Source organism: Staphylococcus carnosus (genome assembly GCF_900458435.1).
Taxonomy (GTDB): domain Bacteria; phylum Bacillota; class Bacilli; order Staphylococcales; family Staphylococcaceae; genus Staphylococcus; species Staphylococcus carnosus.
Window position 1 is genome coordinate 863,663 of record NZ_UHCT01000001.1, and the last position, 57,671, is coordinate 921,333.

At 35.1% G+C, this 57,671-nt stretch carries 49 protein-coding genes, 6 tRNA genes, 3 rRNA genes and 2 pseudogenes (2 of these 60 running past the window's edge); 46 read left to right on the forward strand and 14 right to left on the reverse strand.

Annotated elements, in window-relative coordinates; translation table 11 throughout:
- The 3 genes from DYE31_RS03925 to DYE31_RS03935 form a co-directional block, all read left to right on the forward strand.
- Positions 1–132, forward strand: partial view of a FecCD family ABC transporter permease gene (locus DYE31_RS03925; protein WP_015900925.1) — the 3' end only. It extends 900 nt beyond the left edge of the window; the window shows 132 of its 1,032 coding nt (coding positions 901–1,032); its start codon lies off the left edge, out of view; its stop codon occupies positions 130–132.
- Positions 129–1,091 (forward strand): FecCD family ABC transporter permease, encoded by a 963-nt coding sequence (locus DYE31_RS03930; RefSeq protein WP_015900924.1) that lies wholly within the window; start codon positions 129–131, stop codon positions 1,089–1,091. Before DYE31_RS03925 ends, DYE31_RS03930 begins: the two co-directional genes overlap by 4 nt.
- A gap of 259 nt (positions 1,092–1,350) precedes the next feature.
- Entirely contained in the window at positions 1,351–2,721 is a 1,371-nt protein-coding gene (locus DYE31_RS03935; protein ID WP_015900923.1) for a YjiH family protein, read from the forward strand.
- 47 nt (positions 2,722–2,768) lie between these two features.
- Here the strand turns inward: DYE31_RS03935 and DYE31_RS03940 are convergent, their stop codons facing one another.
- Complete coding sequence (locus tag DYE31_RS03940) at positions 2,769–3,110, reverse strand: heme oxygenase (RefSeq protein WP_041613006.1); 342 nt, start codon at positions 3,108–3,110, stop codon at positions 2,769–2,771.
- Positions 3,111–3,281: 171 nt separating this feature from the next.
- Between DYE31_RS03940 and DYE31_RS03945 the strand changes: the two genes are divergently transcribed.
- Complete coding sequence (locus tag DYE31_RS03945) at positions 3,282–4,115, forward strand: low temperature requirement protein A (protein ID WP_015900921.1); 834 nt, start codon at positions 3,282–3,284, stop codon at positions 4,113–4,115.
- Between the two features lie 193 nt (positions 4,116–4,308).
- Here DYE31_RS03945 and DYE31_RS03950 read toward each other — a convergent pair whose 3' ends face one another.
- The gene (locus tag DYE31_RS03950; protein ID WP_015900919.1) at positions 4,309–4,566 is read right to left on the reverse strand and encodes a SunI/YnzG family protein; all 258 of its coding nucleotides are present in this window, start codon (positions 4,564–4,566) and stop codon (positions 4,309–4,311) included.
- Between the two features lie 189 nt (positions 4,567–4,755).
- On the opposite strand from DYE31_RS03950, the gene DYE31_RS03955 reads away from it, so the two are divergent.
- From DYE31_RS03955 to glmM, 19 genes are all read left to right on the forward strand, one after another.
- Positions 4,756–5,271 carry a metal-dependent hydrolase gene (locus DYE31_RS03955; RefSeq protein ID WP_015900918.1) on the forward strand — a complete coding sequence of 172 codons (516 nt, stop codon included), beginning with the start codon at positions 4,756–4,758 and terminating at the stop codon, positions 5,269–5,271.
- 204 nt (positions 5,272–5,475) lie between these two features.
- Positions 5,476–6,669 (forward strand): UTP--glucose-1-phosphate uridylyltransferase, encoded by a 1,194-nt coding sequence (locus DYE31_RS03960; RefSeq protein WP_015900917.1) that lies wholly within the window; start codon positions 5,476–5,478, stop codon positions 6,667–6,669.
- A 20-nt stretch (positions 6,670–6,689) separates the two neighbouring features.
- Positions 6,690–7,373 carry a PAQR family membrane homeostasis protein TrhA gene (gene trhA / locus DYE31_RS03965; protein WP_015900916.1) on the forward strand — a complete coding sequence of 228 codons (684 nt, stop codon included), beginning with the start codon at positions 6,690–6,692 and terminating at the stop codon, positions 7,371–7,373.
- Between the two features lie 117 nt (positions 7,374–7,490).
- The gene (gene sdrM, locus DYE31_RS03970; protein ID WP_015900915.1) at positions 7,491–8,828 is read left to right on the forward strand and encodes a multidrug efflux MFS transporter SdrM; all 1,338 of its coding nucleotides are present in this window, start codon (positions 7,491–7,493) and stop codon (positions 8,826–8,828) included.
- Positions 8,829–8,929: 101 nt separating this feature from the next.
- Positions 8,930–9,397, forward strand: coding sequence for a SepA family multidrug efflux transporter (locus DYE31_RS03975; RefSeq protein WP_015900914.1), 468 nt, complete (start codon positions 8,930–8,932; stop codon positions 9,395–9,397).
- A 79-nt stretch (positions 9,398–9,476) separates the two neighbouring features.
- The gene (locus tag DYE31_RS03980; RefSeq protein WP_015900913.1) at positions 9,477–10,925 is read left to right on the forward strand and encodes an MDR family MFS transporter; all 1,449 of its coding nucleotides are present in this window, start codon (positions 9,477–9,479) and stop codon (positions 10,923–10,925) included.
- A gap of 167 nt (positions 10,926–11,092) precedes the next feature.
- Positions 11,093–12,160 (forward strand): Mrp/NBP35 family ATP-binding protein, encoded by a 1,068-nt coding sequence (locus tag DYE31_RS03985; RefSeq protein ID WP_015900912.1) that lies wholly within the window; start codon positions 11,093–11,095, stop codon positions 12,158–12,160.
- A 437-nt stretch (positions 12,161–12,597) separates the two neighbouring features.
- A 16S ribosomal RNA gene (locus DYE31_RS03990) occupies positions 12,598–14,149 on the forward strand.
- A gap of 244 nt (positions 14,150–14,393) precedes the next feature.
- A 23S ribosomal RNA gene (locus tag DYE31_RS03995) occupies positions 14,394–17,319 on the forward strand.
- Between the two features lie 70 nt (positions 17,320–17,389).
- Positions 17,390–17,504, forward strand: a 5S ribosomal RNA gene (gene rrf, locus DYE31_RS04000).
- Together the 16S, 23S and 5S rRNA genes with 6 tRNA genes alongside form the textbook arrangement of a ribosomal RNA operon.
- 11 nt (positions 17,505–17,515) lie before the next feature.
- A tRNA-Asn gene (locus DYE31_RS04005) sits at positions 17,516–17,590 on the forward strand.
- 3 nt (positions 17,591–17,593) lie between these two features.
- Positions 17,594–17,665: transfer RNA gene (locus DYE31_RS04010), tRNA-Glu, on the forward strand.
- A 10-nt stretch (positions 17,666–17,675) separates the two neighbouring features.
- Positions 17,676–17,751 (forward strand) — tRNA-Val (locus DYE31_RS04015).
- Between the two features lie 23 nt (positions 17,752–17,774).
- Positions 17,775–17,858 (forward strand) — tRNA-Tyr (locus DYE31_RS04020).
- Positions 17,859–17,865: 7 nt separating this feature from the next.
- Positions 17,866–17,940: transfer RNA gene (locus tag DYE31_RS04025), tRNA-Gln, on the forward strand.
- A gap of 3 nt (positions 17,941–17,943) precedes the next feature.
- A tRNA-Lys gene (locus tag DYE31_RS04030) sits at positions 17,944–18,016 on the forward strand.
- 188 nt (positions 18,017–18,204) lie between these two features.
- Entirely contained in the window at positions 18,205–19,011 is an 807-nt protein-coding gene (gene cdaA / locus DYE31_RS04035; protein ID WP_015900911.1) for a diadenylate cyclase CdaA, read from the forward strand.
- A gap of 1 nt (position 19,012) precedes the next feature.
- Positions 19,013–19,945, forward strand: coding sequence for a CdaR family protein (locus DYE31_RS04040; protein ID WP_015900910.1), 933 nt, complete (start codon positions 19,013–19,015; stop codon positions 19,943–19,945).
- 29 nt (positions 19,946–19,974) lie between these two features.
- Positions 19,975–21,330, forward strand: coding sequence for a phosphoglucosamine mutase (glmM, locus tag DYE31_RS04045; protein WP_015900909.1), 1,356 nt, complete (start codon positions 19,975–19,977; stop codon positions 21,328–21,330).
- 49 nt (positions 21,331–21,379) lie between these two features.
- Here the strand turns inward: glmM and DYE31_RS04050 are convergent, their stop codons facing one another.
- The 5 genes from DYE31_RS04050 to DYE31_RS04070 form a co-directional block, all read right to left on the reverse strand.
- The gene (locus DYE31_RS04050) at positions 21,380–22,051 is read right to left on the reverse strand and encodes an MgtC/SapB family protein (protein ID WP_015900908.1); all 672 of its coding nucleotides are present in this window, start codon (positions 22,049–22,051) and stop codon (positions 21,380–21,382) included.
- A 109-nt stretch (positions 22,052–22,160) separates the two neighbouring features.
- Positions 22,161–23,264, reverse strand: a complete 1,104-nt coding sequence (locus tag DYE31_RS04055; RefSeq protein WP_015900907.1) for a mannitol-1-phosphate 5-dehydrogenase — start codon at positions 23,262–23,264, stop codon at positions 22,161–22,163.
- Entirely contained in the window at positions 23,264–23,698 is a 435-nt protein-coding gene (locus DYE31_RS04060; protein ID WP_015900906.1) for a PTS sugar transporter subunit IIA, read from the reverse strand. Before DYE31_RS04060 ends, DYE31_RS04055 begins: the two co-directional genes overlap by 1 nt.
- A gap of 6 nt (positions 23,699–23,704) precedes the next feature.
- The gene (locus DYE31_RS04065; protein WP_015900905.1) at positions 23,705–25,738 is read right to left on the reverse strand and encodes a BglG family transcription antiterminator; all 2,034 of its coding nucleotides are present in this window, start codon (positions 25,736–25,738) and stop codon (positions 23,705–23,707) included.
- Between the two features lie 36 nt (positions 25,739–25,774).
- A complete protein-coding gene (locus tag DYE31_RS04070; protein WP_015900904.1) occupies positions 25,775–27,322 on the reverse strand; it encodes a PTS mannitol transporter subunit IICB in 1,548 nt (515 codons plus the stop codon).
- Between the two features lie 701 nt (positions 27,323–28,023).
- Between DYE31_RS04070 and glmS the strand changes: the two genes are divergently transcribed.
- The 3 genes from glmS (at position 28,024) to DYE31_RS04085 (ending at position 32,395) form a co-directional block, all read left to right on the forward strand.
- On the forward strand, positions 28,024–29,829 hold the full coding sequence (gene glmS, locus DYE31_RS04075) for a glutamine--fructose-6-phosphate transaminase (isomerizing) (RefSeq protein ID WP_015900903.1): 1,806 nt from the start codon (positions 28,024–28,026) through the stop codon (positions 29,827–29,829).
- A gap of 403 nt (positions 29,830–30,232) precedes the next feature.
- Positions 30,233–31,342 (forward strand): RNA-guided endonuclease InsQ/TnpB family protein, encoded by a 1,110-nt coding sequence (locus tag DYE31_RS04080; protein ID WP_015900902.1) that lies wholly within the window; start codon positions 30,233–30,235, stop codon positions 31,340–31,342.
- Between the two features lie 198 nt (positions 31,343–31,540).
- Entirely contained in the window at positions 31,541–32,395 is an 855-nt protein-coding gene (locus DYE31_RS04085) for a Cof-type HAD-IIB family hydrolase (protein WP_015900901.1), read from the forward strand.
- Between the two features lie 88 nt (positions 32,396–32,483).
- Here DYE31_RS04085 and DYE31_RS04090 read toward each other — a convergent pair whose 3' ends face one another.
- Positions 32,484–33,668 (reverse strand): hypothetical protein, encoded by a 1,185-nt coding sequence (locus DYE31_RS04090; RefSeq protein ID WP_015900900.1) that lies wholly within the window; start codon positions 33,666–33,668, stop codon positions 32,484–32,486.
- Between the two features lie 130 nt (positions 33,669–33,798).
- Between DYE31_RS04090 and DYE31_RS04095 the strand changes: the two genes are divergently transcribed.
- Positions 33,799–34,533: a metallophosphoesterase family protein gene (locus DYE31_RS04095; RefSeq protein WP_015900899.1), complete on the forward strand. Its 735-nt coding sequence runs from the start codon at positions 33,799–33,801 to the stop codon at positions 34,531–34,533.
- A gap of 49 nt (positions 34,534–34,582) precedes the next feature.
- Here DYE31_RS04095 and DYE31_RS04100 read toward each other — a convergent pair whose 3' ends face one another.
- Both DYE31_RS04100 and DYE31_RS04105 read right to left on the reverse strand, forming a co-directional pair.
- Positions 34,583–35,524: a cation diffusion facilitator family transporter gene (locus DYE31_RS04100; protein WP_015900898.1), complete on the reverse strand. Its 942-nt coding sequence runs from the start codon at positions 35,522–35,524 to the stop codon at positions 34,583–34,585.
- A 23-nt stretch (positions 35,525–35,547) separates the two neighbouring features.
- Positions 35,548–35,853, reverse strand: a complete 306-nt coding sequence (locus DYE31_RS04105; protein WP_015900897.1) for an ArsR/SmtB family transcription factor — start codon at positions 35,851–35,853, stop codon at positions 35,548–35,550.
- Between the two features lie 162 nt (positions 35,854–36,015).
- Here DYE31_RS04105 and DYE31_RS04110 point away from each other — a divergent pair, with 162 nt between their 5' ends.
- The 8 genes from DYE31_RS04110 to DYE31_RS04145 all read left to right on the forward strand — a co-directional run bounded on the left by DYE31_RS04110 (position 36,016) and on the right by DYE31_RS04145 (position 43,181).
- Positions 36,016–36,678, forward strand: a complete 663-nt coding sequence (locus tag DYE31_RS04110; RefSeq protein ID WP_015900896.1) for an SDR family oxidoreductase — start codon at positions 36,016–36,018, stop codon at positions 36,676–36,678.
- Positions 36,679–36,953: 275 nt separating this feature from the next.
- Positions 36,954–37,652 carry a FadR/GntR family transcriptional regulator gene (locus DYE31_RS04115; RefSeq protein WP_015900895.1) on the forward strand — a complete coding sequence of 233 codons (699 nt, stop codon included), beginning with the start codon at positions 36,954–36,956 and terminating at the stop codon, positions 37,650–37,652.
- 556 nt (positions 37,653–38,208) lie between these two features.
- Positions 38,209–39,147 (forward strand): type I phosphomannose isomerase catalytic subunit, encoded by a 939-nt coding sequence (locus DYE31_RS04120; RefSeq protein ID WP_015900894.1) that lies wholly within the window; start codon positions 38,209–38,211, stop codon positions 39,145–39,147.
- A 27-nt stretch (positions 39,148–39,174) separates the two neighbouring features.
- A complete protein-coding gene (locus DYE31_RS04125) occupies positions 39,175–39,405 on the forward strand; it encodes a hypothetical protein (RefSeq protein ID WP_015900893.1) in 231 nt (76 codons plus the stop codon).
- Positions 39,406–39,535: 130 nt separating this feature from the next.
- Positions 39,536–40,912, forward strand: coding sequence for an EVE domain-containing protein (locus DYE31_RS04130; protein WP_015900892.1), 1,377 nt, complete (start codon positions 39,536–39,538; stop codon positions 40,910–40,912).
- Positions 40,913–41,048: 136 nt separating this feature from the next.
- The gene (locus DYE31_RS04135; RefSeq protein ID WP_015900891.1) at positions 41,049–41,432 is read left to right on the forward strand and encodes a thiol-disulfide oxidoreductase DCC family protein; all 384 of its coding nucleotides are present in this window, start codon (positions 41,049–41,051) and stop codon (positions 41,430–41,432) included.
- Positions 41,433–41,789: 357 nt separating this feature from the next.
- Positions 41,790–42,236, forward strand: coding sequence for a Dps family protein (locus DYE31_RS04140; RefSeq protein WP_015900890.1), 447 nt, complete (start codon positions 41,790–41,792; stop codon positions 42,234–42,236).
- 261 nt (positions 42,237–42,497) lie between these two features.
- Positions 42,498–43,181, forward strand: a complete 684-nt coding sequence (locus DYE31_RS04145; protein WP_041613004.1) for a M15 family metallopeptidase — start codon at positions 42,498–42,500, stop codon at positions 43,179–43,181.
- A gap of 61 nt (positions 43,182–43,242) precedes the next feature.
- On the opposite strand, the gene deoD is transcribed toward DYE31_RS04145, so the two are convergent.
- Positions 43,243–43,950, reverse strand: coding sequence for a purine-nucleoside phosphorylase (gene deoD, locus DYE31_RS04150; RefSeq protein WP_015900887.1), 708 nt, complete (start codon positions 43,948–43,950; stop codon positions 43,243–43,245).
- Positions 43,951–44,174: 224 nt separating this feature from the next.
- Here deoD and deoC point away from each other — a divergent pair, with 224 nt between their 5' ends.
- Both deoC and DYE31_RS04160 read left to right on the forward strand, forming a co-directional pair.
- The gene (gene deoC / locus DYE31_RS04155; protein ID WP_015900886.1) at positions 44,175–44,837 is read left to right on the forward strand and encodes a deoxyribose-phosphate aldolase; all 663 of its coding nucleotides are present in this window, start codon (positions 44,175–44,177) and stop codon (positions 44,835–44,837) included.
- Positions 44,838–44,991: 154 nt separating this feature from the next.
- Positions 44,992–46,244: pseudogene (locus DYE31_RS04160) on the forward strand (aminoacyltransferase).
- Between the two features lie 156 nt (positions 46,245–46,400).
- Here DYE31_RS04160 and DYE31_RS04165 read toward each other — a convergent pair.
- Entirely contained in the window at positions 46,401–46,865 is a 465-nt protein-coding gene (locus DYE31_RS04165) for an S-ribosylhomocysteine lyase (protein WP_015900883.1), read from the reverse strand.
- A 285-nt stretch (positions 46,866–47,150) separates the two neighbouring features.
- Between DYE31_RS04165 and DYE31_RS12875 the strand changes: the two are divergent.
- From DYE31_RS12875 to DYE31_RS04175, 3 genes and pseudogenes are all read left to right on the forward strand, one after another.
- Positions 47,151–48,308, forward strand: a pseudogene (locus DYE31_RS12875) (M20 family metallopeptidase); the annotation flags it as partial.
- 24 nt (positions 48,309–48,332) lie between these two features.
- A complete protein-coding gene (gene ldmS / locus DYE31_RS12880; RefSeq protein ID WP_231839073.1) occupies positions 48,333–49,535 on the forward strand; it encodes an L-aspartate--L-methionine ligase LdmS in 1,203 nt (400 codons plus the stop codon).
- Between the two features lie 132 nt (positions 49,536–49,667).
- On the forward strand, positions 49,668–50,333 hold the full coding sequence (locus DYE31_RS04175; RefSeq protein ID WP_015900881.1) for a DUF2750 domain-containing protein: 666 nt from the start codon (positions 49,668–49,670) through the stop codon (positions 50,331–50,333).
- Between the two features lie 39 nt (positions 50,334–50,372).
- On the opposite strand, the gene coaW is transcribed toward DYE31_RS04175, so the two are convergent.
- Positions 50,373–51,179, reverse strand: a complete 807-nt coding sequence (gene coaW / locus DYE31_RS04180; protein WP_015900880.1) for a type II pantothenate kinase — start codon at positions 51,177–51,179, stop codon at positions 50,373–50,375.
- 88 nt (positions 51,180–51,267) lie between these two features.
- Here coaW and DYE31_RS04185 point away from each other — a divergent pair, with 88 nt between their 5' ends.
- From DYE31_RS04185 to DYE31_RS04200, 4 genes are all read left to right on the forward strand, one after another.
- On the forward strand, positions 51,268–51,633 hold the full coding sequence (locus DYE31_RS04185) for a VOC family protein (RefSeq protein WP_015900879.1): 366 nt from the start codon (positions 51,268–51,270) through the stop codon (positions 51,631–51,633).
- 71 nt (positions 51,634–51,704) lie between these two features.
- On the forward strand, positions 51,705–52,565 hold the full coding sequence (locus tag DYE31_RS04190; protein WP_015900878.1) for a GNAT family N-acetyltransferase: 861 nt from the start codon (positions 51,705–51,707) through the stop codon (positions 52,563–52,565).
- 128 nt (positions 52,566–52,693) lie between these two features.
- Complete coding sequence (gene rpoE / locus DYE31_RS04195) at positions 52,694–53,248, forward strand: DNA-directed RNA polymerase subunit delta (protein ID WP_015900877.1); 555 nt, start codon at positions 52,694–52,696, stop codon at positions 53,246–53,248.
- 241 nt (positions 53,249–53,489) lie between these two features.
- A complete protein-coding gene (locus DYE31_RS04200; protein WP_015900876.1) occupies positions 53,490–55,109 on the forward strand; it encodes a CTP synthase in 1,620 nt (539 codons plus the stop codon).
- A gap of 48 nt (positions 55,110–55,157) precedes the next feature.
- Here the strand turns inward: DYE31_RS04200 and DYE31_RS04205 are convergent, their stop codons facing one another.
- Complete coding sequence (locus DYE31_RS04205; RefSeq protein WP_015900875.1) at positions 55,158–55,691, reverse strand: DUF2529 family protein; 534 nt, start codon at positions 55,689–55,691, stop codon at positions 55,158–55,160.
- A gap of 303 nt (positions 55,692–55,994) precedes the next feature.
- Between DYE31_RS04205 and fdaB the strand changes: the two genes are divergently transcribed.
- Both fdaB and DYE31_RS04215 read left to right on the forward strand, forming a co-directional pair.
- Positions 55,995–56,852, forward strand: coding sequence for a class IIb fructose-bisphosphate aldolase FdaB (gene fdaB / locus DYE31_RS04210; protein ID WP_015900874.1), 858 nt, complete (start codon positions 55,995–55,997; stop codon positions 56,850–56,852).
- Positions 56,853–57,379: 527 nt separating this feature from the next.
- Positions 57,380–57,671, forward strand: the start of a protein-coding gene (locus DYE31_RS04215; protein WP_015900873.1) for a UDP-N-acetylglucosamine 1-carboxyvinyltransferase. Its footprint extends 968 nt past the window's final position; only the first 292 of its 1,260 coding nucleotides appear in the window; its start codon is at positions 57,380–57,382; its stop codon lies beyond the right edge, outside the window.

A 57,671-nucleotide genomic window follows, 5' to 3' on the forward strand; every position in this document is an offset into this window, starting at 1 on the left:
ATATTGCTTTTATCAGATGTGATCAGCAGATTAATTGCATATCCATTTGAAACACCAGTAGGTATTGTAACTTCCTTCGTAGGTGCAATTTACTTCTTATCATTAACATTGAGAGGAGTGAAGCGCATATGACGAAACATTTAGGCAGAAAGTATCTTATTGTCATTGCAATATTAATTATTGTGTCTTTATTTTCACTCTCAGTCGGTGCTGTTTTTGTCAATCCGCTTGAAGCTATTAAAGGATTGATTATGCAAGATGATTTCATTATTAATGAATATAGAGAACCGCGTATGCTTGTCGGCTTGCTTGTGGGAAGCAGTATTGCCATTTCTGGTGCTGTAATTCAAGGTGTTGTCAGAAACCCATTAGCATCTCCAGATGTAATCGGTATTACAAAAGGTGCAAGTTTAGCGGCAGTAACTGTATTAATTTTATTCCCTAAAGCACCTATTTATGCATTGCCTGTTGCATCTTTCATTGGTGCATTAGTAGTGAGTTTAATCTTATCTTATTTAATTGCACGTAAAGATGTACAAGGATCTAATCTAGCGTTAATCGGTTTAGCCATCGGTGCAATTTGTATGGCAGCGGTGCAATATTTATTAATCCGCTTCCCGCTTGAAGCGAATTTAGCACTCGTTTGGCTGACGGGTAGTTTATTTGGCCGTAATATGGACCATGTCCTTTCAATTTTACCGTGGTTCATTGTGACGGTACCGTTGATTTTATTCTTAGCACAACGTTTAGATATTATTCATCTTGGTGACCAAGTCGCAACTGCGCTTGGTACAAGAGTCAGAACTGTTAAAATGGTAATGTTGATTTTAGCAGTGATGCTTGCAGGTTCATCTATTGCAGTAGTCGGTGGTTTAAGCTTCTTAGGTTTAATTGCACCGCACATAGCAAGAACTATTGTCGGACATAAACATATTCATATTATTACGATGTCTGGTTTAATCGGTGCTATTTTAATTATTGTCAGTGATACATTAGCACGCGGTATTCATCCACCGTTAGATATACCGGTCGGTGTCATTATTGCCATTGTAGGTGCACCTTATTTTATCTATGTATTAAGAAAAATGTAGTAAATACGAAGAATCGTTTCTCTTTATTGAGAAGCGTTTCTTTTTTATGCATGCAATGAGTTCTATGCAAAATGCATGCTTGTATTTAAAAGAAGGAAGCTGTCTAAAAAGAGTGATAGCAACAATTAGAGTAATCATAGTTAGAATAAAAGTGTATTATAATTGTTGGTTTTATACATTTTTTTGTATTAATATTTAATTTTCTATTGCTAACTCTCTTAATTATGCTTATACTTATTTTAACGAGAGGGAGAAGATTATGGAAAAATATACAAAATTACAAATTATAAAAGGACGTTTAAAATTCATTATTATGTCATTGATCGGAATTCTGCTTTTCTTGATTCCGATACCTGTGACAGAAGATGGTAAGAAACAAACAACATTAACCGTCGCATTTTTAGCAAACTGGCTGAAAGAATTGTTAGGCGGCTCAATGCCGTATATCTTGCTGATTGTCATTACACTTTCTGGCCTACTTACCTTATTATGTTCTACTATTTTAAAAAATCGAATTAATCCAGAAGGTTTAATGAATACTGTATTTAATGTTACACCGATTTGGTTGATTGTCAGATTATTAGCTGTTGTTTTTGTTTGGATGACATTCTTACATATTGGGACAAAAGTAGTTTATTCAGACGATACAGGCAACTTGATTTTTTCTGATTTATTACCAACCTTATTATCGGTATTTTTCTTTGCAGCATTATTTTTACCGCTACTATTAGAATTCGGTTTATTAGAAATGCTAGGGCCGATTTTCAGACCAGTCATGAGACCTTTGTTTACATTACCTGGACGTTCTACAGTTGATAACTTGGCATCATTTATCGGAGATGGAACAGTAGGGGTAATTATTACCAGCCGTCAATATGAACAAGGCTTTTATTCTAGAAGAGAAGCAACAGTCATAGCGACGATTTTCAGTGTTGTCTCATTAACTTTTGCGATTGTAGTAGCTGAAACAGTCGGAATGCAAAATCACTTCTTCTATTTCTATTTAACTGTAATCGTTTCATGTTTAGTCGCTGCTGTAATTATGCCGAGAATTTGGCCATTACGTAATATTCCTGATGAATATGCGGTAGAAAATAGTGAATATAGTAAAGATGAATCTAAACCAGAAGGTGTATCTGCTGTACGTCATGGCTTTAATTTAGCAACTGAACAAGGGATTAAAGCACCTGGTTTTGTAGATTTCTTTAAATCAGGATTAGGTACAGTAGTGGATATGTGGTTCGCGATTTTACCAGTGGTAATGACGATTGGGACATTAGCTACCATTATTGCGACATATACACCATTCTTTGAAATTATCGGTAAACCATTCGTACCATTATTAGAGTTATTGCAAATTCCTGAAGCAGGACGTGCATCTGAAACAATGCTGGTCGGCTTTGCAGATATGTTTTTACCATCTATTTTAATTGATGGCGTGAAAAGTCAAATCACACTTTTTGTTGTAGGTGCGTTAAGTATCTCTCAATTAATTTATTTATCAGAAGTGGGCGGTGTTATCTTAGGATCTAAGATTCCTGTCAGTATTGGTAAGTTGTTTGTCATCTTCTTGCTCAGAACAATTATTGTCTTACCAATCATTGCTTTGATGGCGCATTTATATTTCTAACAAAAAGGAGTGCACTCATTGAATTGCATGAGTGCACTCCTTTTTTGCTATTCTAATTTACCAAGTGCTGTAAGTACATGAGATTTTACGAGATTGCTGCCAATGATCGGTGATTCTTTCTTTTCTTGATTATCAGATTCTTTTTTATCGGAACGTTGGTGTGCTTGTTTGAAGGCATCACTATTCTTCCAATTTTCAAAGTCTTTTTCTGAATCCCACCAAGTAGTCACATACATCTCCTCAGTATCTGCATTGTCATTTTCGATTAAAGAAACTTCAACACGATTAAATCCAGGCATTTCTTCTAACTTTGGATTAGAAGTGAAACGCGGTGCCATTTTTTCTGCGAACCCTTTTTTAACTTCAATTCTATTTGTAACGATATACATCATACATCGCTCCTTCATTTAAAATTTTCTTACTTTATTTTTACCCTAATTGTAAATAGATTAGAAGTAAAATATAACCACAGTTCACAAATGGGTTTGTTTCAAAATTTTTAGTGGTAAAAATTATAAAGTAAAAATATGTGAAATAATCATAATGGAAGGAGGGAAATAATGGAGAAAAAAGAAGTCAGCATGGCTGAACTGTTTTTCGATTTAGTATTCGTGTATGTTTTGTCTACTATCAATCAAACCGTTCAGCATATTTCGCAATCGTTAGTAAGTTTTGAAAGTTTAGGAAAAAACTTGGTACTATTTTTAGTGTTTTATTCAATTTGGGTTTATCATACATTGCTGATCAACCGCTTCTTTGAGCAAAAATGGTATCAATATGTATTCCTTTTTACAGATATGTTCTTAATTTTATGTCTTTCAAAAGCCATTAATAGTAATTTCCAAGAAACATTTATTCCTTTTGCATCGATAACAGGCTGTATCTACGTGAGTTTAATGGTGCAATATTTCTTGAATCATATGTTGATCAGACATCGTCTCAGCAATCGTCTGATTCGTGTTTACTTAGTTGGTCTGGGCTTAACTATTATATTTTTTATTTTAGGGCTGGTATTGCCTAAAAACATTAATTTCTGGTTCTTTCTCATTGGGATTATAATTGCTGTATCAAGTCCAGGCGTTTGCTGGAAGGCATCAAAACAAAACCCAGTATTTTTCTCGCATTTAACAGAACGATTGAGTTTATTCATGATTATATTGTTTGGTGAAGGAATTGTTCAAATTGTACCGACTATTAAACTTTCTAATTTCAATGTACTAGACGTTGTATATTTCGTCCTCATTGTGAGTATGTTTATCATTTATTCATTTCATTATAAAGGTAGTCTGGACCAAGAAAAAACAGATGATTCAGGTTTAATTACAATCTATATACATTTATTCATAATCTATGCTACTAATATGGTTTTCTTGATTATGCATAAATGTATATAGGAATCATTTTAGCAGCGACAATATTAGGTTTAGTGATAACAAATATTCACTTTATTACGATTGTAGAGATATTAGCGATACTTTTATTATGCGGAATGTATTATGGAGAGAATAAAAATATTTTAAATAAATACTTATAATATGAAAAAAAGAAGCGGCCACATGTTGCGTTTGTGGTCGCTTCGTCTTTCATTTATTTCGTTAACTCGTTATAGACTTTTTTGTCGTTGAAAGTATAAATGATGTATTCGTGGTCATCAGTATCAATAATAACGCGGTTAGTTTTACCGAATGTTGAACCGATTCTTGAAACTTCTTTGCCTGTTTCTGGAACTGCGTGAAGATCTTGGTCTTCTCTGATGCTTGTAATGCTTTCTGTTGGGATCTTGATATTTGCAACTCTCCATTGAATTTTCACTTCATTATTATCTTTTTTAACTGTCATTGCCATAGTAAGAACACATCCTTTTAAATTATTGTAAACTCATCATACACCATTTAGAAAACGTTTTCAACAAATGTGAGATACTTTTTTTAAATATGTCATACTAATAGAAAAAGGCGAACAGAAGGACCGAAAATATGTTCGTTTTTATGTGCGTTTTGTGGTAAAATATTAAAATCAGAAGGGAGAATTAAGATGACAGGAAAAACGCACATCTCATGCGGGTTTTTAATTGGTACGCTCGCAGTTAATTATTATCATCCAGACATATTTACTTCTATTACAACTGTTGTCTTAGCAGTGGCTGGAAGTATGTTGCCTGACATTTGCCATACACAAAGTAAAATCGGTCGCAGATTTAAACTTTTAAGTATAATTGTTCGTATTTTGTTCGGGCATAGAACTTTTACACATTCACTTTTATTTACATTATTGATGGCATTATTACTCAAAACAATACATACACCAGAAGTTTATTTCACAGCTTTCATAGGTGGTATGGCTTCACACATTATTTTGGATATGCTGACACCTAGAGGGGTTAAGTTATTATATCCATTACCGTTATCTGTCAAACTCCCGATTCAATTTAAAACTGGCGGAATGGTAGATTTATCTCTCGCTACTGCATTTACTTTTGGTGGTACCTATGTTATATTTCGCGAGGTTATTAATCAATGGTTGAATCAATTTATTACATTACCTTTTTAACGCTATATATTGATGGTAAATAGGGTATAACATATCCGGTGAATGGTTCTTAAGCTTCATATAAAGTTAACAATTCATTCATGAACGTGATTAAGCCGAATTGATTAATGTATGATATAATTTTAGAATATTAAGAGTAACGGAAGTCATTAATATTCCGAGAGCTCGTTAATCGCGGAGAATTTAAGGAGAGGTAACATTAAAATGTTGGATAAGAACAAATTAGAGAAAAATAATCAACAGCACTTACTAGAATATGAAAAATTAATGAGTTCAAATGAAAAAGAAAATATTGCTGCTAAGTTAGAATCTTTAGACTTATCTGCGATCCAAGATATGTATCAATCGCTTTATGTTGAAAAGTCGCAAAATAAAAATAAAGAAGCCGAAGAAGCAACTGAAGTTAAATATAAAGTACGCAAAGATTATACAGAAGAAGAACTCAATGCTTTTCATCAAACAGGCATCAATGCGATTAAAGAAGGTCAATTTGCTGTAGTGTTAATGGCAGGGGGACAAGGAACACGTTTAGGATATGATGGTCCTAAAGGTTCATTTGAAATCGAAGGTGTGAGTCTTTTTGAATTGCAAGCTAGACAGTTGATTCAGCTTTCTGAAGAAGCAGGTCACAATATAGATTGGTATATCATGACGAGTGATATCAATGATGAAGCGACACGTCAATTCTTTGCAGAAAAAGATTACTTCGGCTATGATTCTGATTTCGTTCATTTTTTCAAACAACAGAATATTGTTGCTTTAAATGAAGAAGGCGGTATTGTTTTAGCTGAAAATGGTGAAGTGATGGAAACACCAAATGGAAATGGCGGCGTATTCAAAGCTTTAGACGAGCAAGGTTACTTAGAAAAAATGGAACAAGATGGTGTTAAATTTATCTTTATGAATAATATTGATAATGTGTTGGCGCGTGTTTTAGATCCTGTATTTGCTGGTTTCACAGTAGATTTCAATCGAGACATCAGTTCTAAAACGATTGAACCTAAACAAGGTGAGAGTGTGGGCCGTTTAGTAAATATCAATTGTAAAGATGGTGTGCTTGAGTATTCTGAGTTGGATGAATCAGAAGCGGATGCTTTCCATAATGCGAATATTGGAATTCATGCATTTAAGTTGGCATTCATTCAATCTGCAGTAGATAGAGAATTACCATATCATTTAGCAGTGAAACAGTTAGCGCAACTTGATGAGGATTTTGATGTTGTGACAAAACCAACATTAAAATTTGAGTTGTTCTATTTTGATATTTTTAAATACGCAACAAGCTTTATTACCTTGCAAGTTCCAAGAGAAGAAGAGTTTTCACCACTTAAAAACCGTGAAGGTAAAGATAGTGTTGAAACAGCAACAGAGGATTTAAAACGTAGAAATCTTATTTAACAGCAAAGGTGGAGTCATTATTGAAACAGGCTTCAAATACGGAAAAGGAAAGTACATTGAGTCGATTTAAAGATATTATTCCGTTATCTTTTGGTGAAGAAATTGGAAATGCAGTATCCCATGGAGCAGCTGCATTTGTGACATTGATTGCTTTACCATACGCAGCGGTCCACAGTTATAATCAAGGCGGTGTGTTATCGTCAGTAAGTGTCTCTATATATGTAATCAGTATCTTTTTGATGTTGCTGTCATCGACTGTTTACCATGTCATGCAAAATCATTCTTCTCATAAATATATTATGAGAATTATAGATCACAGTATGATTTACATTGCGATAGCTGGCACTTATACTCCGGTTTCTTTGGTATTAGTCGGAGGATGGTTCGGATGGATTATAATGGTTCTATTGTGGGGTATCACAATTTGGGGCATTTTATATAAAGCAATCGCTGAAAAGGTCAATCCTAAATTAAGCTTATTTATGTATTTAATTATGGGATGGGTCGGAATTATCTATATCCCTATTATATGGAAAGAAGCTTCATGGCAATTTATGATGTTTATCTTGCTTGGCGGTATCGCATATACAATTGGTGCATGGTTCTATGCGCAAAAAAATAGACCATATTTCCATATGATTTGGCATATTTTTATTGTGATTGCTTCGTTGTGTCACTTTGTAGGTATTTTATATTATATGTAAGGATAAGCATGAGAGGTGAAATTTTAAATAACAAGCCAATTTGTTATTTAACCATTTCAACCTCTTTCTTATTGTAAGAGTGTTTGAAAAGAGTTTGAGAAAAGAGGAAAAAGTATTATGAAGTTGAAGTCTATTGGTGTAGTGACAGCGCTCGTATTAATCATGTTTATGTCTGCAATTGAAACATCGATTATATCGTTAGCATTACCGACCATAAAAAGTGATTTGAATGTAACAGCATCCATTTCTCTAGTGTTTTCTGTTTATTTTATAGCGCTGGTGATTGTAAATCCGTTAGTAGGGGAATTTTTATCGCGTTTTAAATTGATTTATGTAACACTTACAGGTTTATTGCTGTTTATAATAGGTAGTTTATTTTCAGGACTAAGTTCAACATTTACGTTATTAATTATCTCACGCTTTGTGCAAGGGCTCGGCGCTGGGATTATGATGGTATTGAGTCAAATAGTACCTAAACTTGCATTTGAAATTCCACTAAGATATAAAATTATGGGTATTGTCGGAAGTGTTTGGGGAATTTCAAGTATTATTGGTCCTTTATTAGGCGGAGGGATTTTAGAATTTGCAACGTGGCACTGGTTGTTCTTTATTAATATTCCAATTGCAATTGTTGCAGGAATATTAGCATTTATTACATTTCATTTTGATGAGGATAGAGTCGAAAGTGAAGAGCCATTTGACAGTAAAGGACTTTCTTACTTTTATTTAACATTAATCTTTATTGTTGGTGCCGTCACAACACCGCTTCCATTTTGGTTGAAAGCAATTGCTTTAATTGTCGGTGCTGCTTTAGCATTTAAATTATTTAAAGTTGAAAAGAAAATGCGTATTCCATTTTTACCAGTTGCAGAATTTAACCGTACAATTACGTTAGTGTTTGTTACTGACTTTATTTATGCAATGATGCTGATGGGTTATAACTTATATATGCCGATTTATTTACAAGAAGAGCTAGGTTTATCTCCATTGCAAAGCGGTTTTGTTGTATTCCCGATTTCAGTTGCATGGTTGCTGATTAATTTTAATTTGCATCGTATTGAAGCTAATATTACAAGGAAAACATTGTACATCGGTGCATTTACTTCCTTGTTGGTATGTAGTATTTTAATTTTTGCTACGCATGCAGCACCTGTCTTATTAGCATTCACATTATTACTTGCAGGAGCGAGCTTTGGTGTGGTTTATACAAAAGACAGTGTGATTGTGCAAGAGGAAACGTCACCTCATGAAATGAAACGTATGATGTCCTTTTACTCTTTATCGAAAAATCTTGGTAATTCCATTGGATCTACAATTATGGGAGGCATCTACGCTTTACCATTTGTAATCGGCGGCGCGCGTATTTTAAATAATGTAGCCTTAATTATTATATTTATCATTATATTATTTGTGCTTTGGGTCGTACTTTATAAAAACCATACATCTGAAGCTTAGTGAATATCCCGCTGCGAAGCGGGATATTTTAATTTATTGCTTTATAGAGAATATGTTATGATACATTTGTAAAATTACGATAAGAAATGAGGTGAGGATGCTTGAAATTTTTTAAATTCAATTTTTTCAATCTAATATCGACTTTAATTGTGCTTTTTGTATTTGTGATTTCAGGAGCAGTATTCCTCACACTTTTAGGATTTATATTATATGGTCTCAGTAGATTGCTTATTTTCTGGCATCTAGGGTATTTTGGTTATAATAAAGGTTTCTATCAAAATCTATTGTATTATGGTAGTTATATTGTATTAGGCTATTTTACGATGTTTACCGTTGAGTACTTAATGGATTACTTTAAGAAAAAGTTGCCGCAAAGTCCTTATTTCCATGGCGAAATCTTTCATTTGATTTCCTATTCTGTGACAACAGTGATGTTTTTCTTCATTGTGCATATTCATTACACTTATATAAATATAGATTATTGGGTGATTATGCTTATTATGGCTTTCTTATATGTATGTAAGGAAGTATTCTACCCGGATAGTGAAAATCTGAACAGGAATAAGTGACCTCCGCAAGCAATTAGTTTGCTTCGCTAACCTTTATTGTTGCATCATAACAAAGGTAAGTATGAAAAGGAGTGTTTAAATGTCCGAACAGGTCATATCTAAGCATCGACGTAATATAATTGTTTCAGTGATGATATTAAGTGGTTTTATTTCTATTTTAAACCAAACTTTACTTAATACTGCTTTACCTTCAATTATGCGCGGACTCCATGTCGGAGAAAATACGGCACAATGGCTGGTAACAGGATTTATGCTTGTTAATGGTGTAATGATTCCATTAACAGCCTATTTAATGGATAAGGTTAAAACGCGTCCCTTATACCTTGCTTCGATGGGAATATTTTTATTTGGTACGATTGTAGCAGCAATAGCACCTAACTTCGGAGTTCTGATGACGGCACGTGTAATTCAAGCTATGGGTGCTGGAATTATAATGCCGTTAATGCAATTTACGCTATTCTCATTATTCCCAAGAGATAAACGCGGCTTTGCGATGGGATTAGCTGGTTTGGTTATCTCATTTGCTCCAGCAATTGGTCCTACGTTATCTGGTTTGATTATCGATATCAGTAGTTGGCGTGTACCGTTTATTGCAGTAGCAGTTATTGCTGGAGGCGGTTTTATATTCGGTGCAACAAGTATTTCTAACTATAATGATCCTAAAGATATTACATTAGATAAATTATCCGTAGTTTATTCTACACTTGGTTTTGGTGTGATGTTGTATGCATTCAGTAATGCTGGATCATTAGGATTTACAAGTTGGATGTTTTACGTACCGTTAATTTTAAGTTTAATCGTAATAGCAATTTTTATTAAACGTCAGTTGACAATTTCAAATCCGATATTGAATTTAAGGGTATTTAAGAATAAAACATTCACTCTCACAACAATTTGTTCAATGATTGTAATGATGTCAATGATAGGTCCTGCTTTATTGATTCCAATGTATGTTCAAAATGCGATGGGGCTATCTGCGTTATTATCTGGTGTAGTTATATTACCTGGCGCAATTATAAATGGAGCAATGTCTATTTATACTGGTAAAGCCTATGACAAATATGGTGTTAGACCGCTAATCATGATTGGCTTTACATTATTGATTATTTTGACAGGTGTATTAGCATTCTTAAAAGTTGATACGCCATATTGGCTGCTTGTTGTCGTATATGCTTTAAGAATGTTTTCAGTATCTATATTGACAATGCCGTTAAACACAGCAGGTGTAAATGCACTTCCAAACAAAGATATATCTCATGGTACTGCAATTATGAACTTTGCCAGAATGATGGCTTCATCAATTGGTACTGCATTAATGGTTGCACTTATGACAACTGGAGCAAAAGCGTTTGCTCCAAAACCTCATGCAGGTGCTTCTAAAGAATTACTGCAAAGAGAAGCGGTTGCACGTGGGGTAGACTTGTCGTTTGGTGTAATTACCATACTTGTGATTATTGGATTGATTGTAGGATTGTTTGTCAGAGATAAAGAAAAAGGAAGTAAGGCGCCGAATGTACGTGAAATTTAAATAAGAACATAAAATTACCAGTAAAAACAGCTTTTTGGGTGTTTTTACTGGTTTTTTGTAAATAAAGTGCAGAATTGAGCGAATTGATTGTCTCATTCGTTACCACTTATACATTAAGTTTGTTAAAATAAAGAAAGTAAATACTAATATATTTGGGGTGACAAGCTTTGTTAACAGTTGAACAAGTCAACAAATTAGTGGGAAATCTAAAAGATCCTATTTTAGATGTACCGCTTAAAGATACAGGTGGTATTGTAAATATCACAATAAAAGAAGAAATCGAACATGCCAGTGTCAAAATTGCAATAGCTAAATTAGGTGGAAAACCGCAATTAGACTTGCAAATGGCTGTCGTTCAAACATTAAAAGAGAATGGTGCAAATACAGTAGGGATTCGTTTTGAAGAATTGAACCCAGAAACTGTAGCTAAATTTACAGGAGAAGATCCTAATGCTGAACCTCAAACAATTGAAGGTCTGCTTTCTAAAGACAACCCAGTTGAATTTATTGCAGTTGCGTCAGGTAAAGGTGGCGTTGGTAAATCAACAGTTGCTGTCAATTTAGCAGTAGCACTTGCGAGAGAAGGTAAAAAAGTTGGACTGATTGATGCTGATATTTATGGTTTTAGTGTTCCTGACATGATGGGAATTGATAACAAACCAGGTATTGAAGGTAAATCAGTTAAACCTGTTGAACGTCATGGAGTAAAAGTAATGTCTATGGCTTTCTTTGTTGAAGAAAATGCTCCAGTAATATGGCGTGGACCAATGTTGGGTAAAATGCTTACTAACTTCTTTACTGATGTTAAATGGGGAGAATTAGATTACTTATTGCTAGATTTACCTCCAGGTACAGGTGATGTTGCATTAGATGTACATACAATGCTACCTTCAAGTAAAGAAATCATCGTTACAACTCCACATCCAACAGCAGCCTTTGTAGCAGCTCGTGCAGGAGCAATGGCTAAACATACAGAACACTCTATTTTAGGTGTTATTGAAAATATGTCTTGGTTCGAAAGTAAAGAAACAGGAAACAAAGAATATGTATTTGGTAAAGATGGAGGCAAAAAGTTAGCGGATGAACTTAATTCTGAATTATTAGGTCAGTTGCCATTAGCACAGCCAACTTGGGATCCAAAAGATTTTGCACCTTCTATTTATCAACCAACAGACAAATTAGGTGAAATATATCAAGAAATGGCTCAAAAAATCATTACTAAAACAATGAAATAGAATGCTAAACAAGAAAAACGCATGTTTTAAAAAAAATATGCGTTTTTCTCTTGCATTTTTTTATAATCCTGTTAGAATATATCTTTGTGAGTGGGAAAAAGAAAGATATTTCAAAGCTTACAAAAAATATTTGAAAATAGTTGTTGACTTAACAATCTATTGATGATATACTTATAAAGTCGCTGAAAAAACGAAGCGAAAACAAAGAGTGTAAAATTGACTCTTGATTAAATGAAGAAAACATTTTAAAATTGTAAAAGTAATGTTAATTAATTGTTGACTTCTTCAATAAGAAGTGTTATAATAAATGTCGTTACTGAAAAAATGAACATTGAAAACTGAATGACAATATGTCAACGTTAATTCCAAATTAACAAACGTCTTAGGACGTTTTAAAACAAATTAGTTTTTATGAGCTAGTCAAACAAATCATAACTTTTATGGAGAGTTTGATCCTGGCTCAGGATGAACGCTGGCGGCGTGCCTAATACATGCAAGTCGAGCGAACAGACGAGGAGCTTGCTCCTCTGACGTTAGCGGCGGACGGGTGAGTAACACGTGGGTAACCTACCTATAAGACTGGAATAACTCCGGGAAACCGGGGCTAATGCCGGATAATATGCAGAACCGCATGGTTCTGCAATGAAAGACGGTTTTGCTGTCACTTATAGATGGACCCGCGCCGTATTAGCTAGTTGGTAAGGTAACGGCTTACCAAGGCAACGATACGTAGCCGACCTGAGAGGGTGATCGGCCACACTGGAACTGAGACACGGTCCAGACTCCTACGGGAGGCAGCAGTAGGGAATCTTCCGCAATGGGCGAAAGCCTGACGGAGCAACGCCGCGTGAGTGATGAAGGTCTTCGGATCGTAAAACTCTGTTATTAGGGAAGAACAAGTGCGTAGGTAACTATGCGCACCTTGACGGTACCTAATCAGAAAGCCACGGCTAACTACGTGCCAGCAGCCGCGGTAATACGTAGGTGGCAAGCGTTATCCGGAATTATTGGGCGTAAAGCGCGCGTAGGCGGTTTTTTAAGTCTGATGTGAAAGCCCACGGCTCAACCGTGGAGGGTCATTGGAAACTGGAAAACTTGAGTGCAGAAGAGGAAAGTGGAATTCCATGTGTAGCGGTGAAATGCGCAGAGATATGGAGGAACACCAGTGGCGAAGGCGACTTTCTGGTCTGCAACTGACGCTGATGTGCGAAAGCGTGGGGATCAAACAGGATTAGATACCCTGGTAGTCCACGCCGTAAACGATGAGTGCTAAGTGTTAGGGGGTTTCCGCCCCTTAGTGCTGCAGCTAACGCATTAAGCACTCCGCCTGGGGAGTACGGCCGCAAGGCTGAAACTCAAAGGAATTGACGGGGACCCGCACAAGCGGTGGAGCATGTGGTTTAATTCGAAGCAACGCGAAGAACCTTACCAAATCTTGACATCCTTTGACCGCTCTAGAGATAGAGTCTTCCCCTTCGGGGGACAAAGTGACAGGTGGTGCATGGTTGTCGTCAGCTCGTGTCGTGAGATGTTGGGTTAAGTCCCGCAACGAGCGCAACCCTTAAGCTTAGTTGCCAGCATTAAGTTGGGCACTCTAAGTTGACTGCCGGTGACAAACCGGAGGAAGGTGGGGATGACGTCAAATCATCATGCCCCTTATGATTTGGGCTACACACGTGCTACAATGGACAGTACAAAGGGCAGCGAAACCGCGAGGTCAAGCAAATCCCATAAAGTTGTTCTCAGTTCGGATTGTAGTCTGCAACTCGACTACATGAAGCTGGAATCGCTAGTAATCGTAGATCAGCATGCTACGGTGAATACGTTCCCGGGTCTTGTACACACCGCCCGTCACACCACGAGAGTTCGTAACACCCGAAGCCGGTGGAGTAACCTTTTAGGAGCTAGCCGTCGAAGGTGGGACGAATGATTGGGGTGAAGTCGTAACAAGGTAGCCGTATCGGAAGGTGCGGCTGGATCACCTCCTTTCTAAGGATATATACGGAACAGTTTCAACAGAAACTGACGGATTAACGTGACATATTGTATTCAGTTTTGAATGCTCATTCGAGTATTCATGATTGTACCTTGAAAACTAGATAAGTAAGTAATAAATAGATTTTACCAAGCAAAACCGAGTGAATTAGAGTTTTAAAAGCTTTATTCATTTAAATGAATCGCTAGTAATCGATTTGCCGATGGCAAAGAAGATTACTCACATAATTAATAACGTGATTAAGTTATTAAGGGCGCACGGTGGATGCCTTGGCACTAGAAGCTGATGAAGGACGTTACTAACGACGATATGCTTTGGGTAGCTGTAAGTAAGCGTTGATCCAGAGATTTCCGAATGGGGGAACCCAGCACAAGTTATGTTGTGTTATCGACATGTGAATACATAGCATGTCTGAAGGCAGACGCGGAGAACTGAAACATCTTAGTACCCGCAGGAAGAGAAAGAAAACTCGATTCCCTGAGTAGCGGCGAGCGAAACGGGAAGAGCCCAAACCAATGAGCTTGCTCATTGGGGTTGTAGGACACTCTATATGGAGTTACAAAAGAATCGATTAGACGAACCGTACTGGAAAGTTGGACCAGAGAAGGTAAAAGTCCTGTAGTCGAAAGTCGGTTCTCTCCTGAGTGGATCCTGAGTACGACGGAGCACGTGGAATTCCGTCGGAATCCGGGAGGACCATCTCCCAAGGCTAAATACTCTCTAGTGACCGATAGTGAACCAGTACCGTGAGGGAAAGGTGAAAAGTACCCCGGAAGGGGAGTGAAAGAGAACTTGAAACCGTGTGCTTACAAGTAGTCAGAGCCCGTTAATGGGTGATGGCGTGCCTTTTGTAGAATGAACCGGCGAGTTACGATCTGATGCAAGGTTAAGCAGCGAATGCGGAGCCGCAGCGAAAGCGAGTCTGAATAGGGCGTTGAGTATTTGGTCGTAGACCCGAAACCAGGTGATCTACCCTTGGTCAGGTTGAAGTTCAGGTAACACTGAATGGAGGACCGAACCGACTTACGTTGAAAAGTGAGCGGATGAACTGAGGGTAGCGGAGAAATTCCAATCGAACCTGGAGATAGCTGGTTCTCTCCGAAATAGCTTTAGGGCTAGCCTCAAGTGATGATTGTTGGAGGTAGAGCACTGTTTGGACGAGGGGCCCTTCTCGGGTTACCGAATTCAGACAAACTCCGAATGCCAATCAATTTAACTTGGGAGTCAGAACGTGGGTGATAAGGTCCATGTTCGAAAGGGAAACAGCCCAGACCACCAGCTAAGGTCCCAAAATATATGTTAAGTGGCAAAGGATGTGGTATTGCCCAGACAACTAGGATGTTGGCTTAGAAGCAGCCATCATTTAAAGAGTGCGTAATAGCTCACTAGTCGAGTGACACTGCGCCGAAAATGTACCGGGGCTAAACATATTACCGAAGCTGTGGACTGTCCTTCGGACAGTGGTAGGAGAGCGTTCTAAGGGCGTCGAAGCATGATCGCAAGGACATGTGGAGCGCTTAGAAGTGAGAATGCCGGTGTGAGTAGCGAAAGATGGGTGAGAATCCCATCCACCGATTGACTAAGGTTTCCAGAGGAAGGCTCGTCCGCTCTGGGTTAGTCGGGTCCTAAGCCGAGGCCGACAGGCGTAGGCGATGGATAACAGGTTGATATTCCTGTACCGCCAAGGATCGTTTTAAGCGATGGGGGGGACACAGTAGGATAGGCGAAGCGTGCTGTTGGAGTGCACGTCCAAGCAGTGAGACTGAATAGTAGGCAAATCCGCTATTCTCAAGGTCAAGCTGTGATGGGGAGAGGAAACATGTTTTCCTCGAGTCGTTGATTTCACACTGTCGAGAAAAGCCTCTAGCTAGTGATTTGGCGCCCGTACCGCAAACCGACACAGGTAGTCAAGATGAGAATTCTAAGGTGAGCGAGAGAACTCTCGTTAAGGAACTCGGCAAAATGACCCCGTAACTTCGGGAGAAGGGGTGCTCTTTAGGGTTCACGCTCTGAAGAGCCGCAGTGAATAGGCCCAAGCGACTGTTTATCAAAAACACAGGTCTCTGCTAAACCGTAAGGTGATGTATAGGGGCTGACGCCTGCCCGGTGCTGGAAGGTTAAGAGGAGTGGTTAGCTTCTGCGAAGCTACGAATCGAAGCCCCAGTAAACGGCGGCCGTAACTATAACGGTCCTAAGGTAGCGAAATTCCTTGTCGGGTAAGTTCCGACCCGCACGAAAGGCGTAACGATTTGGGCACTGTCTCAACGAGAGACTCGGTGAAATCATAGTACCTGTGAAGATGCAGGTTACCCGCGACAGGACGGAAAGACCCCGTGGAGCTTTACTGTAGCCTGATATTGAAATTCGGCACAGCTTGTACAGGATAGGTAGGAGCCTTAGAAACGTGAGCGCCAGCTTACGTGGAGGCGTTGGTGGGATACTACCCTAGCTGTGTTGGATTTCTAACCCGCGCCATTTATCATGGCGGGAGACAGTGTCAGGCGGGCAGTTTGACTGGGGCGGTCGCCTCCTAAAGTGTAACGGAGGCGCTCAAAGGTTCCCTCAGAATGGTTGGAAATCATTCATAGAGTGTAAAGGCATAAGGGAGCTTGACTGCGAGACTTACAAGTCGAGCAGGGTCGAAAGACGGACTTAGTGATCCGGTGGTTCCGCATGGAAGGGCCATCGCTCAACGGATAAAAGCTACCCCGGGGATAACAGGCTTATCTCCCCCAAGAGTTCACATCGACGGGGAGGTTTGGCACCTCGATGTCGGCTCATCGCATCCTGGGGCTGTAGTCGGTCCCAAGGGTTGGGCTGTTCGCCCATTAAAGCGGTACGCGAGCTGGGTTCAGAACGTCGTGAGACAGTTCGGTCCCTATCCGTCGTGGGCGCAGGAAGTTTGAGAGGAGCTGTCCTTAGTACGAGAGGACCGGGATGGACATACCTCTGGTGTACCAGTTGTCGTGCCAACGGCATAGCTGGGTAGCTATGTATGGACGGGATAAGTGCTGAAAGCATCTAAGCATGAAGCCCCCCTCAAGATGAGACTTCCCAACTTCGGTTATAAGATCCCTCAAAGATGATGAGGTTAATAGGTTCGGGGTGGAAGCATAGCGATATGTGGAGCTGACGAATACTAATCGATCGAAGACTTAATCCAATTTCAAGTTTTGATTGGTTGAATTGATAATTACTTACTATCTAGTTTTGAATGTATAATCATTCTATTGTCTGGTGACAATGGCAAAGAGGTCACACCTGTTCCCATGCCGAACACAGTAGTTAAGCTCTTTAGCGCCGATGGTAGTCGGACTTACGTTCCGCAAGAGTAGGACGTTGCCAGGCAATTGTATTATTCCACAGTAGCTCAGTGGTAGAGCTATCGGCTGTTAACCGATCGGTCGTAGGTTCGAGTCCTACCTGTGGAGCCATATGGCCCCGTGGTCAAGCGGTTAAGACACCGCCCTTTCACGGCGGTAACACGGGTTCGAGTCCCGTCGGGGTCATTTACATATAGGAGAATTAGCTCAGCAGGGAGAGCATCTGCCTTACAAGCAGAGGGTCGGCGGTTCGAACCCGTCATTCTCCACCATCTTAATGAACTGAATATTTGCTGGAGGGGTAGCGAAGTGGCTAAACGCGGCGGACTGTAAATCCGCTCCTTCGGGTTCGGCAGTTCGAATCTGCCCCCCTCCACCATCTTTAATGGGCTATAGCCAAGCGGTAAGGCAACGGACTTTGACTCCGTCATTCACTGGTTCGAATCCAGTTAGCCCAGCCATTAGAGCCATTAGCTCAGTTGGTAGAGCATCTGACTTTTAATCAGAGGGTCAGAGGTTCGAATCCTCTATGGCTCACTGTTAGCACTCTTTTAAGAGTGCTTTTTTTATACTCTTTTTTAAATTCATGGAAGATATTATTTGTATAAATACGTATTTTCATTCAAGGATACTACTACTTTTATGATATAATTTGTGTGTATGACGGCTATTTATCAATTAGATAAAATGGTTATCATTGTAATTAGGTTACCGGAGGAGATGCTATGAATTTTGGCAGCTTTTTTGAAAATTTTAACACGGTAAAGTTAATAACAAGTGTATTAGACTTAGTTATCGTATGGTATGTTATTTACCTTCTAATCACTGTATTCAAAGGTACAAAAGCAATTCAACTCCTCAAAGGAATCATTGTGATTGTAATTGGCCGTTGGGTAAGTGCTGCCTTGGATTTAACAACTACTGCCCGTTTATTCGATATGGTTATTCAATGGGGGTTCTTGGCAATAATCGTTATATTCCAGCCTGAAATTCGTCGTGCTTTAGAGCAATTGGGTAGAGGTAATCTATTCAAGCGCTATACTGACAGCTCTTCAGCTGATCAACAAAAATTGATTAAAGCTGTATCAGGTGCAGTTCAGTATATGGCGAAAAGACGTATCGGTGCCTTAATTGTTTTTGAAAAGAAAACAGGTTTGCAAGATTATATTGAAACCGGTATTCCGATGGATTCGGATATTTCACAAGAACTATTAACAAATGTGTTTATTCCTAACACGCCATTACATGATGGAGCAATGATTATTCAAGGTACTAAGATTGCAAGTGCTGCTTGTTACTTGCCTCTTTCTGATAGCTCAAAAATATCTAAAAGCTTAGGTACGAGACACCGTGCTGCTGTAGGTATTTCAGAAGTGTCAGATGCGTTTACTGCGGTTGTATCTGAAGAAACAGGTTCAATTTCTATCACATTTGATGGTAAATTGAGAAAAGATATTTCATTGGAAGTCTTTGAAGAATTATTAGCAGAGCATTGGTTTGATACAAGACTTCAAAAGAAAGGTGTGAATTAGAATGTTTGAGAGCAAATGGGGATTACGTTTTGTTGCATTTGTCTTAGCATTAGCCTTCTTTTTAACAGTGAATAATGTTTTTGGGAATATTTTCAGTTCTTCAGCTCTTACACAAAGTACAACACGTACAATACAAAATGTTCCTGTAGAAGCTACATATAACAGTAAAGAATTGTACGCATCAGGGATACCTGATAATGTTGATGTTCAGCTAAAAGGCTCACAATCTAAAGTTTTAAAAGCTGAACAATCTGATGACATTAAAGTCGAACTGGATTTAACTAAAACTAAATTAGGTAAACATAAAGTTGACTATGTCATTAAAGGACTTGATAAAGATGTTGATGGAACAGTCAATCCAAAGCAAGCTAATATCAATCTAGAGAAAAAAGTTACGAAAGAACTGACTGTTCAACCAGATGTGAGCAATAAAGATATTGATTCAGATTATCAAATTGCAAACCAATCTGTTTCTCCGCATAAAGTGAAAGTAATCGGCGGTGAACATCAAGTTGAAAACATTGCTTATTTAAAAGCAACTTTTAAAGATGCATCAAGTATCAGTCAAGATACCACTGATACAGGACAAATCGTAGCTTTTGATAAAAACTTGAATAAAATTGACGTTATTACTAAACCGAGCAGTGTTAATATTACTGTAGAATTAAAACCCTATAGTAAAAAAGTGGATATTAAGAAAAAAGTAATTGGTAAAGCAAATTCTAATATCAAAGCAGATGATATTGATTTATCAAAACAACAAATTGAAATATTTGGAAATAGAGAAGACTTAAACAGTATTAGTCAGATAACAGGTGAAATTGATCTTTCAGATTTTGATAATTCAGATGAAGCACCAGTAAAGTTAACAATACCTGATAAAGTCACTGATACAGATCCAAGTGATATCAAAGCGTATTTATCAAATCACTAAATTTTAAGCATTAAAAGGAGAATTTTGAAATGGGCAAATATTTTGGTACTGACGGTGTAAGAGGTGTAGCAAACAAAGAACTTACACCTGAACTTGCATTCAAACTAGGAAGATACGGAGGATATGTTTTAGCACATAATGAAGATAAAAAACATCCTCAAGTACTAGTAGGCCGTGACACTCGAGTTTCAGGCGAAATGTTAGAATCAGCCTTGATTGCTGGCTTGATTTCTATTGGAGCTGAAGTCATGAGATTAGGTGTTATTTCTACACCAGGCGTTGCTTATCTCACTAAAGAGATGGATGCAGAATTAGGTGTTATGATTTCTGCATCACATAATCCAGTTGCTGATAATGGTATTAAATTCTTTGGCTCAGACGGATTTAAATTATCTGATGATCAAGAAAATGAAATTGAAGCATTACTTGATGAAGAAAATCCTGATTTACCACGTCCAGTTGGTAATGAAATAGTGCACTATTCAGATTACTTCGAAGGTGCTCAAAAATATTTAAGCTATATTAAATCAACAATTGATGTTAATTTAGATGGTCTTAAAATTGCATTGGATGGCGCAAATGGTTCTACTTCACAACTTGCTCCATTCTTATTCGGAGACTTAGAAGCTGATACAGAAGTAATCGGATGCAGTCCAGATGGCTATAATATCAATGAGGGTGTAGGTTCTACACATCCAGAAGCTCTAGCAAAAACTGTTGTAGAAACAGAAAGTGATTTCGGCTTAGCTTTTGATGGAGATGGAGACCGATTAATTGCAGTTGATGAAAAGGGCAATATTGTAGATGGCGACCAAATCATGTTCATTATTGGTCAAGAAATGGCTAAAAACCAAGAATTGAATGATAATATGATTGTTTCAACTGTCATGAGTAATTTAGGATTCTATAAAGCTTTAGAAGCTGAAGGCATCAAATCTAACAAAACTAAAGTTGGAGACCGTTACGTAGTGGAAGAAATGCGTAAAGGTAATTATAACCTTGGTGGGGAACAATCTGGTCATATTGTATTAATGGATTATAATACAACAGGTGATGGATTGCTTACAGGTGTACAATTAGCTGCAGTTGTAAAATTAACAGGAAAATCATTAAGCGAACTCGCTGAACAAATGAAAAAATATCCTCAGTCACTTATCAATGTACGCGTTACTGATAAACATGGCGTTACTGATAATGAAGATGTTAAAGCAGAGATGGATCGTGTAGAAGCTGATATGAACGGAGAAGGACGTATTTTAGTTCGGCCTTCAGGCACAGAACCTTTAGTTCGTGTAATGGTAGAAGCTGCTACTGATGAAAAAGCTCAAAGCTATGCACAGCAGATTGCTGATGTGGTAGAAGAAAAAATGGGCTTAGATAATTAAGGGAATCATTAAAATAAACGGGCTGGATACGATGTGTGTCCAGTCCGTTTTATCTTACCATCTTGATTTCATCATGCTGTATCAAATCTTCCAATAATTTATTATGATTAAAACTGCGTTTTATTGAAACTTTTCCCATCACATTCATCGTAATAGTCTCTTTATCAATTTTTAGAATTTGAATATTGATATTTTTTACATGATGATATAAGAAAATTTTGGCGATTTTATTTTGAATATCCTCAGAATAATCTGCTTGAATATGTACCTTTATTGATTCGCTTAAACGAATAGATTTAAAAAGCATATCCTCACGGAAAACATATTGGATGATCACAATTAAAATAGTAGAAACTATACCAATGAAATAAAGTCCAGAGCCTAATGCCATACCGATGCCTGAAGTTATCCAAACACCTGCAGCTGTAGTCAGACCATTAACATTTTGGTTTCTAATTAAAATTGTACCAGCACCGATAAAACTAATCCCGCTGACGACTTGAGCCCCAATACGAGAGGGGTCTAAACTTATATTGGTTTCATGTAAGATATCATTAAAACCATATTTAGAAATAATTAGAAAAAGTGCAGAGGCTGCAGCAACTAAGATGTGTGTTCTGATACCCGCTGATTTAAGACGAACTGTTCTTTCGTATCCAATGGTAGCTCCGCATATAGCGGCTACAAAAATACGTAAAAACAAATCTAGTTGAAACATCATATTTATATCTCCTTGTTCTTTCATAGCTTTTAGTTCATATATACCACTAAACAATAAAAAATAGACTGGTCATTCACGGTTAAAGATGAATGAACAGTCTTATTTTTAATTAAAGTTGATTATAAACGCTTTCGATTTCTGCAGCTAATTTTGAATCGATTTGAGCATACTCTTTTAAGAATGCTTCGATACCATGTTCTTGAATATACTTATTCTTTTCAACAGTTTCAGTATCTTTATCATCTTGATATTTAAGCAAGAACGCTGCTTCATGCGTTAATCCTTCATGCGCTAAATCATGTTCATAAAGATAATTTAATGGTTTAATAATTCTATCTTTAGGGCCGATTTTACGCAATGTGCCACGACCGACACGTGTTAAGTCATCTGATAAGTTAGGATTTTTAAAGCGACCAATTATTTTTTCAACATAATCAGCTTGTTCTTGTTCAGAAAAGCCAAATTCATCAATAATATATTGGCTTGTTTCATTTAAAACTTCGCGCAAACCAGACTCTACTTTTCCATCTGAAATAGCATCTAATACGGTTTGATGACCATAATATTGACCTGCATAAGCGATATAAGCATGACCTGTGTTTACAGTCATTAATTTACGCTCAATATAAGGTCTTAAATCGTCTACATACTTAATATGTTCTAACTGAGGACCATACCAAGCATCAGCTTCAACCACCCATTCAAAGAAAGGTTCAACTAATACATCTAGAATATTTTCATGAGTTTGCTGAGGTACAATTCTATCTACTGCTGAGTTTGCAAAATGAATATGGTCAGGAAGCGGGCCTGTAATATCTAAAACTGCTTCTTTCAAAGTATCTGTAGCCATAATTGCATTTTCACAAGCAACAACATTAACAGGTGTTTCTTTTTCTTTTAATGCAGGTGCAAGTGATTTGGCAATTATAGGAAGTAAGTTAACACCTACGGCTGTTGTGATAATATCAGCTTCTAATAATGCTTGATGAAGTTTTTCTGGATCTTGAGCTGAATTAATCGCATCTACACCTTTAATTGTTGATGTTGTACGTGCTTCATCAGCAAGAATGACGTCATATTGATGGTCATGATTTAATGCATCTACAATCGCACTATTGACGTCTGAGAAGGTAACTTCTACATTATTATCTGAAAGAATTTGGCCGATGAAACCTCGGCCAATATTCCCGGCTCCGAAATGAACTGCTTTCATTATACGTCAGCCTCCTCAAAAACTGCTTTGATTTCTTCAGGAGATTTTGTATTTACAATACGGTCTACATTTTCTTCTTCGCTGAACGTAATTGCGATTTTAGATAATAAGTCTAAATGTTCACCATCTTTACCTGCGATACCGACTACTACTTTAGCAACGTCATCTCCCCATTGCACACCTTCAGGAATTTGTAAAAGTGTAAGTCCAGATTGTAATACAGCGCTTTTAGCTTCATCAGTACCATGAGGAATAGCAAGGCCATTACCCATAAATGTAGATACAACTGCTTCACGATCTTTCATTGCTTGAATATAATCTTCAGTAACTGCACCAGCATCTACAAGTGCTTGTCCTGCTTTTTCAATTGCTTCGTTTTGATCCTCGAAAGATTGGTTTAAAAAGATATTTTCATTACTGAATAATTCAGTCATAATCGATCACTCCATTTTTAATATTTTTTTCGTTTCTTGAATAAAGGCTTGTTTCATACTGTCTTGCAATTCAATTGTGTTTTGCATTAAATCATCAATTCTATGCAAATTACAAGTAATAGTTTCTGATACTGCACTTACAACCTGAGAGGCAGGACTATTTTCAGGTAAAAACATGCTGATTAAATAATTGATTTCTCTTGTTTGCCCTGATGAAGTAATTGAAAGTGGTTTTTTCAATCGTGTAAATAAAATCATCGGTTTTTGAATCAGCGCATGTTTCATATGAGGTAGACCAATAGGATAGGGGTCTAAAACAATTTCTCTTTCCTCTGCATAGTCTTTAAGTACTTGTTTAAATTGACTTTTACTCTCAATACTATGATTCTTACTGAGTTGTTTTAATAAATAATCTTGCCAGTTTGAAACTGTTGTCTCATCAACTTGAACATTCTTTAGTACCTCTAAATTCTCGCTTATCTGACTAACCATCAAATTTACAGATTCTGAATCTGATAGTTCAGTTGTAGTTTGCACTTCTTTATAATCTGATGAATGTCTCGTGTTTAAATAATTTGCTACAAAATTGATATCTTGATCCGGTAATAGGGGATTTACTGTAATGTATGGTTCTTGAATATCTAAACCGATTGTAGAGATAATCCCGTCATAACTTTTCAAATTCAATTGTTTCAAATCACTGAGTGAAGCTTGAGTTGTTTTACCGATTTCCGAAAAGGCTTGGTTGAGCCGTGTAGCAAGCACTCTGCTTGTACCGATACCTGAACTGCAGACAACTAAAATATTTAAAGCTTTCTCTTTTAGATGTTTAATTGAACCTCCAAAATGCAGTACAACAAAAGCAATCTCACTGCTTGGAAAATTCAAATCCGGCCAAATTTCAGCCAAACCATGTTCAACACTGTCATATAACCTGGAATATTTAGTGCGAATCATTTCGGTTAATGGATTATGTGTTTCAATATTGGCATTCAGTCGATTGATAGCAGGGATTAAATGTAATTTCAAACCTGATGTCAATGTAGATTTATCATCAAATTCATATTGAGAATGTTGTTCTACATAAGCAATTAACCGTGAAATCTTATTATCATCACGAACTTGAACGTTAGAATTTTCTTCATCTTTTCTTCTTTTTGCCCCACGCAAGTGAATTGTAATAAAGGTTATCTCTGCTGTATTGAAAGACACTTGATAAATCGTTGAAAGTTGCTGTGCTAGTGATGAAGCAACTTGATATTCTAAAGTATCTTTAACTGAGTTATAAATATCTTGGTCAATCGCAACATTTTCACCATGCTGTATACGCTCAATACTTAAAACAATGTGTACAGTTAAGGTTAGGTAACTGGCTTCTGTTAAGGTGTAAGGCAAAGCATCTAAATAATCCATTAAAATACGTTCAACTTGAAAGATATTTTCAAGTTCCACCATAGAGAGTTGAGAAACATTCAGCGATTGATAGACAAAATGGTTTTCAATAACCGAGTAAACACTTGTGCTGTTCAAGTTAGTAACCATCATTTGACTCAACATTTCACGTTTTTTAGCTTCTGATCCGGTTAATGAAACACCTGATCCTCGTTTACGCTCAATTGAGAGTTGGTAATCCGCTGCTTCTGTTTCCAATTCGTCTAATATTTTAGTGAGGGTAGTAGAAGCTACACCAATTTCATGCGCTAAACTATATTGTTTAATAGGTATTTTACTTTGGATTAATGCATATAGGATAATTGCTTTTTGTTCCTCAGCTGTTAAATCAACGGCTGTCATCTGATTAAGTTCAGTCCGCAATTGGCTTAAACTTTCTGAAGAAGCTTTCAATTGAACGCCTTTTTTAGGAATACGTTCAATTGAAATGTTCAATGCTTCTAAATCTTGCTCTAATGTTTTCAGTTCTCGGTGTATCGTTCTTGAAGAAACTGCAAGTTGTTGGGCAATTTCATATATAGTAATGAATTGACCTTGGTATTTCATCAATAGTGTTACGATTTCTTTTTCTCTGTTGCTTAAAAACATAGGCATCACCTGCTTTTGGTCTTTTAAGGCACCTAATTAATCTTGATCTTCTTTTAAATTATTGATTAATTCTTCATATCTTGGAGAATTTAAGAAGTTTTCTACAGAAATATGAATCGCATCAGGTGACTGTTTGATTGCACGATCTGTTAATTTTTTCTGAGTAATAACAAGTTGTGCATTTTTCGGCAATTGGTTAATAGCTGTATTGGTTACTTGAATATTTTCTAATCCAGCGTTTTTAAATTTATTTCGTAACATACTTGCACCCATTGCACTTGAACCCATACCCGCATCACATGCGAAGATAACATGGTCAACATTGTTATAATTATGAGCATCAACGTCTTCCGTGTTGTAATCATCTAACAATTCATCACTATCTTTATCTTCAGCTTTATTAGAAGCGGCTGTGGCAGTTGTTGTTTCAGCAGTTTTGTTATCAGCAGCTTTATTATCGTCTTTTGCACTAAGTTTAGAAGCGACACTTGATTTTTTACCTTTAGTTGCTTCCATTTGAGCAGTTGCTTCTGCTAAATCTTGTTTTGGATCTTTTGTGAATTTAAGGATTAATGCTGATACGACGAATGAAACAAGGGCTGCTAGTACTACACCAGTCAGCATATGCAAGAATTCGCCTTTAGGAGCATTGATTGCATAAACAATAATTGATCCTGGAGAAGCAGGTGTTTTAAAACCAAAGTCTAATAGTGAGTAAGTCGCAACACCAGTCATACCACCTAAGATAACTGATACAAATAGTAAAGGTCTCATCAATACGTATGGGAAGTAAATTTCATGAATACCACCGAAAAATTGAATAATCCCTGCACCATAAGATGTTGCTTTAGCAGTACCTTTACCGAAAATCATGTAAGCAATCAAGACACCGATACCTGGACCAGGGTTTGATTCAATCGTATATAGAATAGATTGGCCTGCATGTGCAGCTTGATCAGCACCAAGTGGTGTGAATACACCATGGTTAATTGCATTATTTAAGAACACGATTTTAGCAGGTTCTACTAAAATACTTACTAATGGTAATAAATGCGCATGTACTAAAGCTTCAACGCCAACTGATAAAATATGCATGATAAATTTCATGATTGGTGCTAAAACTTCAAAACCGAATATCGTCATGATAAAGCCTAAGATACCAGCTGAGAAGTTATTGAATAACATTTCAAAGCCTTGCGGTGTTCTAGGTTGAACGAATTCATCAGTTTTTTTCATTAGCCAACCGACTAATGGACCCATAATCATTGCACCTAATAACATCGGTGTATCCGGTAGCGCAACGATAACCCCCATAGTAGCCGTTGCTGCAATGATACCGCCACGTAAGTCGTGAATTAATCGGCCCCCGCTAAATGCAATAAGTAATGGAATAAGGTACGTAATCATTGGACCTGCAAGTTGTGCCAGGTCTTTGTTAGGGAACCAACCATTATCGATAAAGATAGCAGCGATAAAACCCCATGCGATGAATGCGCCGATATTCGGCATAATCATACTGCTTAAGAAAGAACCGAAAGCTTGGACTTTACGTCCAATCCCTTTATTTTCTTGTGAATTTGACATTGTATCCACCTCTTTAATTTAAATTTGATATACATTTATTGTGAGGGGAGAAAGGATTAAACTCAATCTAAAGTAAATCGACGTTTGTCACTGAATTGTTGCCATTTGTAAAAGTGAATACATATTATAGAAGAAATTTGATTTTAGCTAATAATTTGTGTTTAAAAAATACAAAATAATTACATAATTTACGAGTGAAAACGCATTCATTTTAAGTAATTGTTTGCAATTATTAAAACACTCATTGTAAAATGAATTATATTACGTGTGAAGGAGGGTAGATGTAGAAGATATAATTATAGCGCCCGTACAATTTAGGCAAACAAAGCACTGATTTATAACTTATAACAGAAGTGATAATAGCTTTTAAGCTGATATTGTAGACGAGGAAGACAGTGATCGGATTATCGGCGGATGCTGTCTCGGATGAGGTCGTTCGTAAGTTTGCAGAGCAAAACACTGGGGCAACTCGGTGCACAAAGTTTGTAAACAGACCAAAGTATATATTTTTTTGAAGCGGAACTCATTACAAGGGGATTAGTATGCCATTTTTGAAATGTTGATGTGAGAAGAAACATTTTGAAGCGGCTTTATTTTGATGTGCTGCTATTGAATAAGTGAGAAGATTTAATACAAGCGAAAAAAGAATATTCCCCTATCAAAAGGGTTACCGCAATTTTAAAATGCGGAGGAATTTTATTATGTGTGGAATCGTAGGATATATTGGGAAAGATAATGCTAAAGAAATTTTATTAAAAGGTCTAGAAAAATTAGAATACAGAGGTTATGATTCAGCTGGTATCGCTTTAGAAAATGCTGATGGGGTAACTGTATTTAAAGAAAAAGGCCGTATTGCAGATTTAAGAAATATTGCAGATGATAGTGACGTTGATGGTACTTTAGGAATTGGTCATACGCGTTGGGCTACACATGGTGTACCTAATCACGAAAACTCTCATCCTCATCAATCAGCAACGAAACGTTTTACTTTAGTGCACAATGGCGTAATTGAAAACTATGAAGAATTGCGTGATGAGTATTTAGCAGATGTAAAATTCTTATCAGAAACTGATACTGAAGTTATCATTCAATTGATTGAACATTTCTCAAATGAAGGTCTTTCAACTGAAGAAGCATTTACTAAAGTTGTTGAGTTATTGCACGGTTCATATGCATTAGCGTTATTAGACGAAGAAGACAGCGATACAATTTACGTTGCTAAAAATAAATCACCATTATTAATTGGTGTTGGAGAAGATTTTAATGTTGTAGCTTCTGATGCATTAGCGATGTTACAAGTTACAAATGAATATAAAGAAATTCATGATCATGAAATTGTAATTGTTAAACGCGACGAAGTAATTATTAAAGATGTTGACGGCAATGTACAAGATAGAGATACTTATATAGCTGAAATTGATGCATCTGATGCAGAAAAAGGTGTTTATGATCACTATATGCTTAAAGAAATTCATGAACAACCAGCTGTAATGCGTCGTATTATCCAAGAATACCAAGATGACCAGGGTAACTTGAAAATGGACGATGCAATTATTGATGATGTAGCAAAAGCTGACCGTATTTATATCATTGCTGCAGGTACAAGTTATCATGCGGGATTAGTAGGTAAAGAATTTATCGAAAAATGGGCTGGTGTTCCTACTGAAGTACATGTTGCTTCTGAATTTGTATACAATACACCGCTTTTATCTGAAAAACCATTATTCATCTATATTTCACAATCAGGTGAAACAGCAGATAGCCGTGCAGTATTAGTAGAAATGAAAAAACGTGGTCACAAATCACTTACAGTAACAAATGTACCTGGTTCAACATTATCACGTGAAGCTGATCATACATTATTATTGCATGCAGGTCCTGAAATTGCTGTAGCATCTACAAAAGCATATACTGCTCAAATTGCAGTGCTTTCAATTTTATCTCAAATTGTAGCTGAACGTCATGGTAAAGAAGCGACAATAGATTTATTGCAAGAATTAGCAAAAGCAGCTAATGCTATGGAAGCAGTTGTAGATGATGCTGAATTTATGGAACAAATTGCAACTGATTATTTAGAAACAACACGTAATGCATTCTTCATTGGTCGTACAATCGATTATAATGTCAGCCTTGAAGGTGCATTGAAACTAAAAGAAATTTCATATATTCAAGCTGAAGGATTTGCAGGCGGTGAATTAAAACATGGTACAATTGCTTTAATCGAAGACAATACACCTGTTATCGCACTTGCAACACAAGAAAATGTGAACCTATCTATCCGTGGTAATGTGAAAGAAGTTGCTGCACGTGGTGCGCATACTTGCATCATTTCAATGGATGGCTTGAATAAAGCAGGAGACACTTATGTGATTCCTCAAATCAATGAGTTATTGACACCGTTAGTATCTGTAGTGCCATTACAATTAATTTCATACTATGCTGCATTACATCGTGGATTAGACGTTGATAAACCACGTAACTTAGCGAAATCAGTAACAGTTGAATAATTTTTGACATTAGCTGTCACTTCTAATGAGGTGACAGTTTTTTTAATATGATTAGGTTGCTAAAAGATTATGAAAATGCCATAATCAAGGCGATAACTAGATCTTGGAGAGAGAATACTGTTACTAAAAATGTAATCAAGAGCTATTAAATATACCTGAACATAATTATAATTCAATTGAGGTGACAATGATGTATAAGACTAAAAAAATAATTGGAAAATTAGGGAGAACTATTTCCGCCCCATCTAATCGTAAATATACAGCATACAGTCGGGCTGCGGACCCATCGCAACCTGATGCATTACAAAATCAATTTGAAATTTTAACACATTACCGTAACTATCCATACTTTTAGCGGTTGTATCTATGGTTTTTATCAATTGAAGAAAGAGGGTGGCAAAATATGCTGAGAGCGTATAGAACCGAAATCAATCCTTCTTTTGAACAACGACAAACCATCAACCAAACTATCGGCACATGCCGTTGGATGTACAACAAATTTATCGAGACTAACCAAAATTTCCATAAAACTGGGCAATCATACATGAACGGTTATGCCTTCAGCAAATGGATGAACAATGTATATCTTCCCAATAACCCTGATAAACATTGGATTAAACAAAGTGCCAGCAAAGCCGTCAAACAATCTATTATGAATGCACATCGTGCTTATCAGACATTTTTCAAAAATAAAAAAGGTTATCCGAAGTTTAAAAAGAAATCAGGCATTGGAAGCTATTATTTAATCGGTACAATTCATGTACAACGGCATCGCATCCAATTACCGAAGTTGGGATGGATTAAATTAAAAGAAAAAAGTTATATTCCAACAAATAATATAAAATCTGCAACCATTGTTAAAGAATATGACAGATATTATGTCTCGGTATTAGTTGATCAACTCCCATCTCCTATTTTTAAACCAAAACAAACAGACGGAATCGGTATTGATTTGGGGTTGAAAGAAGCTGTATTCACACCCTCCGGTGTGAAAATCAGAAGCTTCAAAACGAATCAAACGATTGTTAAACTTGATAAATCTTTGAAACGACAGCAGCGTAAATTATCCAGAAAGAAAAAAGGTTCTCATAATTGGTATAAACAGTTGTTGAAACTACAAAGAATATACCGACGTATTAAAAACATTAAAAGAAATATCAAACACAAAGGCATACTTTCTATTGTCCGTACAAATCCGCAATTTATTACCATTGAAAATTTGAACATCAAAGGCATGATGAGAAACAAAAGATTGGCCAATAGTTTTCAGCAGATTGGACTCGGTTACATTGTTGAATGGTTGAAAATCAAATGTCAAGATTACGGTATTGAATTACGCCAAGTCGACAGATTTTATCTATCCAGTCAAATATGTTCTGATTGCGGCTACATACAACCCATGCCTTTGAATCAAAGAACGTACCATTGTCATCATTGCGGAATGATTAAAGACAGAGATATCAATGCCAGTATTAATTTAAAGCAAGCAACAGATTACACCGTGATAGTGTAATAAAAATAGCGAAAGGAAAACTGCTAAAAGATTATCACACAATTTAAATGTATTGATAAAGTTTCAAACTACGGTGGGCTACATCGGAAGTAACGCTCTGGGAGAGGTTTATAGACCTGATTTCAAATGGAATCAACCTCGTTGAAAAGAGAAATTCTCTAATGACATTTGAATATGTTTTTAGTAGCAGGACAAGAAATGGATAACGTACAAGCAATTTTTTTAGATATGGATGGTACGATACTGCAAGAAAATAACAAAGTATCAGATGAAACTGCTGAGGTTATTAAAAAATTACGTCAAGTTGGATATAAAGTATTTATCGCAACAGGTCGTTCTTTTGATGAAATTAAAAATTTAACACCTGAAGGATTTGAAATTGATGGTGTGATTTCTTCTAATGGTACTCGTGGTGATGCTGAAGGAAAAATGATTTTTGAACATAGTTTAACCTATGAAGCAGTACAACAAATTATAAAAGAAGCAAAGGACCAACAGATTTATTATGAAGTATTTCCATTCAGCGGCAAGCGTATGATTTTAAATGAAGATTATGATTGGATTACTAAGATGGTAGAAGGGGATACGCCACCTAATAACGTTGGAATCAGTGAATGGAATTCACGTAAATCAGCGTTGGATGGTAATGTGAATTGGGTTGATGAAATACCTGAAACTAAATTCTCTAAGATCTATATGTTCACACCAGATTTAGAAAAAATTACTGCTTTTAGAGAACATTTAATTGATGAAAAAGAAACATTAAGTATTTCAGTTTCAAATTCATCTCGCTATAATGCGGAAACAATGGCTGCTGGTATTGATAAAGGAACAGGAATAAAAGAAATGATTGAGCATTTTAATATTCCGCAATCAGCTACATTAGTGATCGGTGACAGTGACAATGACCGTTCAATGTTTGCATTTGGACATTATACTGTTGCAATGAAAAATGCGCGTCCTGAAATTCAAGCATTAGCTAAAGATGTCACATCATATGATAATGAAGAAAATGGAGCAGCGCGTTATTTAGAAGAACACTTCTTAAAATAAAACATAAAAATAAAAGTCGGTGAAAACTTTTGAGGTTTTCACCGACTTTTATTTGAGACTAGAATTGTATCTGAGTCTATTTATTCAACTATTTTTTAAAGTCATCAGAACGTTCATCAACATCTTTTTTCTTGTTTTTTAAATGGTCAAATGTTGAATCTGAATATTCTTCTTTTGTTTCCTTTAAATCTTCTTTTTTGCCATCTTTGTTGAATTTTTCTTCAACTTCTTCTTTCTCTTCTGAAACTTTATTAGTTATATTGTTAGTTTTCTTATCTTTCTTGCTAGTTTTATCTTTAGCATTTTTTGAACCTTTTACAGCAGCTGAGCCTTCAACTACTTTATCTCCAATTGTTTTAGATTTTTTATTTCTTTCTGGAGTGAAGTGTTCTGTTGCTTTACTAAAGAATTGAACGATAGCCATTAAGTTTAAGTAATAAACTACAATTCGAACCACATAGATAATTACAATCACAATATAAACTAAAATTTGAGCTAAATTTTGAGACATATGCTGTGTTGCAAGCATTACTAACTGTGGTATTGGATCAGAAAAGATAATTACAATCAAGTTTAATAAAATTAAACCTAAGAATAATTTAAACCAAGAATGATGTCCATTTTTAAGAGATTTAAAACTTTGTTTTACGTCTTTAAAAGCACCGGCTTTACGGGCTCTTAAATAAGCTACGACATAAGCAATCACAATATAAGCAAAGAACCAAACAAATAATGATAAAATAAATTTGGATAATGTCATGCCTATTAATTGAATTGCAATAAATGCTCCCATATTGCCGCCAAGGCTGCCTTGAAGACTTGAGATTACATATTGTAATAATGCGTTGAATAATTGATTAACAAAGTAAACAATTATAGTTGTAATTAGTAATACTAATAATGTAAACAATGCAAGTTTAACACTTTTTAGATAACTGCCTTTTTTGAAAGCAGTAAATACATCTGTTAAATGCACTTCTTCTTTATGAATAGCTTTATATACTACATTTATTGCACCTACGACTAATTGGAATCCTACAAAAATGAATATAAGTAATGGTATAATCAAGGAAATGATAAGCGGTAGTGCTGCTTGGAACATTGGACCTTGATACATCATTGACATCATAAACATTTGTAGTGCCTGTTGCACGGGCATTAATGTAAATGCAACGATTAAAATAAATACAAAGAATGTTAAAATGCTGAATAGAGCAGTTTTAGCATTTTGAGGCTTTGCATTCTTAAAAGCTTGTTTGTAAAATGTAAACAATTGCTTCGCACTCCTTTGATATGATATACACACAATATCAAAAAAATGCGTGTAATCAAATTAAAAAACGAAGTATTTGTATATTTTGTTACATTTAGAGAATTTATAAACTAATATAAGGGTGATAGCATTGAAATTTGCAGTAATTACAGATATTCATGGGAACATGGATGCATTATCAGAAGTATTAAGAGATATTGACAGAAGAGGGGACATTGACTACATTTATAATTTGGGAGACGTCATAGGAATCGGACATAATACTAATGAAGTATTAGGCATGATAACTTCTAGAAATGATATTACTTCTATTGCAGGAAATCATGATAAAGCTATTATGTCTGTGATCAACAACACGCCTTATCCTGAGGATTTAAAAGATAAATTTTATGAGCATCATCATTGGGTAGCTGAGCATTTAAATCCTCAATATTATGAATTTCTAAATACTTTGCCTCGTGAATTTACATTAGATTTATTAGGACAATCTGTATTAGGTATTCATTATGAAATTGAAAATGCTAAATTAGAAGATACAATAGACCAGATACCATTCAGTCCAATTGTTGAACCATCTGCAGAACATATGAAAACTTTATTCGCAGATAAAGATGCAGATGTTATATTGTTTGGCCACAATCATACATTGCATCATTTCATTAATGAAGATACGGTGTATTTTAATCCGGGGTCAGTAGGGTTGAACCGTGCACCATATACTGTATATGGTATAGTAACAATTACACCGGAACAATCAAATATTGAGCAAGTACGAGTAGCATATGATAACACACGTTTTATAGATGGTTTTGAAGTAAAAGAAGTGCCAGGCAGAGCACTCATCTTTGATAAATTTATACAATAGCAAAAATCCTTTGCATCATTACAGTTTAATGAGGATGCAAAGGATTTTTTTAATGTGCAATAGATAAATGTTCGCATAACGTTTTTGAACTATGATTATTATTTTTAGATTCTAATTGTATTGTCATATGGTGAATATTTAAATCATTTAATCGCATTTCAATACGATGCAGTAATTGCTCGCATTCTTCTATAGTCATTGTATCTTGAACAACGGCATGACAACTGAACGCATTTAAATCATTAGAAATAGTCCATACATGGCAATCATGAACATTTTCAATTTCATTTTCTTCAAGGACTGTATTTACTACTTCATCAATGTTGATGTCTTTTGGAGTACCTTCCATCAAAATAGTAAGTGAATCTTTTATTAATCCATAACTGCTGCGTAATAGTAGGACAGATACCAACATACTAGCGATAGGGTCAGCAAGTGTGAAATTAAATAGCCAAATTAATATCGCTGCTGCAATCGCACCCACTGAACCAAGTAAGTCACCGAGTACATGTAAGAAAGCGCCACGCATATTAATATTATGATGCGTATCTCCGCCTCGCATCATTAACCAAGCCACTATGATATTTATGATAAGTCCGATCACACTGATGATTAACATTTCAGTCGACATGACTTCTGGAGGTTGAGCTATTCTGCGTATTGCTTCTATTAATATTCCAATACTAATTACGAAAAGCAATACACCATTAAATAATGCAGCTAATATTTCAAAACGTTTATAGCCGAATGTCATTTCTGTTGTGGCGTTTCGTTCGCCATATTTAAAAGCGAAAAGTGCTAATCCTAACGAAAAGGCATCGCTTAACATATGCACACCATCAGATAATAAGGCTAAACTATTTGCGAAATATCCTCCGATAAGTTCGACAATCATGAAAGCAGTGATAATTGCAAAAGAGAATGCTAAAACACGTTTATTATCAGTATGGACATGGTGGTGGTGATGGCGTTCATGTTCTGAATGACTCATACTATTACTTCCTTTCTACTTAGTTAATTTGCTGGGTGTTCTGCATGGTGAATGGCTTGATTCAAAAGTGTAACGACATGTTCATCATTTAACATATAAATCTTTGACTGACCTTGTCGTTCAGATTTTACTAATTCAGCATTTCTCAATATTTTTAACTGGTGAGAAACGTTTGATTGAGAAAGTCCTAAAGTATGTGTGATATGGCCGACACTAGAAGGACCTTGTTCTAATAAATGCATAATTCTTATGCGATTAGGTTCACTTAATGATTTAAAAATGTCAGTTACATTTGCGAGTGTACTTGCTTTAAGTTCATGATTACTCATTTAAGAACTCCTATCTATTAATATATGAACAACTATTCATATATAATGATAATTCTAATTTGAGCTAAAGTCAATGTTATGAGAACAGACAGAGGAAGTTTAAGAAAATCACCACAGGGAATTAATTACACATATGACAATCTAAACTGAGGAGTGATTGATTTGAGTATTTTAGTTTTAGGTGCAAACGGTGGCGTAGGTAAACAAATCGTTTCTAAATTAAAAGAAGAAAATAAAGAAGTATCTGCAGCATACCGTAAAGACGATCAAGTTGATAAAGCAATCGGCGAAGGGTATGACGCAAGAAATGTAGATGTTGAAAAAGATGAAATCGAAAAATTAGCAGATAAATTTAAAGGCTTTGATCAAGTTGTATTCTCTGTAGGTTCAGGCGGTAATACAGGTGATGATAAAACAATTATCATTGACTTAGATGGAGCTGTAAAAGCAATCGAAGCCAGCAAAAAAGCAGGTGTAAAACACTTTGTAATGGTTTCAACTTATGATTCAAGTCGTGAAGCATTTGATAGTGTTCCAGAATTAAAAGCTTATACTATCGCAAAACATTACGCCGATAATCACTTACGCGACTCAGGTTTATTCCACACAATTGTACATCCAGGCGCCTTAGAAAATGGTCCTGGCACAGGTAATGTAGACATCGCAAAACACTTTGATGGCGGAGGCTCTGTACCTAGAGAAGATGTAGCTTCTGTTATTGTAGATGTACTTGAAAATGAAAAATTCCAAGGCGGAGAATTCCAAGTCATCAGCGGCTCAGAACCTATTGAAGATGCACTAGAAAACTTTTATAAAAAACAATAATCCATTTTAAACTATGAACTAATAAAATGAACTACTTTATATCACATCGTTATTTTGAGACTGTTTATTCAAAATAGCGGTGTGTTTTGTGTCTATTTTAATAGCATTTATCTGGAGAATGTTTAATGGAAATATACTTACAAAATACTTCGTAATAGCATGTTCATTATAAACAAAACAGCAAATGTAATTTTAAGTGTTGTTTTTTGAGATTAGCCAGTATGAATTTAATAGGATTTGTTATAATAAATGTATTAAAGCCGTGGGGGTAAACAATGAAAATTTCAAAGACAAAAATATACGAGAAAATTGCCGACATTATTTTAGAACAAATAAAATCAGGTGAATATGCGGTCGGCGATAAATTGCCTTCCATTCAAGCACTTTCAAAAGAGTACGGAGTAAGTGTGGCTTCAGTCAGAGAAGCCTTTAATGCTTTACGTACAATAGGAGTCATTGAGATTAAGCAAGGCTATGGTACATTTGTTACCCAAAAAGAACCTGTTTTTTTCAATTTGGAAGAATCTTCATTAACACGTAAACAAGTAGAAGATTTGTTAGAGTTGAGAGAAATAGTAGAGTTAGCAACTGTGAAAAAAGCAGCAGAATTAGGGACAGAAGAAAATTTACTTGAATTGAAAACTGCTTTAGAAATGATGGAAAGTGCAGTGGCAGATGGAACTTCAGGCGAAGCAGCAGATTTGAAATTCCACCTAGCAATCGCAAAAGCTGCTCAGAATTCAATGTTATTTGATTTGATGAATAATATTTCTGATGTGATTCAGGAAACAATGAAAGAAACACGAAAAATGTATTTATTTAATAAGCAAAGAACATTGAAGCGATTGTACGATGAACATTTAAAAATATATGAAGCAATTGAACAAAGAGACGTTGAAGCAGCAGAAAACAATATGAGACTTCATTTAGAGGAAGTACAAGATACGATACTGCAGAATATGGCTACTAAATAATAATTAATTAGAAGTATTAAGTTGAAATTTGGAAATTAAACTTTCAAGTCACGATATTAGAGGAGGGCTTGAAAGTTTTTTGTATTTTAAAAGACCTAAACTTTTCCGTAGTTTAGGTCTTTGCGCAAATTTTTTATCGATCTGAATAACTAGGTTATTCATTTGACATTAATCATATTCATTACCTTATATGTAACTCATGTTAAGTTATTATTAACATACTCCTATTATAACCGGTATATTAAGGTTTAAACAAGCTATAAAAGTTCTTTTTTGTAGAAAAAATTATGGAATTTTTCACTAGAAAATAAAAAGTGTTAATAGATGTAATCCTTTAGTTTTAAAGCTATAGAATTCAACGTTACTTTTGCATACATTTCTAAATGTTTATTGAATACTACCCTCTATTGAAAAATCTTGTTATAATGTTAAGGATAACGCATACATAAAATAGAAAGATAGAAATAACGCGTTTTAATTTTTGAAAACTCTTTTAAAAATTGATTTTACATAAAATAGAGAAACCAACTAATAAAGGTGGAGGTGGACAAATTCTATGCCATTGTTTTTGAAACCGATTTTTAAAGAAAGAATCTGGGGCAGTGACAATTTAGAAAAATATGGTTACCAGCTCCCAGAAAAAGATGTGGGGGAGGTATGGGCAATTTCCGCACATCAATATGGTGATAGTATAATCACAAATGGGCCGTATTCAGGTGAACCATTAAGTCGTGTCTGGGATGAGCATAAAGAGTTATTCGGTGAATTTCCAACTGCTCAATTTCCTCTTATGGTGAAAATGATAGATGCCCAAGAACCACTATCTGTACAAGTGCACCCCAATACTGCTTATGCATATGAGCATGAAAATGGTGATTATGGCAAGCAAGAATGCTGGTATATCATTGAGGCTGAAGAAGATGCAGAGATTATTTACGGTTTAAATACGGATTCTAAAGATAAATTTATAGAAGCATTAGATGAAGAAGCGCATCAAGATTTATTTAAGCATATTCCTGTTAAAGCAGGAGATTTCTTTTTTATTCCAAACGGAATTGTACATGCTATTGGTAAAGGAATCACTGTTTATGAAGTAACACAATCATCTGATGTTACTTATCGTATTTATGATTATGATCGTACGGATGAAGCGGGCAATAAACGTGAAATGCATATCGAGAAAGCAAAAGATGTCGTTGAAGTTAGGGAAGAGAGTCCTAATGTCATACCTGATACTGAAATCATAGAAAATCATAAAAGAACACAATATATTTCCAATGACAGTTTTACTGTAGTGAAATGGGAAGTTACCGGCACTTTAAATTACATGAAACCAAGAGAATTTTGTTTGGTTACAATTTTAGATGGTGAAGGTACATTGGTAACTGATGGTGACATCTATGAACTAGAAAAAGGTAAAAGTTTTATTCTGACATCTGAGGATTTAGATAATATCTTTAAAGGTGATTTTACGATTATGATTACCTATGTTTAATTCATATCAGCGAAAGAGGTGTGGTAAATGCGTAAATTTCTCTATTTAGCTTTAATATGCGGGATATTATCAGGCGCTGGTATCTTTTTGAATTTTCCTAAATATCCTAATCTGATAATCCCAGCAGCATTTTCTATACTTGGAATGGTTTGTGCACTTATTACAATTGCTGATAAGAAAACAAGCGGCATGCTAACTCTTGGAGGCGTACTCATTAATTTGATGCCATTGCTGGCCATATTTATGATGCCGAAATAACAATAACTTGTCATGCGTTTTAGCATTTGATATAAATATCTAGAATAGTAGTTTGCAATATGGAGAGGGATTATCAGCCTGTACAAAAAATATTGCACTCAAAGAAATTTTTAAAAGGAGCAGTGTCGATATGACTGAAGAAACAAATTATTTCTGGCTGAATTGCGGTTACAATCGCTGGAATCATAATGAACCGCTTGTAGGACAAACTACTTTATTTGAATCTGGTGCTCAATTCAACCCTACTCAAGGTTTTCGTGCATTTAAAAAGGCAAAAGCAGGCGATAAAGTTATTTTTTATCAAGTCCAAACAGATGCAGGACTTTTAGGAAGCGGAGAAATTATCAGTGTCCAAACTGGTGCACAACATAAGATACGTGTTCAATTCCGTTTAACAGAAGCGTTAAAGCCATTAACAGCAGATTATTTAAAACGTAGTGAAGCTTTAGAGTTCCGTATCAATAATATGAAAGAGACGTTATTCAATCAAATTTCGCCTGAAGAATTTGATTTGATTGAGCGATTGGGCAATGGTACTGCTCAAATTCCGCGTTATTTCTTCTTAGCTGAAAACAAAGAATTTGAACCAGGTGAAACATATACGCTTTTTACACATACTTATAACGGTATTAAGCGAAATGGATATCATTATTATACGCAATTAGAAATTGGAGATAAAATTGTATTTTATAGTCGAGAACAAGATCATTCGGTTGTGGGCTTAGGAGAAGTGACTCAACATCTTCGTGAATTGCCGCCTATTCCAGGCCGTACTAATAGTACTGCTATTGAAGTAAAATATAACGAAGATATTAATCCAGTCAGTTTATCAACTTTAAATAAGCATCCGCGTTTAAAAAACTTATATTATCTTCAGGAAAATGCAAAACAAGCTATTGCGAGCATGTCACAAGCACAATTTGGTGCTATCTTAGAAATGAGCGAACATAATGGTTTGAAATCACAATTTGAAGCAGTTGAAAAAAATAATGTGATTGATAAAAACGATGATGATATTAAACCGTTCATTCTATTAGTAATTAATGATAAAGATCGAGCAGAAGGATTAAAAGCTGCTGAAAATTTATTGCAAAAAACAAATGCCAATCCCGTTATCACAAGTGGTCACCCTGATTTTACAGAAGATATGCTTTATGGAAAATATTTACCGAATGAAGCGGGTGCTTTGTATTTCAGAGAAGGATTTATTACTGAATTAATGCCGAAAACAGATCGTAGTTATTTAGTAATCGATAATTTTAATCGTATTGATCCAGATATTTTCCAAACATATATCAATGTTTTAGAAGGATATGAAATGACATTACCGCGATATAACCGTGATGGCACGATGATTAAATGGTCTCGTAAAAAAGATTCTTTTTATCATTTTAATCCGAACTGGCACATTATTGGTGTAACGTATGATTCTCTAGAAGAAATTAAAGAAAAATACTCAGAACAATTTTTAAAATATGCACGTATCGTCAAAGTAAATCACGATTAGTAATAAGATTGACTATTTATGTCTTTTTAATGAAGACATAAATAGTCAATCTTTTTTGTATGTGTTGGAAATTTGCTCTGGCGGGTATGCATTATTTATACTTAATATAAGAGAAAAATAAAGGAGAGATTGATTGATGCCAATTATTTATTATGATGCTAACTGTGTTTATTGTTATAACTATGCCATATGGTTGATTAGACATGGTTTATCTCCTAGCTATCAATTTGCAACATTAAAAGGACCAGCTGGTCAAGAACTAGAACGTAAACACCCAGGTATTTTAGATATGAATACTGTAGTGTTACAAGAAGGTGAACACTTATATTTCAAATCAACTGCGATTGCAAAATTATTAATGTCACTTACTCAAGATAAATGGATGGGTATATTGCTCACATTGGTGCCGAAACCTATTCGCAATTTCGGTTACGATTTATTCGCAAACAATCGCGATAAAATGTGGCATGCAGAATGGCAAAAACCGAATGCCTATGAACAATCATTCTTCATAGATTAAAAAAGTGGAAATCCAAATGTAAAAATAATTGTAGTAGTCGATGTTTTCAATGGTGCGCTTGCATTTGAATTAATTGAGAATAGAAACTTTAGTGATGTTATATTAATTGCTAATAAATCAACAAGTTTTTCTGTGATTGGTTTGGGTGCCCAAGGTGCTATGCCATACTACTCTCAAATTGAATAGACTTATCAAAAGAGGGTATATATAACTTGTGGGGATATTTTAAAGCAAATGGATTCTTGATTAGAATTATTTTAATCTAAGACCTAATTTCTCTTTACAGATTAGAATTATTATAATATAATAGTTATTATAAAGAGAAAACGACAACAACTTAAAGGAGCGATTATTTTTATGGCAAACAAACAAGATGTAGTAGATGTGTTAAATGAACAAGTAGCAAACTGGACAGTGTTATATACAAAAATTCATAACTTCCATTGGTTTGTAAAAGGACCTCATTTCTTCTCATTACATGTTAAATTTGAAGAATTATACAATGAAGCAAGTGAAACAATTGATGAATTAGCTGAACGTATTTTAGCTATCGGTGGCGCACCAATTGCTACTATGAAAAAAAGCTTAGATGTAGCTATCGTTGATGAAGCTGAATCAGAAGGTTCTGCTGAAGATATGGTAAATGCAATTTCTAAAGACTTCAGTAATATCTCTGATCAATTAGAAAAAGCAATTGAAGTTGCTGGAGATGCTGAAGATGATGTATCACAAGATATGTTAATCGCATTGCAAACATCTGTAGATAAACACAACTGGATGTTCCAATCTTTCTTAGGTAAATAATCGTTCGAAAACGGTTGAATATGGGCATATATCAAACTCTTACTTTATTTTTTAAAAGTAAGAGTTTTTTATTTTGAAATAATTAAGGTTTTGTAAAATAGAGTTGACGTTAACAAGTAGTTTTGTATAATAAATTTCAGAAAGTACTTTGATATTTATTAAATATAAAATGTGCGCCATGTGATGTGTAAGATTCATAAAACAACGATACATAAAAACATGATATTAACAGATGAAAATGAGAGGACGTGGCCAGTCAAAATGAATCGTTATATAGGGGGATTTTTAGCTGCAACGCTATTATTAGGCGGATGTAGTCAAAAAGATGATGAAAATCATAATAGTAAAAAAGATCATGTCAAAACTGTTCAGCAAGGCAAAGGTACTAAACATCAAGTCGCTCATATAGATGGTGTCACTAAAGTTGATGGTATAATTTTAGTGAATAAATCAGTTCCGATTGCAAAAGGTTATAATAAAGGCGAAGATGCAGTTGCTAAAACACAATTAAGTAAAATGATTAGTGATGGCAGAAAAGAAGGATTGAATATTATCTATAGAAGTGGTTTCAGATCTTATGCTGAACAAACACAACTTTATAATAGTTATGTTCAGCGTGATGGTAAAAAGGCAGCTGATAAGTATAGTGCAGCTCCTGGTACTTCTGAACATCAAACTGGATTGGCTTTTGATATTGGTACCAATCCTAGTAACTCAGATTTCAAAACTGCATTCGGTTCAACAGCAGAAGGAAGATGGTTGGCTAAAAATGCTTATAAATATGGGTTCATTTTAAGATATCCAAAAGGTAAAGAAAAAATAACAGGTTATCAATATGAACCATGGCATTTTAGATATGTCGGCAAAAAGGCTGCAAAAGCTATTCATGATCAGAAAACTACATTAGAAGAATATTTAGATTATGGATACAACAAAAGAAAATGATAAAAAAAGTGCGCACTTTTTCGGTTCGCACTTTTTTTATCAGGATAAAGTTTTATCAGGATTATGCAATTTCTAATGCAATTTCCATCATTTGAGTAAATGAGTTTTGACGTTCCTCAGCTGTAGTTGCTTCATCACGTAAAATGTGATCACTTACAGTGAAAATACCTAACGCTTTTTTACCTGCATAAGTTGCGTTTAAGTAAAGGCCAGCTGATTCCATTTCAATACCTAAAATTCCCATACGGTGCCATTGATCATTAAAAGTAGGGTCAGCATTGTAGAATGTATCTGATGAAAGCACATTACCAACGTGTGTAGTTGCACCTAGTTCATCAGCAGCTTTTTTAGCTTTTACCATTAAGTCGAAATCTCCAAGAGGAGCAAAGTGACCAGGAATATTGTATTGATCTACATAACTAGAATTTGTAGAAGCCCCTTGTGCAATAATAATATCGTATAAATTAACATCTTCTTGTAATGCACCACAAGAACCTACTCTGATAATTGTATCTACATCAAAAGTGTTATAAAGTTCATATGAGTATATTCCGATACTTGGAATCCCCATACCTGATCCCATTACAGAAACTTCTTTACCTTTGTATGTTCCAGTGTATCCGAACATATTTCGAACTTCGTTAAATTGTACTACATCTTCTAAATAGTTATCAGCAATATATTTTGCACGTAACGGGTCGCCTGGCATTAAAACAGTTTTAGCAATTTTAGTACCATTTGGTTGAATATGTGGTGTACCTTTTGTCATATATAATCTGCTCCTTCATTAAAAAAGAATATTTAATTTAAAGATAACATGAGAAGGGCTGATTTGCGAGGATAATAATGTTTGCACATGTTTTTGAGTTGAATTTGTGAAAATTCTTATTTAGGAGAATCTCTTATATTTTAGTAGGCTAAAATATTTGGTAAAATAGTAGACAAGAAGATAAAATAAATTAAGATAAATAGAAAAATTGGAGGCAATAATCCATGGATTACGCAAAATATATTGATCATACATTATTAAAACCAGATGCAACATTGGATCAAATTGATAAATTAATAGATGAAGCAAAAGAATATCATTTTAAATCTGTATGTATTAACCCGACATACGTTAAACATGCAGCTGAAGCTTTAAAAGATTCTGATGTATTGGTATGTACAGTAATTGGTTTCCCATTAGGTGCAAATACTTCAGCAACTAAAGCTTTTGAAGTTGAAGATGCTGTTAAGAATGGTGCCGACGAATTAGATATGATTATTAATATCGGAGCATTAAAGGATGGACGTTATGATGAAGTGAGAAAAGACATTGAAGCGGTTGTAAAAGCTTCAGGAGATCATACAGTTAAAGTGATTATTGAAACAGTATTATTAACTGACGAAGAAAAAAGAAAAGCTTCAGAAATTAGTAAAGAAGCAGGCGCTGATTTTGTTAAAACATCAACTGGTTTTGCAGGCGGCGGTGCCACTGTTGAAGACGTTAAGTTAATGAAAGAAGTAGTGGGCGATGATCTAGAAGTAAAAGCTTCTGGTGGCGTTCGTAATTTAGAAGACTTTAAAGCGATGATAGATGCAGGAGCAACACGTGTGGGAGCAAGTGCAGGAGTTCAAATTATTCAAGGATTAGAATCTGATTCAGACTATTAATAGAAATTATTCTAAAGTATACCTTTTCTTTTTTGAGAAGGTATACTTTTTTATTGCACAAAGAACAATATGAATATTTTAGGCTACTATATTGTACGCTTTATAAAACAGTGGTAATCTTAAAGAGATGTTAAATCAACAAAGGAGTTACAGCATGTATTTTACAACATTGACAGCAGAAGAATTTCAACAATTTACTAAAGAAAATTTTTCCACTACACGCAATATTCAAGGCATTTTCAATATAGAAACATAAATCAAAAGGATAGCCATTTAGTTGGAGTCAAAGATAGCAGTGATAATGTTATTGCAGCTTGTCTTTTAACTGAGGCAAGATGTTTAAGATATTTTAGATATTTCTATACTCACAGAGGCCCTGTAATGGATTATAGTGACATGAAATTAGTGAAATATTTTTTCGCCTCCCTTACTAAATATTTAAGAAAACTTAAATGTATTTATGTATTGGTAGACCCGTATCTACTTGAAAGCATTAGAGAGACAGACGGAGAAATTATAGATAAGTATAATAACAAGGTATTAATAAAAGAATTAGCAAAACTAGGCTATATTCATCAAGGATATTCAACAGGCTATTCTCAAATGAGCCAAATTAGATGGTTATCTGTTTTGGATTTAAAAGACAAAACGGAAACACAAATATTAAATGAGATGGACTATCAAACACGCAGAAATATTAAAAAAACATACGAAATGGGTGTGCAGGTCAGAACTTTATCTATAGATGAAACACCTGCATTTTTTGAATTATTCAGGATGGCAGAGGAAAAGCATGGGTTTAAATTTCGAGAATTAGAATACTTTAAACAAATGCAACATACCTATGGAAATCGTGCATTCTTAAAAATGGCTTATGTTGATCTACATAACTATTTAAATAAATTAAATGAGAAACAGAACGAGTTAGTCTCAGAGTTGAATAAAATTAATGCTAAATTAGAGGAAAGTCCTAATTCCAAAAAGACAAAAAGTAAATTGAATCAACTCAAACAACAAGAAGCGAGTAATAATCGTAAAATAAATGAAACGAAAGATTTAATAAAGACAAAAGGGGATACTTTAAATCTTGCGGCAGCATTATATTTGTACAACGAACATGAAGTTTATTATTTATCAAGTGGTTCTAACCCAGAATATAACCAATTCATGGGCGCTTATAGACTTCAATGGGAAATGATTAAATTTGCTAAAAAGAATCATATAGATCGTTATAATTTTTATGGTGTTACTGGAGATTTTTCTGATAACGCAGAGGATTATGGGGTACAAAGATTTAAAGAAGGTTTCAATGCATATATTGAAGAATATATTGGAGACTTTATAAAACCTGTACGCCCATTGATTTATAAATTATATCAACTCACTGAAAAAGCACGCCATAAATAAAAAAGTTGTATTATAAGAAGGATGAAATGCAACAATAATAGAATTTTAAAAAGACTGTTATTTAGATATCCTTTTTAATATAAATAGAGACTCCGATAATGAAATGATTTTTCACTACCGGAGTCTCTATTTATTTACTTATTATTAAACCACGTATTATTCACTGAAAATTTTATCCCATTGATCTCTTTTGTCTAAGAAATCTTGAGCAATTTCTTTCGCACCTTCTAGTGAGTGACTTGCTGCCCAACCACATTGAACTTCGTTGCATGCTGGTACTTCATCTGCTGCAAGAACATCTTTTAAAGTTGCTTCAATAATATTCAAAACATCTTCATAATCATCATGATTGATTAAAGATACATAAAATCCTGTTTGGCAACCCATAGGGCTTAAATCAACCACTTTATCAGTATGGTTTCTAATATTTTCAGCCATTAAATGTTCTAAAGAATGCAATCCTGGCATTTTCATGTGCTCTTTATTAGGTTGTTTGAAACGAATATCATATTTTTTAATTACATCGCCGTTTGCGCCTTCTACTGTTCCTGCTAAACGTACGAATGGTGCAACAACTTTAGTGTGGTCTAAATTGAAACTTTCAACGTTCATTTTTGGCATAACGTAAATCCTCCTCTAGTTCTTTGTATTAATTGTAACAAGCAAAAGGCACTTTTACAATTTGTATGGCTCAATTTTACGGTTTAAGTTGATAAGTTTACTCGGGATAAATTTATTAAATTTTCGAAAAAGTAATGACAAAGCCTAGAAAAAGCATTAAAATGTTTATTAATCGATTTTACTGATAAAGATATAATCATGAGATTGAAAGCTATAAACGAGAGTTCCCAGAATCTTTCAATGCTCAACAGATTTATAACTTTTGAATAAAGGGAGCTATGTGAAATGTCAGTTGAAACACAAGTTGAACAATTTATTAAAAATAAAGAGTCAGAATTTATAGATATTAGTCATAGAATTCATGAACGTCCGGAATTAGGAAACCAAGAAGTATTCGCTTCTGGTTTATTAATGCAAGAACTCACGAAATATGGATTTGAAATTGAACAAGATATTGCAGGACACCCAACTGGTTTTATTGCTGAATATAATAGTCATAAACCAGGCCCCACTATTGGCTTCCTTGCTGAATATGATGCATTGCCAGGTCTTGGACATGCATGCGGTCACAATGTTATTGGAACAACAAGTGTTTTAGCAGGTATCGCTTTGAAAGAAGTGATTGACGAAGTAGGAGGCAAAGTAGTTGTGCTCGGCTGTCCTGCAGAAGAGGGCGGCGAAAATGGAAGTGCCAAGGCAAGTTATGTTAAAGCAGGTGTCATTGATCAACTAGATGTTGCTTTAATGCTGCATCCAGGGAACGAAACGTATAAAACAATTAATACATTAGCAGTAGATGTATTAGATATTAAGTTTTACGGACGTAGTGCACATGCATCAGAAAATGCAGATGAGGCAATCAATGCATTAGATGCGATGATCAGTTTCTTTAATGGTATTGCACAACTTAGACAGCAAATTAAAAAGGGTGAACGTGTGCATGGTGTCATTTTAGATGGAGGCCAAGCTGCAAATATCATTCCTGATTTTACACATGCACGTTTTTATACGAGATCAAGAACAAGAAAAGATTTAGACTTTTTAACAAAACGTGTAGGTCAAATTGCACAAGGGGCAGCTGTACAAACAGGCTGTGATTATGAATGCAAACCTATTCAAAATGGTGTGAACGAATTTATTTTGACTCCTACATTAGATGAACTATTTGCTTATTATGCTAAAAAGTATGGAGAAGAAGTTAGTGAAGATGATTTTGGATATGGTTCAACAGATACAGGTAATGTCAGCCATGTGGTACCGACATTGCATGCGCATATTAAAATTGGACCAAGCAACTTAGTCGGGCATACTTATAAATTTAAAGAAGCTGCAGCGAGTGAGCATGGTGACAGCGCATTAATCAAAGGTGCAACAATTTTAACGCGTATGGCGCTAGATTTGATTTCTAATAACGAATTATTAAGAGAAATCAAAGAACAACATGTGCGCAAAGTGAAAAAAGCTTCACTGAAAGAATTCCGTAAGCATTCTGAACAGCCGAAAGTAACGTTAAGTGATTTATATGAGGACGATATTGTCTATACATCTCGACCTTCATATGTTTCAAATCCATGGTTGGAACCAGATGAACATCAATCTAACTTTTTAACTGGACGTGAATTATTAATCGCCAATAAAATGCCAGTTATTGTCCATGAAGCGAGTGTCACAGATAAACTCAAACAACTCTTTGATGAAGTAGGCAAAGAAGTACCTAATAATGTCTATAAGTTTCATAACCAAGCAAGTTATGAACATTTATTGCAATCATTAACAAAAGAAGATCACAAAAAAATCTATTTCCAATATGTGCATAGCGAAGATTTAGTAGCTAAAGAAGATTATGCGCTCGATAAAGATGTGTATGTTGCATTGAATAACAAAGCGCGTATACCTGAATGGACGGCTGGTAAATATCTGCCTAAACGTCAAATTGTAGAAATAGAAGAATTTGAAGCAGCTGTGCGAGATTGGGATTTCCCGCTTGTTTTGAAACCTGGTGATGATTTGCCGACAGCTGGTGGATATGGTGTGATGATTTGTTATAACGAAGAAGATTTAGACAAAGCCATCAAAAGAATTAATAATGCAGTTGAAGAGACAGACACAATTATTATTGAACAAAAAATCGAGGCAATTGCCAACTACTGTGTTCAGTTTGCTTATTCTGAACAATTAGGTTTGAAATATTTAGGTACAACTGAACAGTTAACGAATAAATATGGTTTCTATAATGGTAACCAAAGCGTGCCAGTTGATGAAGTACCGCAAGCTGTCATTGAAGCGGGTAGAGAAATCATGGAAATCGGTATTGATAAAGGTTTCTATGGTGTTGGCGGTTTTGATTTGCTGTTTGATAAATATGGAGATGTTTATGCAATTGATTTGAACTTCCGTCAAAATGGTTCAACAAGTATGTTGTTGTTGGATGATGAATTATCTGGTGCTAACCATAAATTTTATAGTTACTTCGCAAATGGTGACAATACAAAATTTTTCCGTACGATAATGAAGTATGTACGACAAGGTAAAATTTATCCATTGTCTTATTATGACGGAGATTGGTATGGTAAGAATAAAGTGAATTCTCGCTTTGCTTGTATCTGGCATGGCAGCAGTCGTGAAGAAGTTGAACTCAATGAACGTGCATTCTTAAAAGAATTAGAATAATGAAGAATATTAATAAACCAGCAGTTTATTCTGTTGGTTTATTTAGTTATATTCAATAATGTTACATTGACTGATATGAGATATTATCATATATTTGGGATGATAAACAACAATAGAGAAAGTGGGTTTGTTATGGATTATAAACACGAATCATTTTTTAAGGATTTACTTGTAAATGAAACTTACTATATTGCTATCAAGGACAAGAAAATGGTAAGAAAAGAAGTAGATGGCAAAAATTATCCTTGCTTTTGGACTGAGAAAAGCTTAGCAGAAGAGTTTTTTAAAGATAATCATCAAAGTTATGATAAAATTATTTCACGCGACATCGATCGTTTTGTAACAAGTGAAATGGATGATTTATTCGATAAAGGCGATGAAGTACTTGTTAATGTTACGGATACTGTAAAAGGTCATTTTATTGATATTTATGAATTCACAAAAGAATTAATGACTGAACTTGATCGTATTCGTACTGTAGAGTTTTCACGTATTACAGCAAGCACTGATGAAGTCTATGGATTAACAGACAAAGGCAGTAAGCATTTTATTATCATCAGTGAAAATGGTGAAAGCAAGCCGAATATCATGCCAGTATGGAGTGATTACAAATCTGCTGAAAAAGTACGCGACGAAGATTTTGAAGAATGCGAAGTTCGCGAAGTAGAAGGTGAAGTTTTCAGCGACTGGTTAGAAAAATTGAGAGACAATGATGAAGGTGTAGGAATTAATCTCAAACCTGGCGTTGTTGGTACAATAGTTTCTGCGCAAACTTTAAAAAATGAACTTTCATATTAAAAGAAAAATCCGCAACCTGATTATAGGTCGCGGATTTTTTTACTCAGCCCCTAAATAGACACTACCGAGTGCACCTGAAAAGGCGCCGTGTTCGATATAGAATGGTTTGAATCCGCGTAAAACTGTATAGTCTTCTACTACTTTGCGGAGAAGCGGATTGTTATTAAATGAAGAACCGATATATACTACGTTTTCAGTATCGAATTCACGTGCTAGCGTAATCGCCATTGTTGTTACAACTTCGCCGACAACACCCATTACAGAAGCTAATTTATCAGCTGCAGATAGTTCTTTATCTAAGTTATGCAGAACATGTCCGAAGTTAGAAGCTGTTAAATCTCCAGGAATTGGAGGTTCACTGTTTTTATAAATATGTTTGACTTTCAAGTCAATAAATTCTCTATCACCTTGTTGTGCTGTATCAGTAAGTTCAGTATAGTCTGAAAGGCCAGATAACAGGTAACCTAAGCCTTGAATCATCCCACCGCCGGCACCAATACCGCCTACACGTTTTTGTGATTTACCATCAGAAAAGTGTAATGACGTACCGGTTCCGACATTCGCAAAAATATAATTATCTAAGAAATGTCCCTGTTCTTCTAATAAAACCTCAAGTCCTTTAGAAGAAGCATCAAATTCCACAAATTCTTGTGAAGGAAAGTTTAATTGACTTTGTATTAATTTAGCTTTACCACCCGTTAAAGTTACATTAGTACACGTTTGATTGTTCAACCAATCTACTACTTTATCTAAATTTGAAGAAAGTTCAGTGCGGAATGTACGTTCACCATTATTGATTTCTACAATTTTAATTAAAGTCCCGCCAGCATCAATACCGATTTTCATAAATTTCACCTCATAAGTATGTATATCTCATAATCATTAATAGTATAATCAAATGGAAAAGAAAAAACAAAGTTAAGGGGGATAAATAATGCAATTAAGTCCTTATATTATCGTAAATGATGTTAAAAAAGCAGCTGATTTTTATAATTCCATATTTGGTGGAGAAATTATCATACTCAATCAGCAAAAAGATAAAATTTTGCATGCTGAAGTTCAAATCAATGAAAGCACTGTTATACATCTATCGAGTAACTATGGAAAACCATTCAGTAATGATAACGTAAATTTAATTCTGACTTTTGATAATTTAGAAGAAGAGCAACGTGTGTATCATGCTTTAAGTGATAATGGGGATCCGCATATGCCGCTTGCTAAAACATTCTTTAATTCGATGCACGGCCAAGTTAAAGATCAGTTTGGTATTAACTGGCTGATGAACTGTTTCTTAAAATGAAAATAGGGTACTTTCAACACAAACAGATTAACGAATGTGAAGACTAAAAGAAATGACTAGGGGATAATTAAATGAAACACAGAAAACAATATGACGATATTACCATCCAGCCATACGAACAAAAGTATTATCATAATGTTTTAGAATTTGAACTATCAGAACGCCAACAAATATATTCATCTCTACCCATACAAGTGTTGGAAGATGCTTTAGAGGATGAGGACCGTATTGCGAATATCGCAATTAATAAAGATAAAGAAGTGATTGGTTTTTTTGTCTTACACCAATATTATCAACATGAAGGGTATGATACACCTGAAAATGTAGTGTATATTCGTTCATTATCAGTTAATGAAAAATTCCAAGGAAATGGATATGGTACTAAAATTATGATGAACCTTCCAGATTATGTGCAATCACTTTATAGCGATTTCAATCATCTCTATTTAGTTGTAGATGCAGAAAATCAGGCCGCTTGGAATGTATATGAACGCGCAGGTTTTATGCATGCAGCTACGAAAGAAGAAGGGCCGATCGGAAAAGAACGTCTTTATTATTTAGATTTAGATTCAAAGTATGTATCATCCTTAAAACTGATTGCGCCAGAAGCGCAACCTGATAAGGAAATAGATACTGTGAATCTTGTTCTTGATGGTGAAAAAGTAGGTTTTATTGCTTTGCAAGCAACAAATAGCAGAATGCATATACGTGGTATAGAGGTGTACGAACAATTTCGTAATCAAGGTATTGCTGAAAGTGCATTGCGTCAGCTTGCAACATATGTAAGAAAAAATTATCCTACGATTAATGCATTAGATATTATTCTATTTGGAGAACATAATGAGTTGAAGCCGTTATGCATGAATAGTAATTTTGTCGAAACACTCCAAACGAACGACTATGTGAAATATGAAAAATATATTGTCTATTAAGAGAAAGTAATGCAATGCCATTGCGAAAAGCGATATTGTCATTTATAATTTAATTTTGTTAACATGGATATCAAGAAATTTTATGAATAGACTGATAAAGAAAGCCTTTGAAAGGAAGTTATTAAATAATGAAAATTCAAGACTACACAAAAGAAATGGTAGACGAAAAATCATTTATCGATATGGCTCATACGTTATTAGAAGAAAAAGGCACTACAATGAACTTGTATGATATTATTGATGAATTTAAAGCATTAGGTCATTATGAAGATGATGAACATTTAGAAAACCGTATTGTTCAATTCTATACTGACTTAAATACTGATGGCCGCTTCCTTAATGTTGGAGAAAACAACTGGGGATTACGTGATTGGTATTCAGTAGACGATATTGAAGAAAAAATCGCACCGACAATCCAAAAATTCGACATCTTAGATGAAGATGACGAAGAAGATAAAAATCTTAAACTTCTTGGTGAAGAAGAGGAAGAAATCGATGACCAAGAAACAGCAGAAGCAGATGCTGAAGACGACGATGAAGATTTAGATGATCCTCAAGACGAAGAGGAAATCAACGATTCTGATATCGTTATCGAAGAAGACAAAGATGAAATGGATGAAGCGGAACAATTATTCGAAGAAGAAGAAGACTTCAACGATGATCCGGACGACGATAAAATTTAATTGACTTTTTCTGTAAAAATGATAAAATTTTATTCGGGCTCCTTTAATTAGGACAACGTGTATAAACCATACGCTCCCCCTTTACATGTGATGTGAGAGGGAGCGTTTTTTAATTTTTTTAAACAGGTGAATCAGCAATTAAGACAGAAATATCGGATAGGTATTGTCTTAAGATAAAAAGAAGCATAGACAAATATATAAGTAAATTAATTTGTGATTAATAGTAGGAGGATATAAAAACATGACTAAGTTCATTTTTGTAACTGGTGGGGTTGTTTCCTCATTAGGTAAAGGGATTACTGCAGCGTCTTTAGGCAGATTATTAAAAGACAGAGGTCTTTCTGTCACTATTCAAAAATTCGACCCATATTTGAATGTGGATCCAGGTACAATGAGTCCTTATCAACACGGTGAAGTTTTCGTAACAGATGATGGCGCGGAAACAGATTTAGACTTAGGCCACTATGAACGTTTTATCGATATTAACTTAAATAAATATTCAAACGTTACAGCAGGGAAAGTTTATTCTCATGTATTGAAAAAAGAACGTCGCGGCGACTACTTAGGTGGTACTGTTCAAGTAATTCCGCACATTACAAATGAAATCAAAGAACGTTTATTATTAGCAGGTGAAAGTACAAATGCTGATGTTGTTATTACTGAAATCGGCGGTACAACTGGTGACATTGAATCTTTACCATTTATTGAAGCCATTCGCCAAATTCGCAGTGACTTAAGTCGAGAAAATGTAATGTATATCCATTGTACGTTGTTGCCATTTATTAAAGCAGCAGGTGAAATGAAAACAAAACCTACACAACACAGTGTTAAAGAATTACGTGGTTTAGGTATTCAACCAGACTTAATCGTTGTCAGAACTGAATATGAAATGACACAAGATTTAAAAGATAAAATTGCGTTATTCTGTGATATTCCAGAACAAAATGTAATTGAATGCCGTGATGCAGAATCACTTTACGAAATTCCATTACAATTAAGCAAACAACATATGGATGACCTGGTTATTAAACGTTTAGATTTAAACGCAAAATATGATACACAATTAGATGAATGGAAACATTTATTAGATGTTGTAAATCATCTTGATGGTGAAATTACAATTGGCCTAGTCGGTAAATATGTAAGCTTGCAGGATGCTTATTTATCAGTGGTTGAAGCATTGAAACATGCAGGATACCCGCTTCACAAAGACATCAACGTCAAATGGATCGATTCAAGTGAAGTGACAGATGAAAACGCTGCAGAATTCTTGAAAGACGTAGATGGTATTTTAGTACCAGGCGGTTTCGGATACCGTGCAAGTGAAGGTAAAATTTCAGCTATCCGATATGCACGTGAAAACAATGTACCTTACTTCGGTATTTGTTTAGGTATGCAATTAGCAACAGTAGAATTTGCGCGTAATGTACTTGGTTTAGAAGGTGCACATTCAGCTGAACTTGATCCAGAAACACCGTATCCAGTGATTGACTTGCTTCCTGAGCAAAAAGACATTGAAGATCTAGGCGGTACTTTACGTTTAGGTTTATATCCAAGTGAAGTTAAAGAAGGCACATTGGCATATGATATTTACGGTAAAAAAGAAATCGAAGAAAGACATCGTCACCGTTATGAATTCAACAATGACTATCGTGAACAAATGGAAGACAACGGATTGGTATTCTCAGGTGTCAGCCCAGACGGCCGCCGTATTGAAATGGTTGAATTACCGAAAAATGATTTCTTCTTTGCATGTCAATTCCATCCAGAATTCTTATCACGTCCAAATCGTCCGCAACCAATTTTCAAAGCCTTTATCGAAGCAGCTAATAAATACAAAGAAGCTAAAGAAAATAAATAATTAGACATATAAAAACGCATCTCCATTCAAAATAGGAGATGCGTTTATTTATGCATTTGGATCTAAGTCTAAGTCACGTATCATTTCAATCATTTGAGTATAAATCTCATAATAGATATAACTCAATGCCATTGGATGAGGTTGAACGACTTTGTCATAATCCTCTGTATAGACAATAGGACGAGGAGTATTTAAGTTAATATAATGCAATAAATGATCTGGGATTTCTACTTCTTTATTTTTATTGCAAATCAATACGAAATCAACATCTAAATCAATCAGAGCCTGTGTATCATGTTGCACTGCTTCAGTGTAAAAAGGTGCAAACAGCAATACACGATCTGTAGTATCTAGGTCATTAAAATTATCTAAGTCAGATAATAAACGACTCGATTCTAATTTTTCATGACTTTGTGTTATATAGGTTTCGAAAAATTTTAAATCATCATATCCTCTGACATAGACATTTCCTTCGCCGCCGATTGCTTGAATTAAACATTGAGCTGCCATTTGTATGTCTAAAGCTTGATTGTTGATACGATTGAAAATACCAGTAAGTTGGGTTTGTAGTATATTTGCCATGAGTTCCTCCACTATTTAATCTCTCCATTATATTTTAAAGTAGAAAATAATGTAATTCAATCTTCTGAATGATGTATAATCACCTAGAAATTTGGGGTAGTGTATTACAACACATTGCTTTAAAAAGAGTAATGGTTTGAAAGTGAAAGCGATATAAAAATTGAATACGTTTTCATTTGAAAATTCACACAAATTTATCAATTAAAACCGCTTACATTGTTTTTTGCAATGCATTTAAGGGGTTATTTTGATATACTTAAAGTGTAAAAATCACGTGCGCGACGCACTCAAGGAGGAACTTTCATGCCTTTAGTTTCAATGAAAGAAATGTTAATCGATGCGAAAGAAAAAGGTTATGCTGTTGGTCAATATAACCTGAACAACCTAGAATTCACTCAAGCAATTCTAGAAGCTTCACAAGAACAAAATGCACCAGTTATCTTAGGTGTATCAGAAGGTGCAGCTCGTTATATGAGCGGTTTCTACACTGTAGTAAAAATGGTTGAAGGATTATTACACGACCTTAAAATTACAGTACCAGTTGCAATTCACTTAGATCACGGTTCAAGCTTCGAAAAATGTAAAGAAGCAATTGATGCTGGTTTCACATCAGTAATGATTGATGCTTCTCACAGCCCATTTGAAGAAAACATCGAAACTACTAAAAAAGTAGTTGAATATGCTCATGAACGCGGTGTTTCTGTAGAAGCTGAATTAGGTACTGTAGGTGGACAAGAAGACGACGTTGTAGCTGACGGCGTTATTTATGCAGATCCTAAAGAGTGTCAAGAATTGGTTGAAAAAACTGGAATCGATACATTAGCTCCAGCATTAGGTTCTGTTCACGGTCCTTACAAAGGTGAACCAAACTTAGGTTTCAAAGAAATGGAAGAAATCGGAGAATCAACTGGTTTACCATTAGTATTACATGGTGGTACTGGTATCCCAACTAAAGATATCCAAAAATCTATTTCTTTAGGTACAGCTAAAATCAATGTTAATACTGAAAACCAAATTGCTTCTGCTAAAGCAGTTCGTGAAGTGTTAAACAACGATAAAGAAGTTTACGATCCTCGTAAATATTTAGGACCAGCTCGTGAAGCTATCAAAGCTACTGTAACTGGCAAAATTAAAGAGTTTGGTACTTCTAACCGCGCTTAATCAACTTAGGCATTTTAATCAAGAGAGCATCTTTAGAAGGTGCTCTTTTTTCGTGCGTCGCAATAAGGAAGATTAAAAAGGTTGAAGTACTGCTATAAAAATATAAAATACAATTAGAGTAATTTCGCAACCAAATTACAATTGTTTTCTAGTGAAATAATTTTACAGTTCTAATGTGCTTTATGCTATAATGTCTAAAGTGATTTAAGCAATAAACTACGAGAATTTATATGTATGTTCAAACCTAAATATCATAAGGTACATAATTTATATTGAAGAAAACTTTTAATATAAATTATATGAGATAGTTTTATCACGGAAACTAATATTTTTACGAAGTGATAATACTATAACTCATATTTTTATATTATAATCAAATAGAGCGATTACAAATAGAAACTATCGGATTGAATAAATCGGAAAATGACCAATAGAAAAGTCATTGAAGGTGGGGTAAGTGTTTATTATTTTTGATAACCACTTGTAAAAAGAAGGATTAAAGATTGAATGAAAAAGGAGAACAAAGGATGGCTCAAGAAGTAATAAAAATCAGAGGCGGGCAGCCATTAAATGGAAAAATTAAAATCAACGGTGCTAAAAATAGTGCGGTTGCTATTATTCCTGCAGCATTATTAGCAGAAGATGTTGTGACATTGGAAGGTCTGCCGCAAATCTCAGATGTTGAAACATTGGTAAGTTTATTAGGAGATTTAAATATTAAAACTGACTTGGATCATACAAATTTGACTGTAGATCCTACAGAAATTAAAAATGCTTCCTTACCAAATCACAAAGTAGAGTCATTGAGAGCGTCATATT

Coding starts and splice junctions, on each gene's coding strand:
- DYE31_RS04205 (WP_015900875.1), bottom strand. CDS start 55,691: ATGGCAAATATACTACAAACCCAACTTACTGGTATTTTCAATCGTATC.
- fdaB (WP_015900874.1), top strand. CDS start 55,995: ATGCCTTTAGTTTCAATGAAAGAAATGTTAATCGATGCGAAAGAAAAA.
- DYE31_RS04085 (WP_015900901.1), top strand. CDS start 31,541: ATGGATAACGTACAAGCAATTTTTTTAGATATGGATGGTACGATACTG.
- DYE31_RS03935 (WP_015900923.1), top strand. CDS start 1,351: ATGGAAAAATATACAAAATTACAAATTATAAAAGGACGTTTAAAATTC.
- DYE31_RS04055 (WP_015900907.1), bottom strand. CDS start 23,264: ATGAAAGCAGTTCATTTCGGAGCCGGGAATATTGGCCGAGGTTTCATC.
- rpoE (WP_015900877.1), top strand. CDS start 52,694: ATGAAAATTCAAGACTACACAAAAGAAATGGTAGACGAAAAATCATTT.
- DYE31_RS04200 (WP_015900876.1), top strand. CDS start 53,490: ATGACTAAGTTCATTTTTGTAACTGGTGGGGTTGTTTCCTCATTAGGT.
- DYE31_RS04070 (WP_015900904.1), bottom strand. CDS start 27,322: ATGTCAAATTCACAAGAAAATAAAGGGATTGGACGTAAAGTCCAAGCT.
- DYE31_RS04120 (WP_015900894.1), top strand. CDS start 38,209: ATGCCATTGTTTTTGAAACCGATTTTTAAAGAAAGAATCTGGGGCAGT.
- DYE31_RS03940 (WP_041613006.1), bottom strand. CDS start 3,110: ATGTATATCGTTACAAATAGAATTGAAGTTAAAAAAGGGTTCGCAGAA.
- DYE31_RS04105 (WP_015900897.1), bottom strand. CDS start 35,853: ATGAGTAATCATGAACTTAAAGCAAGTACACTCGCAAATGTAACTGAC.
- DYE31_RS04130 (WP_015900892.1), top strand. CDS start 39,536: ATGACTGAAGAAACAAATTATTTCTGGCTGAATTGCGGTTACAATCGC.
- DYE31_RS04080 (WP_015900902.1), top strand. CDS start 30,233: ATGCTGAGAGCGTATAGAACCGAAATCAATCCTTCTTTTGAACAACGA.
- DYE31_RS04135 (WP_015900891.1), top strand. CDS start 41,049: ATGCCAATTATTTATTATGATGCTAACTGTGTTTATTGTTATAACTAT.
- DYE31_RS04125 (WP_015900893.1), top strand. CDS start 39,175: ATGCGTAAATTTCTCTATTTAGCTTTAATATGCGGGATATTATCAGGC.
- DYE31_RS03930 (WP_015900924.1), top strand. CDS start 129: ATGACGAAACATTTAGGCAGAAAGTATCTTATTGTCATTGCAATATTA.
- DYE31_RS04165 (WP_015900883.1), bottom strand. CDS start 46,865: ATGCCAAAAATGAACGTTGAAAGTTTCAATTTAGACCACACTAAAGTT.
- glmS (WP_015900903.1), top strand. CDS start 28,024: ATGTGTGGAATCGTAGGATATATTGGGAAAGATAATGCTAAAGAAATT.
- DYE31_RS04185 (WP_015900879.1), top strand. CDS start 51,268: ATGCAATTAAGTCCTTATATTATCGTAAATGATGTTAAAAAAGCAGCT.
- DYE31_RS04140 (WP_015900890.1), top strand. CDS start 41,790: ATGGCAAACAAACAAGATGTAGTAGATGTGTTAAATGAACAAGTAGCA.
- DYE31_RS04060 (WP_015900906.1), bottom strand. CDS start 23,698: ATGACTGAATTATTCAGTAATGAAAATATCTTTTTAAACCAATCTTTC.
- DYE31_RS04145 (WP_041613004.1), top strand. CDS start 42,498: ATGAATCGTTATATAGGGGGATTTTTAGCTGCAACGCTATTATTAGGC.
- cdaA (WP_015900911.1), top strand. CDS start 18,205: ATGAATTTTGGCAGCTTTTTTGAAAATTTTAACACGGTAAAGTTAATA.
- DYE31_RS04100 (WP_015900898.1), bottom strand. CDS start 35,524: ATGAGTCATTCAGAACATGAACGCCATCACCACCACCATGTCCATACT.
- deoC (WP_015900886.1), top strand. CDS start 44,175: ATGGATTACGCAAAATATATTGATCATACATTATTAAAACCAGATGCA.
- glmM (WP_015900909.1), top strand. CDS start 19,975: ATGGGCAAATATTTTGGTACTGACGGTGTAAGAGGTGTAGCAAACAAA.
- DYE31_RS03980 (WP_015900913.1), top strand. CDS start 9,477: ATGTCCGAACAGGTCATATCTAAGCATCGACGTAATATAATTGTTTCA.
- DYE31_RS04040 (WP_015900910.1), top strand. CDS start 19,013: ATGTTTGAGAGCAAATGGGGATTACGTTTTGTTGCATTTGTCTTAGCA.
- DYE31_RS03945 (WP_015900921.1), top strand. CDS start 3,282: ATGGAGAAAAAAGAAGTCAGCATGGCTGAACTGTTTTTCGATTTAGTA.
- DYE31_RS03950 (WP_015900919.1), bottom strand. CDS start 4,566: ATGGCAATGACAGTTAAAAAAGATAATAATGAAGTGAAAATTCAATGG.
- DYE31_RS04115 (WP_015900895.1), top strand. CDS start 36,954: ATGAAAATTTCAAAGACAAAAATATACGAGAAAATTGCCGACATTATT.
- coaW (WP_015900880.1), bottom strand. CDS start 51,179: ATGAAAATCGGTATTGATGCTGGCGGGACTTTAATTAAAATTGTAGAA.
- sdrM (WP_015900915.1), top strand. CDS start 7,491: ATGAAGTTGAAGTCTATTGGTGTAGTGACAGCGCTCGTATTAATCATG.
- deoD (WP_015900887.1), bottom strand. CDS start 43,950: ATGACAAAAGGTACACCACATATTCAACCAAATGGTACTAAAATTGCT.
- DYE31_RS03955 (WP_015900918.1), top strand. CDS start 4,756: ATGACAGGAAAAACGCACATCTCATGCGGGTTTTTAATTGGTACGCTC.
- DYE31_RS04050 (WP_015900908.1), bottom strand. CDS start 22,051: ATGATGTTTCAACTAGATTTGTTTTTACGTATTTTTGTAGCCGCTATA.
- DYE31_RS03960 (WP_015900917.1), top strand. CDS start 5,476: ATGTTGGATAAGAACAAATTAGAGAAAAATAATCAACAGCACTTACTA.
- DYE31_RS04065 (WP_015900905.1), bottom strand. CDS start 25,738: ATGTTTTTAAGCAACAGAGAAAAAGAAATCGTAACACTATTGATGAAA.
- DYE31_RS04175 (WP_015900881.1), top strand. CDS start 49,668: ATGGATTATAAACACGAATCATTTTTTAAGGATTTACTTGTAAATGAA.
- DYE31_RS04190 (WP_015900878.1), top strand. CDS start 51,705: ATGAAACACAGAAAACAATATGACGATATTACCATCCAGCCATACGAA.